The following is a 52,905-nucleotide window of genomic DNA, read 5'->3' as shown; positions in this document are numbered from 1 at the left end:
GTCGAACCCCGAACCCGTCGAACCCCGAACCCGTAGAACCCCGAACCCGTAGAACCCCGAACCCGTAGAACCCCGAACCCGTCGAACCCCGAACCCGTAGAACCCGAGGAACCCGTAGAACCCGTAGAACCCGTTACTTGTGGATGTCTGCGAGCGCGCCTGCGTCCTTGTTGGCCTCGACGGTTCGCACCGGCCCCTTCAAGGCAATCGTGCGCTGCACCTCGCGGTCGGTGACGGGGACGACCACGTCCTCCACGCGCCCGTCCTCATACGTGATCGTGACGGTGATCGGCACGTCGAAGACGTCCCCCTTCTGCTCGAAGCGCACGTGCAGCTCGCGGCCGGTGACGCGTGAGCTGAACTGGACGTCGGGGAGGCGGCTGCCGAAGATCCAGCGATCGAAGAACTGCTCGAGCGATCGCCCCGAGGCTTTCTCCATCGCGGCGCGGAAGTCGTTGGTGCCCGCTTTCCTGTAGCGCCAGCTCGAGTAGAACTCGCGCAAGCCGGCGAAGAACGCCTCGTCGCCGACCAGCCGCCGCAGCATGTGCAGCACCATCGCGCCCTTGTTGTAGACCAGCGCGCGGAACGTCCGCCCTTCGCTGCGGATGTGCCCGAGGCGGTACCCGAGGTAGACCGGGCCCTGCGGCGACAGATCCATGGCCCACTTGCGCATCTGCCGCAACACGCCGCCGAACTGCTCCGGGCCGCGCTCGCGCTCGGCATACAGCGCGGCGAAGTACTGCGCGAACCCCTCGCTGAGCCATTGCTCGTGATAGTTCTTCCAGCCGACCGCCTGTCCCCACCACTGGTGCGCGATCTCGTGCGCGATGAAGAACGATGGATAGTTCGGAAAGGCCACCGGATCGTTCGTCCAGACGAACGGCGACAGCGGGATCGGCTGGTTGAGCAGCGCGAAGTAGGCCGGGCTGTGCCCGCCCGGCGTCTCGTTCTCGGTGAGCGCGAGTGTGAACGACTCGTACGGCGCGTCGTCCAGGAGCGAGCCGTAGAACTTCAGGATGTCGGCCGCCTTCGCCGCATGCGCCCGAATCTTGCTGACCTGGCGGGGATTGGCGGCGACGATCAGCGTCAGCGGTTGCCCGTCGTCGGTCAGCATGAGCGGAGTCGGCGCGCTCGACTGGAACCGGCTGATCAGGACCGCGAGATAGCGCGTCGGCTTCGTCGTCTCGAAGACGTAGCGCTTGCGCGGCCGCTGCCCCGGCGCCGCCGGCAGCACGGCGGCGGGCCCGGCCTGGGAGCCGCTGGCGACGACGTCCAGGTCGCCGGGGACGTTCACCGTCAGCTTTGCGGTCGCGTAATCGGTGACCGGCGCCTGCGGATACCAGTAGCTGCGATTGCTGTAGGTGTACTGCGGCTCCACCGGAATCTGGATCGCGTCGTCGATGCGCTCCTGCTGCACGGCGATCGCCTCGCGATCGACCGCCTGCGGCGGCAGCCGTCCGCCGTAGGTGATGACGATGTCGATCTCGGCCTGTGAAACGATCGTCGACGGAAAACCGATCAGCACGTTGTTCTGTCCGACGACGCGGAGGTGGAGCAGACGCCCGAACTGCGGAGAGGTGACGCTGCGCACGACGAGCGGATCCGCCAGGCGAACCGTGAGCGTGGAGAAGTAGGGATTGCGTGCGCGGAGCGTCAGGCGCGCGCTGCCCTCGATCCAGCTCCGGTCGGGGGCGAACGACGCCTCGATGTCGTACCTGGTGATGTCGTACTCGACGCGATCGTCCTCGCTGAAGAACCGCCCGCGCGCGGCGAGCTTGTCGGCCGAGGTGTAGACGGCGATGTTGCGGTGACGCCGCCGGTCGAAGAACGAGATGTCTTCCGGCTCCGATCCCGAGCGGGCGTAGGTGAGCGTGCCGTACCGCGAGGTCACCACCTCGGCGACGACGTCGCCGAGCGACGGCACCAGCGACCAGTCCGACGTACTGAGATCGTTCAGATCGATCTGGAAGCTGCGCGACAGATTGGCGTCGAACACCTGCACCGCGCGTCTGGCGCGGCCGGCGTCGGCGGGGCGCGGCTTGAGCGACGCGGCATCGAAGCGGAAGTCGAATTCGCCCGGGTTCACCCGGAAGAACACCGAGCTGAAATCGGCGCCGAGCGCGTCGCTGCCCGAGAAGATGCGGATCTGTCCCTGCTCCGATTCCTGCTTCGGCGCGAATTCCATCCGCCCGCGTCCGAGGAGCACGACGGCGGTCGGCCCGTCCGGGGTCTTCGACACGAACGCCGTGCCGTTCGGCAGCGTCAGCGTCAGGTCCGGCGCGCGCACGACGAGGTTCCGCACCTCGTACTCGGTGGAAACGTCGAGGGCGAGCCGGAACAACCCGTTGACGACCGTCAGCCGCTCGAGGCCAATGATCGTCCAGGGCGCGCCTGCCGCGCCGGGCTGGGCGTCGAGACGCCAGGACGCGACCCGGCCTTCGCCGCCGCGCTCGGTGAACGTCTCGATCAGCAGCCGGACGCCGCCGCCGTCCGCGAGCGGCGCGCGATCGCGCTCCTTCACGGCGGAGTGCGTGGGCTTCGGGAAGGTGAGCCCCTGGACGAACTCGGACACGAGCGCCGCGGGCACATCCGGCGAGACGCGCGAGCGGATGGCGCCGGCGTCTCCGGTTTCCGTGGCTCTGTCGAGAAAGAAGACGAGCTGGGTCAGCGCGTCGGGCTCGACCGGCTGAGCGGACTGCCGCGCCGCCGCCGTGCACGGCAGCAGAACCAGACACGCGCAGGCCAGCAGGCGGACCACCATCGGCGGGGACGCTAGTTATTAGACACCGGAACGGGCGGCGGCAGTTCGCCCACCATCGCTCGCCCGTCCCGCGACCTCCGGCAGGCAAGTGACGAACTACGTTCTTTTGAGGATCAACACCGTCAAATCGTCCGTGAACCGCGAATCCCTGGCGTGCCCTTCGACCGCGTGCAGAATCGCCGGCGCGAGCACGGCTGGGCTGTCGCTCCCGCGGGCCGCGACGAGCCGTTCGAGCCCGGTCTCTTCGAACGGCTGTCCGGCGGGATTCTCCGCCTCCGTGATGCCGTCGCTGTAGAGCACCAGCAGATCGCCGTGCCCCACCGAGGTGGTGACGGCATCGTAGGTGCTGCCCTCGAACATCCCGAGCGCGATCCCGGTTCCGGTGAGCCGTTCGATCGTGCCGTCGGCGCGGCGCAGCAGCGGCGGGTTCTGTCCCGCGTTGACGTACGTGAGCGCGCCCGTGGCCGGCGTGTAGACGCCGTAGAACAGGGTGATGAACCTGGATCCCGGCGTGTGGCGGCAGATCTGCGTATTCAGCCGCGCGACGAGGGCGCACGCCTCGAGCTTCTCGTCGACGAGCGTCCGCAGCACGGCGAGCAGCAACGCCATCAGCAGCGCCGCCGGGCTGCCTTTCCCCGCCACGTCGCCGATGGTGACGATCACGCGCCCTTCGGGATCGTCGATCAGCGGCAGCACGTCGTAGAAATCCCCGCCGACGGTATTCGCCGGCCGCGTCACGCCGCAGATTTCCGCATCGCCGGCGGTGTAGGTCCCCGTCGGCAGCATCGCGAGCTGGATCTCGCGCGCGACCTCGAGCTCCCCTTTCAGCGACAGCCGATCGGCCACCTCGAGCAGCACCAGCAGGTTCACCAGCACGATGCTGACGAGGAGCGCGAACGTGCCGTCGGCCCACTGCGGCGCGACGACGACGACGTTGAAGAAAGGCGTGCCGAACGGGACGGAGACCATGGTCCAGCCGCGATAGAGCTTGATCACGCCGATCAGCGCGACCACGAGCGAGATCAGGTACAACGCGCGCCGCGCCGGCGACAGCTTCAGCGTGAACGCGACGAAGACCTGCCGCATCCGGAGCAGCTGACGCCGCCACCACGGCTCGCGCGCGAGCCGGTCCTCGTCCAGCCCGCGCGAGAAGAACCGGTAGGCCTCGCGCGAATCGTGCGTGAACAGCCGCCCGAGATCCTCCGCCGTGACGTCCCGCGCCACGTCCCTGGTCCACATGTCGAACCAGTGCGCGCCCGAGGGATTAGCCTGCTTCCCCATTCGTGTGTGCGTCTTCCGCTGTCAGCTGTCCACTTTCCGCCGTCCGCTTCCCGCCGTCCGCTGTCCGCCTTCCGCTCTAGATCAGGCCGATTTCGCGGCCGACGGCGGCGAATGCGTCGAGCGCGTACTGCAGGTCCTCGCGCGTGTGGGTCGCGGTCACGATCGTCCGCACGCGGGCCTTGTCGCGCGCCACCGTCGGGAAGGCGATTCCCTGCGCGAAGACGCCGCGCTCGAAGAGCTTGTCGGACAGCTCCATCGCCTTCGCCCCTTCGCCGGCGATCACCGGCGTAATCGGGCTCTCGCTCAAGCCGGTGTCGAAGCCGAGCCGGTGCAGCCCCTCTTTGAAGAAACGAGTGTTGTCCCAGAGCCGTTCGATGATTTCCGGCTCTTCCATCAGCACGTCGAGCGCCGCGATGCACGCGAGCACCACCGCGGGGGGATGCGACGTCGAGAACAGGAACGGGCGCGCCCGGTGATAGAGAAAGTCGATCAGGTCGCGGCTGCCGGCGACGTAGCCGCCCAGACAGCCGACCGCTTTCGACAGCGTGCCGACCTGGACGTCCACCCGCCCGTGCATGCCGAAATGGTCGATCGTGCCGCGCCCGTTCTTCCCGAACACGCCGCTCGCATGCGCATCGTCCACCATCATGATGCACCCGGTTTCCTCGGCCAGGTCGCAGAGCGCCGGAAGCGGCCCCAGGTCGCCGTCCATGCTGAACACGCCGTCGGTGATGAGGAGCTTGCGCTGCGACGCCGGGAGATCCTTGACGATCCGTCTGGCGGCGTCCACGTCCTTGTGGGGAAAGACCTTGATGGTGGCCCGGCTGAGACGGCAGCCGTCGATGATGCTGGCGTGGTTCAACTCGTCCGAGATGACCACGTCTTCCTTGGTGAGGATGGCGGAGACGGTCCCGGCGTTCGCCGCGAAGCCGCTCTGGAAGACCACCACCTTTTCGACCTTCTTGAACTCCGCCAGCCGCCGTTCGAGCTCCATGTGAATTTCCATGGTTCCGGCGATGGTCCTGACGGATCCCGTGCCCACGCCATACTTCTCGACCGCCTCGAGGGCCTTCTGCCGCAGCCTGGGATGTGTCGTGAGACCGAGATAATTGTTCGACGAGAGGTTGACTACCGAGCGGTGGTCGACCGAGGTGTGAGCCTTCTGTTCGCCGTCGAGTATCCGTAACTGTCTGAAGAGCTTCTGCTCTCGGAGGGCGTCCAGCTCTCTCCCCAGGTAGGCCAGCGGATCGGTGCGCATAAGCCAGCCAGTATAAAGCCGCGGCTGGCATCCGGGTTGATACCACCGCCCTCCATGCGGCTCCCCACCGCCCGGTTTGCCGACATTGTGGTCGTCGTCTTCCTCGTCGCCCAGGCGTGTGACGGCGTGTTCACTTACGTAGGTGTAAGTCTCTACGGCGTCGGCATCGAGGGGAACCCGCTGCTGGCGTGGCTGATGACCTCGATCGGCGAGGGGCCGGCGCTGGCGGCGGCGAAGATGACGGCGGGCGCCTTCGGGATCGCGCTGCACCTGACCGCCGTGCACCGGATCCTGGCGGCGCTGTCGGCCTTCTACGTCGCCGTCGCGGTCCTGCCCTGGATCGCGATTCTATTTCTCTGAGACCAGTTCCTCGTCGGACAGCACTTCCGCGGCGATGACCTGCAGGATCGCGGCGGTCGGCACCGCGAGCAGCGCGCCGACCACCCCGAGCAGACTTCCGCCGATCAGCAGCGACACGATCACCGTCACCGGACTCACGCCCACCTGCCGCGACATGATCTTCGGCACCAGGATGTGATTCTCGAGCTGCTGCTGCACGACGAAGAAGACGATGACGACGATCACCTTCTGCAGCGAGACCGTGGAGGCCACCGCGATCGCCGGAATGGCGGCGAGGAACGGCCCGACGATCGGAATCATCTCGCCGACCGCCGAGATGAGCGCGAGCACGTAGAAGAAGGGAATGCCGAGCGCCCACAGCCCGATCGCGGAGGTTGCGCCGATCGTTCCCGCCAGCAGCAGCTGTCCGCCCAGCCAGGCGCTCACCTTGACCATCACCACGCGGCTCGCCGCATCGGCGCGGGCGCGATGCTTCTTCGGCAGCAGCCGCAGCGCGGACTCCCGCAGCGCCCACGAGTCGACCAGCATGTAGAAGGTCAGAATCAGGATCGTGAAGACGCCGAAGATTCCGCCCGCCAGGCTCGCGGCGGTGCGCGCGACCTGGCCCACCGCGTCGCCGCCGCCGCCCGGCGCCCGCTCCACCGCCTCGCGCATCGTCAGGTGCTCCTTCAGCCAGCCCTTGCTGATGAGGAACTGCTGCGCGCGTTCGAACATCTCCGGGAGCTTCTCCCACAGCGCCTGCGCCTGCCGCACGAGCGGCGGAAACACCAGCATCACCACCAGCGCGATCGTGCCCAGGATGGCGAGATAGAGCACCAGAATCGCGAGCCACCGGGGAAAGCGCTTGGTGACGCTGATCCGCTGCCGTTCGATGATCCGCACGATCGGGCTGAAGCCGATCGCCAGCACGATGCTGACGTAGACGATGAGCAGCACGTCGCGGACGATGTAGGCGCACCACAGGACGATGCCGGCGAGCGCCGTCATCAGGATCGCGTAGCGGATGAGCGCGCGAGCCTCGTCGACGGAGCGCGTAGTCACACCCGGGTCGAGCCGCCGCGGGCGAGAAAGTCGCGAGTGAAGCCGGCGACGAGATCGTAGATCTCCGCCAGCTCCGGCGGACTGGCGAGGAACACGACGCGGAAGAAGCCGTCTTCGGGACGCGTGCCGAAGCCGGAGCCGTAGACGCACAGCACGCCCGTGGCGCGCAGCAGCCCGAGGACGTATTGTTCGTCGGTGGCCCCCTCAGGCAGCGCGACGCGCGGCATCGCGTAGAACGCGGCGCTCGGGGGGACCGTGCTGATTCCGTCGATCGCGTTCAGCCGCGCGACGGTCAGCTCCGCCCGCTCGCGCAGGGCGGCGCGGAACGTGGCTTCGTGGGAGCGATCGCCGTTGAGCGCCGCCGGAATGGCGTGCTCCATCGGCCCGGTCGAGCACAGGCGTCCGTCGGCGAGCTTCTTCACCGCGGCGAGCAGATCGTCGAGGCGTTCGGTGCGCCCGACCGCCATCCACCCGGCACGCCATCCCGGCGCCAGATACGCCTTCGACAGCGACGAGAACGACACGATCGGCGCGTCCGGATAGAGACTCGCCATGGGCGGCACCGGTCCGTCGTAGGCGAGGTCGCCGTAGACTTCGTCGGCGAGCAGCGGCAGGTTGTGGGCGTCGGCGATCTCGATGAGCCCGCGCCGCACGCTGTCGGGATAGGTGGCGCCGGTCGGGTTGTTGGGATCGATGACGACGATCGCGCGGGTGGCCGGCGTGACGAGGCGCGCGATCTCCGCGACGTCCGGCAGCCAGCCATTGGCGGGATCCTTCCGGTAGAACACCGGGCGCGCCCCGATCTTGGCGAGCACCGCCGTATAGAGAGGATAGGTCGGCGACGGAATCAGCACCTCGTCGCCGGCCTCCGCCAGGGCGGTGAGCGTCAGCTCGATCCCCTCGGATGTGCCGGAGGTGATGACCACGCGGTCGGCAGTGACGGGCATGCCGCGCCGCGTGAGCTCGCCGGCGACCGCTTCGCGCGCCGGCAGAATCCCGACAGAGGGCGCGTAGCCGTTGTGGCCGTCGCGCATGGCCCGCTCCACGGCGGCCACCATGTGCGGCGGGGTCTGGAACCCGAACGTGATCGGATCCCCGATGTTCAAGTACCTCACGACTTTGCCGGCCGCTTCCACCTTGCGCGCCTCCGCGACGATGTTGCGGATGGCGTAGACGAAGCCGCTGACGCGTCGCGCGACGGGTATCGCAGCGGTCGCTCGCATCGGCGGAATGTTATCAGAGTGCCCGGAGGTGTAAATCCTGCTGCGGGGAAGTGGCCAAATGATGTAAATCTTACTCGCTTTGGGCGGTCTGGAGACTCGTCCGTAGACTGATGCTCCCGGTAAGTAGTTGATTAGCTTAAGTATTGGCGCTTGGCAGCGCCTTTGGAATACACCCCCGCGTGACGACACGCTCAGCGGTGACCTCAGCCCTCACGCTGCTCCTCCTTTACGTGCCGTCACCTGCCGCGTCCCAGGATGCTCTCCCGCCATCGGGAGCCCCCTCTCAGACGGCCAGGCCGACCTTCCGTTCCGCCGTGGACCTCGTACGGGTTGCGGCGGTCGTCCGAGACAAGCGCGGCCGATTCGCGCGGAATCTCCGGAAGGAAGACTTCGTCGTCCAGGAGGGGGGGACGCGGCGTGACATCATCGATTTCCGGGCGGATGAGAACGCGCCCGTGCGGGTTGCGCTGCTGTTCGACGTGAGCGGGAGCATGCGGCTGTCGAGCCGCCTCGAGGAAGCCAGGCAGGCGGCGCGGCACCTGTTGAGCGCGCTGAACCTGGCCGACGGAACGGACGAAGCGGCGGTCTACAGCTTCGACATGAACCTGCAGTCCCTGCAGCCGTTCACCGCCGACGCGGGAGCGATCGAGAGCGCCATTTCGCGCGTCGTGCCCTACGGGCAGACGTCGCTCTACGACGCGGTGGCCGAGACGGCCGAGGGGGTCGCCAACACGCCGGCCGGAGACCGGCACCGCCGCGCGGTCGTCGTATTCACCGACGGGCTGGACACCAGCAGCCTGCTGAAGCCGGAGCAGGTGTCCGCCGTCGCCAGCGGGATCGACGTGCCGGTGTACGTCGTGACCGTGCTGACCGAAGGGGAGCGCGACCGTGAGGACGCGCGCGAACAGATCGAAGAGAGTCCGCTGCGCTCGCTGGCGCGATGGACCGGCGGCGACCTGTTCATGACCAGTGCGCCGGCGCACGAGAGCATCGCCGCGCGCCAGATCGTAGACGAGCTGCGGCACCAGTACGTGCTCGCCTTTACTGCGTCGGCCCAGCGCGGCTGGCGTCCACTGGACGTGAAGACGAAGGACCGGAATCTTACCGTGCGCGCCAGGAGCGGATACACCACCGGCGCGCGCGCCGGTTCGTAACCCTTTAGAAGCTCTAACGAAGGAGAACTGCGATGAAGAGGTTCGTATCGGCGGTAGTGATTACGGGGCTGGCCGTGGTGGGCACGAGCGCCTGCGCGACCAAGAAGATGGTGCGTCAGCGCGTCGGCGAGGTCGATCAGAAGGTCGACACGCTCTCGCGCTCGGTCGAAGAGACGCAGCAGCGCACGCGCGCCAACGAGGGGCGCATCGGCGAGGTCGATCAGAAGGCACAGGCCGCGGCGCAGAGCGCCCAGGCGGCGAACTCGCGCGCCGAGGAAGCCTACGGCGCCGCCGGCAAGGTGAACGCCCGCGCCGACGCGATCGAAGCGCGCTCCAAGCGGCTGGTCTACGAAGTCGTGATGAGCGAGGACAAGGGCGGGTTCAAGTTCGGCCAGTCGAAGATCCCGGCCGAGATGCAGACCCAGATCGACGAGCTCGTGCAGCAGCTGAAGGCCAACCCGAACGGCGGCTTCATCGAGATCGAAGGGCACACCGACAACGTCGGCGACAAGCTGACGAACTACAAGATCGGCCTGGATCGCGCCGAGGCGGTGAAGCGGTACCTCTATGAGAACCAGCAGATCCCGCTGCACAAGATGAACGTGATCAGCTACGGCGAAGACAAGCCGATCGCGCCGAACAAGACCCGGGACGGCCGCGCCCAGAACCGCCGCGTCGTCATCAAGGTCCTGGCGTAAGCAACCGCCTGCCGCTCACCGCTTGCCGCCCTACCTCGGGAGGCGAGTGAGCGGTCGCGAACGAGCCACGCGAACGAGCCGAGCGGCGCCCTCGACCTTCAGTGGGTGCCGCGAGCGAGAAAGCGTGCAGGGGAGTCCGAGGGGCGAAGCCCCTCGGATAACGAAGGCGGGCCGGATCGGGGACGGATCGCAGGAGACGGCACCGGAATCCTCCGGGGTCGATCCATCGATATAAACGTCAGCACTTTCGCAGGGTGCTTTGCGTTCCGTCCTCGATCCGGCCCGCTTTTGTCTGTACGCGGTCGGTTTCCGGTTTCGGTTTCGGTTTCCGGTTTCGGGTTTCCGGTTTCCGGCTCTGGCTTCCCGCTTCCGGATTCCCGCTTCCCGAACCTCGACCCTCGCCCCTCGCCCCTCGCCCGTGGGGCCAACGGCGGGACCGGCCCCACTTGCCAGCCGTCCACAGGCCTTCTAGGATGCTGCGGTGCACCGCAATCTGCAGGAGGCAACCATGTTCCGCCCATTCCGCGCGGGTCTCGTGTTCGCGCTGCTCGCCGTCGTCTCCGCCGGCGCCGCGGACGGCCCCGTCATCAAGTTCACGGACGTCAAGCTGAAGAACGGGCTTCGGGTGATCATCTCCGAAGACCACACCGCGCCGACCGTGTCGGTGGCGGTGAACTACTACGTCGGGTCGGCGGACGAGCGCAAAGGGCGCACCGGCTTCGCGCACCTGTTCGAGCACATGATGTTCAAGGGATCCGAGAACGTCGGGCCCGGCGAGCATCCCGCGCTCATCTTCACCAACGGCGGGTCGATGAACGGCACCACCAATCAGGACCGCACGCTGTACTACGAGACGGTTCCCGCCAATCAGATCGAGCTGGCGCTGTTCCTCGAAGCGGACCGGATGAAGTCGCTCGACATCAACAAGGCGAACCTCGACAACCAGCGCGGCGCGGTGCAGGAAGAGCGCCGGCTGCGGATGGACAACCAGCCCTACGGCAAGACCTTCGAGGTCACCGGCGAGCAGGCCTACGACAATCCCGCGTACAAGCACTCGGTGATCGGCTCGATGGAAGATCTCAGCGCCGCCAACGTGGACGACGTGGCGACGTTCTTCAAGACCTACTACGCGCCCAACAACGCGGTGCTCTCGATCGTCGGCGACGTCGACACGAAAAAGACGATGGCGCTCATCGAGAAGTACTTCGGCGCGATCGCGCGCCAGCCCGATCCCAAGCGGCCCGACCTGACCGAGCCGCCGCACACCGCGGAGCGCCGCAGCACGATCGAGGACCCGCTGGCGCGCCTGCCGCGGCTCGACGTGTCGTGGATCGTTCCGCCGGCGCAGTCCGCCGACAGCCCGGCGCTCGACGTGCTGTCGGACGTCCTCTCGTCGGGACGCAGCTCGCGCATCAACCAGGTGGTCGTGCGCGAGAAGCAGCTGGCGACCAGCGCCGGCGCGTTCGCCGCCGACAGCAAGGGGCCGGGGCTGTTCAGCGCGTTCGCCATGGTCGCGCCGGGCAAGAAGGTCGAAGAGGTCGAGGCGGCGATCTACGAAGAGATCGAGAAGGTGAAGAACGGGCCGATTGCCGCGTGGGAGATCGAGAAGGCGCACAACGGCGCGCGGCGGAACCAGGCGGCGCAGGCGACGAGCACCCTGGCCCGCGCGGTGCAGCTCGGCGAGTACGCGATGTTCTACAACGACCCGAACCTGATCAACACGCGCACCGACAAGATTCTCAAGGTCACCGCCGCTGACGTGCAGCGCGTCGCGAAGAAGTACCTGACCAGGGAGAACCGTTCGGTCGTGATCACCCTGCCGAAGGCAGCGCCGCCGAAGGGAGGCCAGTAATGAAGCGCCATCTGTTCGCCATCGCACTCGTCGCCGCCCTCGGCGCCTACGTCGAAGGGCAGCAGGCGCCCCCCGGAGGCGCGACCACGAAGGCCGAAGGCACGGTGCTCAAGAACAAGGCGCCGGTCAACAAGGATCTGCTGCGCGTCAAGCTGCCGAAGCCGCAGGAGGCGGATCTCTCGAACGGCGTCCACCTGATCTTCCTCGAGGATCGGCGCACGCCGCAGGTGAACTTCTCGATGATCATCGACGGGGCCGGCGGCTACTACGATCCCGCCGGCATCCCGGGGCTCGCCGGGTTCACCGCGACGCTGATGCGCGAGGGGACGACGACGAAGACCTCGGAGCAGATCTCCGAACAGCTCGATCGTCTGGCGTCGGCGGTCAGCGTCAACTCCGGGATCACGTCGCCGTCCGCGACGGTGAACGGCAACGGACTGACCAACAACATCGACACGGTGCTGGCGTTGATGGCGGACGTGCTGATGAACCCGTCGTTCCCGCAGACGGAGATCGACCGGTTCAAGGCGCGGACGCGGGCGCTTCTGATGCAGCAGCGCACCCAGCCCGGCTTCCTCGCGTCCGAGCGGTTGAACAAGGTGATCTACGGCGACCATCCGATGGCGCGCGTATCCGCGACGCCGGCGTCGCTCGAGGCGCTCACCCGCGACGCGCTGGTCGAGTTCCACAAGACGCATTTCGTGCCCGACCGCGCGGTGCTCGGCGTGACCGGCGACATGACGTTCGAGCAGGTCAAGGCCAAGGCCGAGGCCGCGTTCGCGGGATGGAAGAAGTCGGGCGCGGCGCTGCCGGCGCAGACCGAGGCGGCGGCGCTGTCCGGGCCGAGCGTCTCGCTCGTCGTCCGGCCGAACTCCGTGCAGACCAGCCTGCGTGTCGGCACGCAGAGCATCGAGCGCAAGGACCCCGACTTCTTTCCGCTCACGGTCGCGAACCGCATTCTCGGCGGTCCGTTCGGCCGGCTGTTCGAGCACTTGCGCGAGCAGAAGGGCTACACCTACGGCGCCAATAGCTTCTTCAGTTCCAGCCGGATCCGCGGCGCCTGGACGGCATCGACCGACGTGCGCTCGGAGGTGACGGATCCGGCGCTGACGGACCTGCTCGCCGAGATCAAGCAGATGCGCGACGTCCCGGTGCCGGCGAAAGATCTCGACAACGCCAAACGCGCCATCGTCGGCAGCTTTGCGCTGCTGCTCGAGAACCCCAACGCGATTCTCGCGAACTACATCGATCGGCACTTCTACGGTCTGCCGGCCGATTACTGGGACACCTACGCGTCGAAGATCGAAGCGGTCACCGCCGCTGACGTGCAGCGCGTCGCGCAGAAGTACTGGACGCCGGAGCGGCTGCAGATCGTGGCGGTCGGCGACCTGGCGAAGGTGGAGCCGGCGCTGAAGAAGCTCGGCACCGTCCAGGTCTTCGACGCGGACGGCAATCCAATCAGTAAGTAATTGGGCTGAGACGCGCCGACGGCAGCGGGCCGCCGGCGCGTCTCCGTTCGAGTCAGGCAGCGCCCGCGCTGACGCGCTCCATCGCGGCCGCGAAGGTATCGATCTCCTCGAGCGTGGTGTAGACGTTCGGCGTGACGCGGATCCCGGTGTACTCGGCGTGGTTGATCGGCGTCGCGATGATCCGCCACTTCTCCCAGAGCTGCTGGACCGCCTTGCCCGTGTCCAGGCCAAGCACCTGGACCGTTCCGATCGCGCACGACTGCGCCGGATCCAGGCTGGTGTGGAGGCGGAAGCGCCCGGTCGGCTTCAACCGTTCCGCCCAGCGGTTGCGCAGGTAGCGCAGCCGCGCGGCCTTGCGCTCGCTGCCGATGCCTTCGTGGAAGGTCAGCGCCTCGGCGATGGCGTTGTGGTTCGCCGCCGGGTGCGTGCCGATCTCTTCGAACTTGCGGATGTCCTTCGTGCGGGATGCCGGCGCCGGCGTGAGGCTCCACAGCCCCTCGATGTTCTCGCGTCTGACATAGAGGAAGCCGGTGCCGATCGGCGCCAGGAGCCACTTGTGCAGGCTGGTGCCGTAGTAGTCGCAGCCCAGGTCCGCCAGCGTGAAGGGAAAGTGCGCGAATGCGTGCGCGCCGTCCACGATCGTCTTCACCCCTTTCGCCCTCGCCGCGTCGCAGATCTTCTTCACCGGGAAGATCTGGCCCGTCAGGTTGGTGATGTGGCAGAAGTGGAGGACGCGCGTTTTCGGACCGATCGCCGAGATCAAGCGATCGGCGAGGTCGTCCATCGACGGCGGCGGCACCGGGAAGGAGATCTTCTTCACCGTGATGCCGTCCCGGCGCACGCGCTGGTCCCACGTGTCGAGCATCCGCCCGTAGTCCTGATTCGTCGTGACGACTTCGTCGCCGGCCGCGAGATCGATCCCGAGCTGCGCGATCTGCAGCGCCTCGCTCGCGTTCCGCGTGATCGCCATCTCTTCGGGATCGCAGCCGAACGCGGCGGCGAGCCGCCGCCGGACGCTCTCGATGTTCGGCTCCAGGATCTGCCCCATGTGATACACGGGCGCCTGGTTGGAGAGGTCGAGATACCGTTTCAGCGTCTCGTGGACGACGCGCGGGCTGGGGCAGCAGCCGCCGTTGTTCAAGTTGACGATCGTCCGGTCGAGGGTGAAGGCCTGCTGGATCTCCCGCCAGTAGGCCTCGTCCTTCGCCAGCTCGGCGGCAGATGTGTCGGCCGCTCGTGCCGCCGCGGCGGCGACCCGCGACAGGCTCTCGTTGGTGAACGCGGTCATGGCGACCGCGCCGGACGTACCCGCGCGGAGGAAACGGCGGCGGCTGAGCATGTGCAACTCCTGACGCGCCCAGCCTACTCCCGGTTCTTTTGAGGCACAATACGCTTCACGAGATGTCGTCGTACGGACCTGCCGTGCTCCGGGTTTGCGTCGGAGCGGTGTTCATCGCGCATGGCGCGCGAAAGCTGTTCGGGATCTGGGGCGGTCCGGGGCTGCAGGGCACCGCTGCCATGTTGACCGCCCTGGGCCTGCCGTATCCGCATCCACTGGCGGTCCTGCTTGCCGTCGCCGAGTTCGGCGGCGGCATCCTGCTGGTGCTCGGCGGGCTGACGCGCTGGGCGGCGCTGGCGCTGGCGCTCGACATGGCGGTGGCGATCTGGAAGGTGCACGCCGCCAACGGGTTCTTCCTCGCCGATCGCGCGGCGCGCGGCGGCGGATTCGAATTCGCGATGGTGCTGCTGGCGGCGCTCGTCTGCCTGGCGCTGATCGGGCCGGGCGCGTGGTCGGTCGATCACAGGCGCAGCCAGTCGTTCGAAGCGGCGGCCCGCGGCCGCGCCCGCGCCCGCAAGATGTAGGACAACTGCAGTAAGATTCGCCTGCTCAGAGGTACCCCATGCCGAGACGAAAAGACGAGCCGGGGTTCAGCCGGCGCAGCTTTCTGAAGACGGTCGGCGCGGGCGGCGTGGCGGCCGGCGTGCTCAGCCAGACATCCAACGTCGATGCGCAGGCCGCGAACGTCCACGGGCCGGGCGCGGTTCCGATTTCCCTCAACGTCAACGGCCAGATGGTGCGGCTTCAGGTCGAGCCGCGGGTGACGCTGCTCGACGCGCTGCGCACGCGCGTCACCCCGCCGCTCACCGGCGCGAAACGCGTCTGCGACCGCGGCGCCTGCGGCGCCTGCACCATGATCGCGGACGGCAAGACGATCTACGCCTGCTCCACGCTCGCGATCGAGGCGCAAGGCAGGCGGATCCGCACCGTCGAGAGCTTCACCCAGGGCACGGTGCTGCATCCGGTGCAGCAGGCGTTCTGCGACAAGGACGGCCTGATGTGCGGCTTCTGCACGCCCGGCTTCGTCACGTCCGCGGTGGCGCTGCTCGAGCGCACGCCGAAGCCGACGGTCGAGCAGGCCAGGCGCGCGCTCGACGGCAACATCTGCCGCTGCGGCACGTACGTGCGGGTGCTCGAAGCGACGCTGAATCCGGGAACGGGAGGCACCCGTGGCTGAGCATCCCACCTCCGCTGACACCTCGCAGGGCGGCCAGCAGCAGCCGCCCGCCGCCGCGCAGGCTCCGGCGGCGCCGCCGCGGAACTGGCCGCCGGTCGCCGACCGCGTCCTTCTCGGCAAGTCCATCAAACGGCTCGACGGACCGGACAAGGCGAGCGGCCGCGCCAGGTACACCTACGACCTGATTCGTCCGGGGATGCTGTACGGCGAGATCCTCGGCTCCCCTCACCCGCGCGCGCGCGTCAAGGCGATCGATCTGTCCGCGGCAAAGGCGTTGTCCGGCGTCCGCGCCGTCATCGCGATCAAGGATCCGGTCGACGCGGCGCGATCCGGCATCAACTATCAGGGGGAGGAGGTCGCGGCGGTCGCGGCCACGACCGAAGAGATTGCGCGCGACGCGGTGCGCCTGATCAAAGTGGAGTACGACGTGCTCCAGCCGCTCGCCACCATCGAGCAGGCACGCAACCCGAACACCCCGCCGGCATTTCCCAACGGCAACGTCAGCAAGCCCAACGTCCGCCAGGAGGGGGATGTCGAGGCGGCGCTGAAGACCGCCGCGCACGTCGTCGAAGGGCTGTATCAGACGCAGGTGCAGACGCACACGTCGCTCGAGACGCACGGCGGGATCGCCGAGTGGGACGGCGACAAGCTGACGCTCTTCATCTCGACGCAGGGGATCAACGCGTCGCGGGACGGCATCGCGGACGCGCTGAAGGTGCCCCGCCCGAACGTGCGCGTCGTCACCGAGTACATGGGCGGCGGTTTCGGCAGCAAGCTCGGGGCCGATGTCCAGGTGGTGATCGCCGCGCGGCTGGCGAAGGAGGCGGGCGCGCCGGTGAAGATCATGCTCGACCGCAAGCACGAGCATCTGATCACCGGGAACCGGCCGTCGGCATTCGCGCGCGTGAAAGCGGGGGTCGACGCCGAAGGCAAGTTCGTCGGGTGGGACTCGGAGACGTGGGGCACCGGCGGGGCCGGCGCGGGCGCCGGTTTCTCGGTGCCTTATCCCGTCTACGCGCCGCCGGCCGGCGGCACGTGGGGGTTCGCCAATCGCCGGCAGACGCACGTGGACGTGTACACCAACGCGGGACCGCAGCGGGCCTTCCGCGCCCCCGGCCATCCGCAGGCGTGCTTCATCACCGAGACGGTGATCGACGAGCTCGCCGATCGGCTGCGGCTCGATCCCCTCGAGCTGCGGCTGCGCAACCTCGCGCCTGAAGCGCCGAACGCGCAGTGGCGGAAGTACTTCGCCATGGGCGCCGAGAAGATCGGCTGGAGCCGCCGCCATCCAACCGGTGATGCGGCCGCGGGACCGATCAAGCGCGGTCTGGGCTGCGCCGCCAACGTGTGGGCCGGCGGCGGCAACCGCCAGACCCGCGCCATGTGCGAGATCCACCCGGACGGCAGCGTCATCAACAAGATCGCCACGCAGGACATCGGCACCGGCACCCGCACGCTGGTGGCGATGATCACGGCCGAGACCATGGGGCTGCCGCTCAACGCGGTGACCGCCGCGATCGGCGACACCAGTTATCCCTTCGCCCCGGGCAGCGGCGGCAGCATCACCGTCGGATCGGTGTCGCCGACGGTTCGCGTCTCCGCCGAGAACGCGCTGCGCGAGCTGTTCGCGAGGGTGGCGCCGCAGCTCGAGACGACCCCCGACGCGCTCGAAGCGAAGGGGGGGCGCATCCAGGTGAAGGGCACGCCCGCGAAGGGCATCGCCTGGCGGGACGCGTGCAAGCTGCTCGGGACGACGCCGATCCAGGCCGCCGGGGAGTGGACGCAGGGTCTGTCCGGCGTCGGCACGAGCGGCGTGCAGTTCGCGGACGTCGAAGTCGACATCGAGACCGGCATCACGCGCGTGCGGAAGATCGTCTCCGTGCAGGACTGCGGGATGATCGTCGACCGGCTGACCGCCGAGAGCCAGATGTACGGCGGCATCATCATGGGGCTGGGTTTCGCGCTGTTCGAGAACCGCATCCTCGATCGCAACACCGCGCAGATGGTCAACCCGAACATGGAGTGGTATCTGGTGCCGGGGATTTCCGACATCCCGGCGATCGACGTGACGCTCGTCGATCAGCCGGAGCGCGGCGTCATCGGGCTCGGCGAGCCGCCCGTGATCTCGACCGCCGCCGCGATCGCCAACGCCGTGTCGAACGCGACCGGCGTCCGGATCCGCAAGCTGCCCGTCACGCCGGATACCGTGCTGGCCGCGCTGCAGCAGGAGCGCGCGGGAGGGACGCTGTGAAGCCCTTTGCTTACGTCAACGCCGCGAACGAGAAGGAAGCGATCGCCGCGCTCGGAACGGAACGCGGCAGGATCCTGCCGCTCGCCGGCGGGATGGATCTGCTGGCGCTGATGAAGGACTACATCGCCCAGCCGGACCGCCTGGTCAACGTCAAGAACCTCGATCGCACGATCGCGCGGACGCCTGACGGCGGTCTGCGCATCGGCGCCGCGGTGACCATCGCGGATCTCGCCGCGCACGCCGACGTCGCGCGGATGTATCCGGCGCTGTCGCAGGCGGCCGCCGACGTGGGCACGCCGCAGATCCGCAACGCCGGGACGGTGGGCGGGAACATCAATCAGCGTCCGCGCTGCTGGTACTTCCGCAACGAGGAATTCGCGTGCCTCAAGAAGGGCGGCTCGCGCTGCTTCGCGGTGGACGGCGAGAACCAGTACCACGCGATTTTCGGACCCGGTCCGTGCCACATCGTGCACCCGTCGAGTCTGGCGGTGCCGGCGGTGGCGCTCGCGGCCCGGATGCGCGTGGCCGGGCCGGCCGGCGAGCGTGAGGTTCCGGCGGACCAGTACTTCCTGATGCCCGATCGGAACCTGTTCGGCGAGACGGTGCTGCAGCCCAACGAGCTGATGACGCACCTGTTGCTGCCGGCGCCGGCGGCGGTCAAGAGCGCGACGTACGAGGTCCGCTTCAAGCAGTCGCACGACTGGCCGATCGCCACGGCGACCGCGGCGCTCGACATCAACGGCCGCACCGTCCGCGGCGCCCGCATCGTCATGGGATCGGTCGCGCCGATTCCGTGGCGCGCCGAGGCGGCCGAGCGCGTCCTCGCCGGCAAGGCGATTACCGAGCAGACGGCGATGGAAGCGGCGGATGCGGCGGTGCAGAGCGCCAAAGCCATGTCGCAGAATGCCTACAAGATCCAGATCGCGCGTACCGCGGTGAAGCGGGCGATCATGGTTGCCGCCGGGCTGAAGGGGAACTGGGCATGAACACCCTGCACTCACGTCACGTCGGTCCGGCGCAGTGCGCCAAGCTCCGGCACAAGGGGATGTACGCCGAAGCCGACTCGCATCCGGAAGAGATGGCGCGGTACCAGGATCCGATCCCGGCCACCGCCTTCTGGTGCGCCTGCACGCAGAAGAACTTCGGGCCCGATGGGATGCCGGTGAATGCCGAAGCCTGCGCGACCGGCAGAGGTTGCTGCGAGCATTAGCGATCTCCGGGCGAATCGCCCCACGCTACAATTGATACGAAGAGGCTCTATGAAGAAGACGCTGATTACCGCGTTCATCGCCGCAGCACCCGCCCTGCTCGCCGCCGCGGGCAACACCGCCGTTACCGGCGACTACGTCGAGGCGCGGACCGCGGAGGTCTTCGCCGGCGGCTGTATCCAGGGCAGCGAGGGCGAGGCGCTCGGGCGTGAAGCGATTCTGGCGTGGCGCGTCGGCAGCGGACAGGTCGACGGCGTCCCGCTCGACGGGCTGTCGGTCGTCGCGGTGGTGGCCAGCGACCTGAACCTGAGCACGCACGAAATCGGCGGCGCCAGACCGCAGAGGATCCGCACCGCGATCCGCGTCGACGCCCGCGCCACCGAAGCGCAGCGCACCGCGCTCGTCGCGATGGCGAAGTCGCTCTCCCCTGTCGTCCGCGACATCGTCGACGTCAAGGCCGTACCGATCTCGTTCACCCGCGACGCCGACCGGTTCGCCGTCACCGCCGGCGAGGCCTCGCTCGAGGTCGCGACGAAGATGGATCACTCGCCGAACTGCGGCGCGATGCGCTGGTACGATCCGCTCGCGAAGACGACGCAGACCGCGATGGGCCACACCAACGCGGAGGCATGGTCGGGGACGTCGCTCGGGACGCAGTGGTCGATGGGCGACAAGCGCGCCTCGTTCTACGGCGCCTTCGAGCTGAAATGATCGCGACGCATGCTGCTCGCGGTTGCGCTGTTCCTTCTCCAATCCACTGCTGACCTCTCGGCCGCGAAACACAGCGAGGCGCTGCCGCCGCAACTGGCGCCGCTGGTAGCGGCGCAGCTCTCGGCGGGCGGCGTCCGTGCAAGTGTGGGGGCGAACGCGCTCTCTTTCTGGTTCGTCAAGCAGCTCGCGGCGGCATCCTGGAGCGAGCTGAAGGAAGGCACGCTCCTCGGCGCCGTCCGGATCGACAAGGACTTCCGCGACATCCGCGGCCGGGTCGTGAAGGCGGGCACCTTCACCCTGCGCTATGGAATCCAGCCGGCGAACGGCGATCACCTGGGTGTCTCGCCCTTCCGTGAGTTCCTCCTGCTGTCTCCCGCCGCCCTCGACACCGATCCCGCCCCGCGCGGCCACGATGGGACGGTCGAGATCTCCAAGGAGGCGATCGGCGGCTCGCACCCCGCAGTGCTGAGCGTCGATCCGCCGGCCGCCCAGGCGCCGCCGCTGTCCGTCGTGACGACGGAGCTGGGGCACAAAGCGATCGTGCTGGAAGTCCCCGCCGCCGGCGCCAGCCTGCGGTTCGGCCTCGTCCTGATCGGTAAAATCGAAGCCTGACGGATGCAGATCCTTGGAGGGGCCGCCCTCATCACGGGCGGAAAGCGAATCGGTGCGTCAGTCGCCCGCGCGCTCGCGGCGGCGGGGATGGACGTCGCCCTGTCGTTCAACCGCTCTCGAACCGAGGCGGAAGCGGCCGCGGCCGACATCGTCGCGGCCGGCCGCCGGGCGCACATCGCGGCCGCGGACCTGGGGGATCCCGCCGCGTGCCGCGCGCTCGTGGACGGGACCGCCGAGGCGTTCGGCCGCCTCGACGTGCTGATCAACATGGCGTCGGTGTACACCGCCGTCAAGTTCGACGAAACCGACGAGCGGGTCTGGCACGCGGCGATGGACGTCGATCTGCGCGCCGCGTTCCTCTGCGCGCGGGCGGCGGTGCCGCACATGCGCCGGCGCGGCGGCGGCCGCATCGTCAATTTCGCCGATTGGGTCGCGGCGAGCGGCCGTCCGCGGTATCCCGGATACCTCCCCTACTACGTCGCCAAGGCGGGAGCGATCGCGCTCACCGAAGCGCTCGCGCTGGAACTTGCGCCCGACAACATCCTCGTCAACGCCATCGCCCCCGGGCCGATCGTCGCGCCGCCGGGCACGAGCGAGGAGGAGGTGCGGGCGGTGGAGAAGGCGACGCCGCTGGGACGGTGGGGCGGCCCCGAGGCGATCGTCCGTACCGTGATATTCCTTCTGGAAGCCGACTTCGTCACCGGCGAAACCATTCGCGTCGACGGCGGACGCCACGTCAAATAGGCAGAGCTCATGAGCGCGCTGAGAAAGCTCGAAACCGGTGTCCCCGGACTCGACATCCTGACTCTCGGAGGGATCCCCGAAGGACGATCGACGCTGATCGTCGGCAAGAGCGGCACGGGCAAGACCGTGGTGGGGCTTCAGATCGCGGGCAACCTCGCGCGGCAGGGGACGCCGACGATCGTGCTCGCCGTCGAAGAGACCCCCGAAGACCTGCAGGACAGCGGCGACGCGCTGTCGCTCGGGATTTCGCGGCTCGTCAAGGAGAAGAAGCTGCATTTCGCGAACATCGGCCGTCCGATGGACGGGCCGACGATCGTGTCCGGCGATTACGACCTGTTCGGGCTGGTCCACCGCGTCGAGGCGATGGTCAAGGAGACGGGCGCCAAGGCGATCGTCCTCGATTCAGCGACGGCGCTGTTCAGCCCGCGGCCGGCGCCCGAAGCGCTGCGCAGCCACTTCTTCCATCTCGTTTATACGTTTCGCACGCTCGGACTGACCGCGATCATCCTGGCGGAGTCCGCGGCGGACTACGGTCCGCTGACGACGATGGGGGTCGAGGACTACGTCTGCGATCTCACCCTCGTGCTGCGCAACATCGTCGACGGCGACAGGCGGCGGCGATCGATCGAAGTGAACAAGTACCGCCGCAGCGCGCACTACAAAGGGGAGTATCCCTGCACCGTCACGAGCCGCGGCCTCGCCGTGTTTCCGCTCGACGCCAAGGAGCATCCGGCCGACGCCAACGTCGAACGATACTCGAGCGGCGTCCAGGGGCTCGACGCGCTGACGCACGGCGGCTGGCTGCGCAACTCGATCATCATCGTGCGCGGACCGACCGGCAGCGGCAAGACGATGCTCGCCGGCTTGTACGCCCGGGCCGGCGCCGCCCGCGGCGAGCGCGTCGTGTACTACGGCTTCGAAGAGACCCGCCCGATTCTGCTGCGCAACTACCGCGAGATCGGCATGCCGATGGAGAAGTTCATCGAGGCCGGCAATCTCAAGGTGATCTGCCGTTACCCCGAGGCGACGAGCCTGGAGGATCTGCTGGTCGATCTGCGCCTCGGGCTCGAGGAGCTGAAGCCGTCGCTCATCGTCCTCGACAGCATCTCGTCGATCGAGCACGCCTCGTCGGAGAAGGGGTTCCGGCAGTTCATGATCGGCGTCGCCGCCATCCTGCGCGAGCATGGGCGCAGCGCGTTCATCACCCAGACGACGCAGGGAAACAGCGTGGAGCACACCGCGCCGTATCTGTCGACGATCGCCGATGTCATCCTGGTGCTCGATTACACCCTCGACAGCTACGAGATGAACCGCACCATGCGGCTGATCAAGATGCGCGGGTCGGATCACGAGAGCAATCCCTACCGGCTCGATATCGAACCCGGCGGCCTCCGGGTGACCAAGATGACCCCCGCGGAAGCGGCGCGCGTCAACGAGCACCATCGCCGTACGACGGACTGACACGGCGAAAGGTCATCTGTATCGGCAGTAGACGGCGAAGGGAAGCCGGTTACCCACTCCTGTTTCAAATCGAACGATTTCAATCGGTTACGGGATCGAGCGGATCCGGCAACCGATTTGCTCTCAGGGGAGTCAGGGTAGCGCGTATGGAAGGAACATCCCGACCGGGTGGCAGCGGCGCGAACACGTGGGACTTCTCGGGGCACGAGGATCGGCTCGCCCTGCCGACCGTTCTCCTGGTCGAAGACGACCGCGACATCCGCGAGATGATCGCCACGCTGCTGGACATGTCCGGCTTCGCCGTCATTGCCTGCGACACCGCGGAGTGCGGCCTCAATGCGCTGCGCGAGCAGGAATTCGACTTGATCCTGACCGACTATGCGCTGCCGCGGCAATCGGGCTTGTGGCTGTTGCAGGAAGCCGAGTCCGAAGGGCTGATACAGGGGACGCCGGTCCTGATTGTCACCGCGCACCCGCACGTCGAAACCGACGCCGCTTACGAGGTCATTTACAAGCCGTTCGATCTCGACGAGTTGATCGAGCGGGTGCGGCAGCGGATGGAAGGGGGGAACGGGACCCGCCGGCGCCGCGCCTCGATGCCGCCCGCGACTCGTCCCGGCATGATCGGCGATACCGGCGGCGGCGATCCCCCCGACTGCCCGGAGCCGGTCGATCTGATCCTCTACATCAGCTCACGCTCTCCGCGATCGTCTGCCGCGGTCAAGACGATCCGCAAGGTGCTGGAGCGTTACAGTTCGTCGCGGGTGAAATTGACCGTGTGCAACCTGTCGGAGAACCCGAACGCGGGCGTGGAAGACTCCGTGGCCTTCACGCCGACGCTCGTCCGCCGGAGTCCCGGGCCGCGGACGTTCATCCTCGGGCACATCACGAGCCCGGAGCTGCTGCTGGAGCTGCTGGCCGACTGTGAATCGGAGCCGAACTGAAGAGCGCGCGCATCGATTCCAGCGCGCCGGTCAGCTCGCGCCGGTCGCGGGCGAAGCAGAAGCGCACGTAGCCTTCGCCGGTGGCGCCGAAGTCCACGCCCGGAACGCACCCGATCCGGCCGCGCGAGATGAGGTACTCGGTCATCGACCAGGAAATCGATTCCCTGGCGCCACCCGGCGGCGCCCACGACGGGTCGATGCGCAGGAACGCGTAGAAGGCGCCGCGCGGCGGTTCGCCGGTGAGCACGCCGCCGGCGCTGGCGCGAATCCCGTCGTAGAACAGGTCGCGGCGCGCCTGCAGCTCCGTGCGGAACTGCGCCACGGCCTCCTGCGATCCCTCGAGCGCGCCGATGCCGCCGAACTGCACCACCGAGGCGATGTTGCTGGCGGTGTAGAACAGCGCCTTCTTCATCCGGTCGCGCAGCTGCGCGTCCCTGGCGGCGACGTATCCGAGCCGCAGCCCCGTCATCGCGTAGGTCTTGCTGAAGGTGTAGAGCGAAATCGTCCGCTCGTACATGCCCGGCAGCGACGCCGGACTCACGTGCTCCGCGGCGTCGAAGATCACATCCTCGTAGGCTTCGTCGGAGAGGATCCACAGCCCATGCCGCCCGGCCAGCGCCGCGATCGCTTCGATATCGGCCCGGCCCAGCACGCCTCCGGTGGGGTTGTGCGGCGAATTGAGGTAGATGGCGCGCGTCTTCGGCGTGATCTTGGCGGCGAGCTCGTCGAGATCGTAGCGCCACCCGAGCGGCTCGCGCAGCGGGCACGGCACCGGCACGCCGCGCGCGAGTTTGATGTTGCCGGCGCACGGCGGCCACTCGGGATCGGGAACGATGACCTCATCGCCGGGCTCGAGCAGCGCCTGGCAGGCGATGAACAGGGCGTGGATGCCGCCGGTCGTCACCATGATCTCGTCGGGCGAGCCGACCGGAATGCCGTTGCGAGTCCGCAGCTTCCCGGCCAGCAGTTCGAGCAGGCGCGGCAGTCCCGTGGTCTGCAGGTAATGACTGCGGTTCTCGTCGATCGCCCGCCGCATCGCGTGCTTGACGGTGTCGGGCGCGTCGAAGCTCACGTCCCCCTGGTCGAGACGGAACGGATCCTCGACGCTGTACATCATGTCGCGGATGCGGATGATGCCGGAGAACGGGACGGTGTCGAGAAACTCACCCATGGGCTGATCCTACCAACTAGACGAGCGCCAGCACACGCTCCAATGTCGCCGCGGCTCGTGAAACCGGCAGGTTGCTGACGTAGAAATGCCGGACACCGGCGGCGGTCAGCTCGCGTATCGAGCGGGCGCAGATCGCGTCGGGCGTCGCTCCGGCGGCGAACTCACGCCGCAGTTCCTCGACCGGCACGGGCAGGAACTGCCGCAGGGTTTCGAGCGTGCGGACGTTGGCGGACCGGTAATAGAAGATGCCGAACATTCCCGGCAGCGCCAGCTTGCGCCGTTCCGCTTCGGCGAGGAACGCTTCGACCGCCGGCCGGCTGTGATGCGAGACGATCTGCGTGAGGTAGAACTCCGCGGTCACGCGGTCCTCGAGCAGGTGCTGCACCTGTGCGGCCGCATTCGAGTGAGGGTTGGCCCACCCGCCGAGCCCGAGCTGCCCGTCCTGGGCGCGGATCATCTCACGCAGCTGCCAGGCGTGCTCCACGCAGCGCGGCGGACCCACGTGCTTGTCGCCCCCCAGCACCACCAGCGTCTCGAACCCGTGTTGCTGCGCGCGATCCGCGTACGACAAGCAGAAGTCCGCGGTGTGCTTGCACGTCAGGAACGGGACGACGCGCGAGCGCGGCACGTCGGTGCCGAGATTGATCACCAGGTGCCGCAGGTTGTCCTCTTCCTTCAGACCGACGGCGCTGTCGGTCAGGAAGACGAACGTGCCCTTGCGCGTCAGACCGCGCACCGCGTGGTAGGTGTCGATCCACGCGTCCATGCTCGCCGCGGTCTCCAGTTCCGCGCGCGGCGGGCGCAGCTCGACGGCAATCACCTGCCCGGCGGTATTGAGTTGATCGACCAGCAAGCTCACCCGTGATACCTCGCCACCTTGGCGTCCCGCCTCCGCCGCGAAGCGGCTGCAGCAGGCAAACTCATATACTAGCGTTTCTGTGCCCGCTGACCGAGCCGCGCTGGAGCGGCTGCACGCGATCCCGCGTCTTCCGTTGCCGTGGTCCCCTCCCGCCATCGAGGATCTCGCCCGGCTGGCCCGGACGCTGGGCGTCGACGCCTCGCTGGTCGTCAAGCGTGACGACGCGATCCCGATCGGGTTCGGCGGGAACAAGATCCGCAAGCTCCAGATTGTCGCGGCGCAGGCGCTCGCCGCCGGCTGCGACACGCTGATCACGACCGGCGGCGTGCAGTCGAATCACGCGCGCGCCACGGCCGCGATCGCCGCCCGGCTCGGGCTGCGATGCGTTCTGGTGGCGAACGGCACGCCGCAGGACCGTCCCACCGGCAACGCGCTGCTCGATCGCCTGCTCGGCGCCGAGATCCGCTACGTCGCGTCGCGCGAGGCGCGCGTCCCGGCCATGGAGCAGGCGGCCGGGGAGCTGCGGGCCGGGGGGCGCCACCCGTTCGTCATCCCGCTCGGCGCGTCCACGGCGCATGGCGCTGCCGCGTATGCGCTGGCGATTGCCGAGCTTCTCACCCAGATGCCGGCGCCCGACACCATCGTCCTCGCGACGTCGTCGGGCGGCACGCAGGCCGGAATCGTCGCCGGCTGCGCGCTGCACGGGCTCGCGACGAGGGTGATCGGCATCAGCGCCGACGATCCGGCGGCGGCGATTGCCGCCGAGATCCGGCGGATCCTCGCGGATCTCGAGCGCCTGATCGGTGTCAGCGCCGGGCGGCTCGCGAACGCGCGTCTCGAGATAGACGACGGGTTCGTCGGCGCAGGGTACGGCGTGCCGACTGCGGAATCCACGGCGGCGATCGAAGCCTGCGCGCGTTCGGAAGCGCTGTTCCTCGATCCCACGTACACGGCAAAGGCGATGGCCGGGTTGATCGCGCGCGCGCGGCGCGGCGAGCTGGCGCGCGGCATCACGCTCTTCTGGCACACGGGAGGACAGGTGGGGTTGTTCGCATGATTTCGCTGACGTTTCTCGGCGCGGCGCGGACGGTGACCGGCTCGAAGTACCTCGTGGAAGCCGGCGGCGCCCGCATTCTCGTCGATGCCGGCCTGTTCCAGGGGCTCAAGGAGCTGCGGCTCCGCAACTGGGCCGACTTTCCCATACCGGCGTCGAGCATCCAGGCGATCGTCCTGACGCACGCGCATCTGGATCACTGCGGCTACCTGCCGCGTCTCGTCTCGCAGGGGTTCAAGGGGCGGGTCTTCTGCACGCAAGGCACCCAGGATCTCTGCCGCATCGTGCTCCCCGACTCGGGCCGCATCCACGAAGAGGACGCCGAGTATGCGAACCGGCGCGGCTTTTCGAAGCACGCGCCGGCGCTGCCGCTCTATCGCGAAGTCGATGCGCTCCGCGCCGTGTCGCAGCTGCAGCCCATCGGCTACGAACGCCCGGTGCCGGTCGCCAGCGGAATCGAAGTGGAGTTCATCAACGCCGGACACCTGCTCGGTTCGGCGTTCCTCCGGATGAAGATCGACGGCCGGACGATCGTGTTCGGCGGCGACCTGGGGCGGTTCGGACGCCCGGTGCTGCCGGATCCGACGATGGTGGAGGCGGCGGACTTCCTGCTGGTGGAATCCACCTATGGCGATCGCGAGCACGCGCAGGACGACGACGGCGTCCGCCTCGAACAGATCGTCAAGGACACCGCGGCGCGCGGCGGAAAGCTGATCATTCCGGCGTTCGCCATCGGGCGCGTCGAGGAGCTGCTCTACTGGGTCAAGCGGCTCGAGGAGGAGAAGCGGATTCCGGTGCTGCCGGTTTTCGTCGACAGCCCGATGGCGGCCGCGGCGCTTCAGCGCTACAGCGAGCGGGTGCACGAACTCGATCCCGAGATGCATCCGGAGGAGCGCGACGACAAGGCGCCGCTCGATGCGGCGGCGCCTCACTCCGAGAGCGTCCGGCGCAAGATCGCGCGGCAGGAGCGCGAGATGTGCGCCTTCTGCACCGAACGCTTCCACGTGATCGCCAACGTCGAAGAATCGAAGCAGCTGACCGCTTCGCAGGCCCCCGCGATCGTGATTTCCGCCAGCGGAATGGCGGAAGGCGGGCGGGTGCTGCACCACCTGAAGGCGGCGCTGCCGAACCGGCAGAACACGGTGCTCTTCGCCGGGTATCAGGGGGCCGGCACGCGCGGGCGCCGGCTCGTCGACGGCGAGAAGAGCATCAAGATCCACGGCCAGTGGGTGCCGGTGGCGGCACGCATCGAGCGCATCGATTCGATGTCGGCGCATGCCGATGCCGGCGAGATCATGCGCTGGCTCGGCGGTTTCAAGGCGGCGCCGGCGCACACCTTCATCGTTCACGGCGAGCCGGCGGCGCAGGACGCGCTCGCCGCGCGCATCCAGCGGGAGCTCGGCTGGCAGGCGCACGCGCCGGAGCACGGGGAGCGGCAGGAGTTGTAGGCGCGGGCCGGTTAAGATCGATCCATGTACCGCCGTTTGCTCTTGCTGCTGACCTGCCTCGCGCTGCCCGGCGCGTTCGGCGCCGCGCAGACGCCCGCGCGCCCGGACGCGTCGAAATCACCCCTCGTGGAGCGAGTCGGGGATACGGGCTTCATCCAGCTCGAGTCGCCCAGCTTCGCCGCGCTCACCGATCGACAGAAAGCGCTCGCCTACTGGCTGACGCAGGCCGCGATCGCGATCGACCCGATCGTCTACGACCAGCTCTCGCGCTTCGGGCTTCGGCAGAAGCGGATCCTCGAAGGTGTGATGGCGCATCGGGACGGGATCGCCCCTGCGTCTCTGCCGAAGTTTCGCGAGTACGCGCTCCTCTTCTGGGCGAACCGCGGCAATCACAACGAGACCACCGGGCAGAAGTTCCTGCCCTCGTTCACGGTCGAGGAGCTGCGCGCCGCGGTGCAGAAGGCGCACGCCGCGGGCGCCTACCGGACGCCGTCCGGAGATCTCCCGGCGCTCGCGACGGCAGACGCGGTGGCCAGGGAACTGGATGATCTGCGCGCCGCCTTCTTCGACGCGGCGTTCGAGCCGCAGATTACCGCCAAGACGCCGCCCCCCGGCCTCGACATCCTGCAGGCGAGCTCGAACACGTTCTACCAGGGCGTGACGCTCGCGGACCTGAAGGCGTTCCAGGAGCGGTATCCGTTGAACTCGCGCCTGGTCAAGGACGCGGGCAGCGTGCGCGAGCAGGTTTACCGCGCCGGCACGGCGGATGGAAAGATCCCGCCGGGACTCTACGCCACCTACCTGCGCCACGCGATCGGGTTCCTCGAGAAGGCGCGTGCGCTGGCCGATCCGGCGCAGGCGAAGGCGATCGGCAGCCTGATCCGCTTCTACCAGACCGGCGAGCCCGCCGATTGGCTGCAGTTCGGCGCCGACTGGATGCGGAGCGACGCCACCGTGGACTTCGCCAACGGCTTCATCGAGGTGTATCGCGACGCGCGCGGCGCCAAGGGCAGCTCGCAGAGCTTCGTGACGGTGACGGATCGTCCGGTCACCAGCGTGATGGGCAGTCTGGCGAAGAATGCCGCCTACTTCGAAGACAAGGCGCCGTGGGCCGACGCCTACAAGAAGCGCGACTTCACGCCCCCGGTGGTCAAGGCCGTCGAGGTCCTGATCGAAACCGGCGACTTCCACGTCAACACGATCGGCGTCAACCTCCCCAACGAACAGGAGATTCACGCGAAGTACGGCACCAAGAACTTCCTGCTGCTCGGCAGCAGCCATGCGCTCGGCGCCGCGGGATCGTCGATCGACGAGTTCGCCGCGTCTCCGGAGGAAGCGGCGCGCTCGAAGAAGTACAGCCAGGAAGCCGAGGACCTGCTGACCGCGATGCACGAAGTGATCGGCCACGGGTCGGGCAAGCTCACCGAGAAGGTGCAGGGCAATCCGGCACGCGCCCTGAAGGAGTACTACTCGACGCTGGAGGAGGCACGCGCCGACCTCATGGGACTCTGGAACATCGGCGACCCCAAACTGAAGGAGCTGAAGCTCGTCACCAGCCAGGACGAGGTCGCGAAGGCGATGTACGACAACGCGGCGCGGGCGGCGCTGACGCAGCTCCGCCGCATTCCGCGCGGCGAGACCATCGAGGAGGACCACCAGCGCGACCGCCAGCTGATCGCGCACTACATCCGCGATACGACCGGCGCCATCGAGTACTTCGAGAAGGGCGGCAAGACCTACGTGCGCGTGAAGGACTACGCGAAGATGCGCGAAGGCGTCGGCACGCTCTTGGCGGAGCTGATGCGGATCAAGGCGGAAGGGGACTACGACGCGATCAAGGCGCTGGTCGACAAGTACGGGGTCCGCTTCGATCCGGCGCTCCGGGACCAGGTCGTCGCCCGCTACAAGACGCTGAACCTGCCGTCCTACTGGGCGGCCGTCAACACCAGGCTGACGCTGGGGCCCGGGCCGACGAAGGACGTGCCGGCCGTCACGATCAGCTATCCGCGTGACGCGGTCCGCCAGTATCTGGAGTACGGCGCGATGTACGATGCGAGCCTGACGTCCAAATGAGCGCGCCGACACCAGCCTCCGCGGTCGATACCCGCCGCTACCTGCTCGAACGCGTTGACGAAGCCGCCGTGGTCCAGCTCTACGCCGACGGCTTCGCGGACCTGCCGCTGCGCGAGAAGGTGCTGATCTACCACCTCTATCAGGCGGCGCTGGCCGGGCGCGACATCTACTACGACCAGCGCTATGCCCACAACCTCGAGATGAGGGACGTGCTGGAGGAGATCCTCACCCACCCCTCCGGCGTCGACGCCGCGACGCTGGCCGAGATCGAGCGCTACACCAAGCTGTTCTGGATCAACACCGGGCCGTACAACAATCTGACCGCGCGCAAGTTCGTGCTCAAGTGCACGCCGGAGGCGTTCGCCGCCGCCGCCCGGCAGGCGGAGCGCAACGGCGCGCGCATCCCCGGCGATCTGGATCGCCTGACGCCGTACTTCTTCGATCCGGACGTCGATCCGATCGTCACCAACAAGACGCCCGGTCCCGGGAAGGACATCCTCGAAGCCAGCGCCAACAACCTGTACGACGGCGTCACCATGGCGGACCTCGAGCAGTTCACCGAGGCCTATCCCTTGAACTCGCGCCTGGTGAAGCGCGGCGGCCGGCTCGTCGAGGAGGTCTACCGGACGGGCGGCATGTACGACCGGTACATCCGCGAGATCGTCAAGCACCTCGAAGCGGCGATCCCGTTTGCGACCGAGCCGATGGCGCATGCCCTGCGCGCGCTGATTCGCTTCTATCAGACCGGCGAGACGGCGGATCGGATCGCCTACGACATCGCCTGGGTGCAGGATCGCGACTCGCCGGTCGACACGATCAACGGCTTCGTCGAAGTCTACATGGACGCGCGCGGCATCAAGGGCGCGTGGGAGGCGCTGGTCTACTACGTCAACCCGCACAAGACCGAAGGGATCCGCAAGCTCGCCGCCGCCGCGCAGTGGTTCGAGGATCGCATGCCGTGGGCCCCGGAATACCGCAAGCAGGGAGTGCGCGGCGTGTCCGCCAACGCCATCGACGTCGTCATCGAAACGGGCGACTCGGGGCCGGTGACGCCGGTCGGCATCAACCTGCCGAACGACCAGACCATCCGGGAGCAGCACGGCAGCAAATCGGTCTCGCTCTCGAACGCGAACCAGGCGTACGACAAGTCGACGCTGCCCGAGTTCCGGCGCGAGTTCGCCTGGAGCGTGGAGGAGGCGGAGCGCGCCGAGAAGTGGAGCAGCCTGGCGAGCGAGATCACCACCGACATGCACGAGGTCATCGGCCATGGATCCGGCCGCATTTCCGAGCGGCTCCAGGGCAGCCCGCAGACGGTGCTGAAGGAACAGTATTCGGCGCTCGAGGAATCGCGCGCCGATCTGGTCGCGCTCTACTTCGTTCCCGACGCGAAGCTCGTGGAGCTGGGGCTGATCGAGCAGGCCGATCAGGCCGAGATCGTCCGCGCGGAATACGAGGCGTACGCGCGCAATGCGCTGGTGCAGTTGCGCCGGATCCGCGAAGGCTCGCAGATCGAGGAAGACCACATGCGCAACCGGCAGATGATCGTCGGCTGGCTGATCGCCAACTCGCGCGCCATCGAGGTGCGCCGCCGCGACGGCAAGACCTACTACGTCGTCGTCGACGTGAAGGCGTTCCAGGAGGGCGTGGGACGGCTGCTCGCGGACGTGCAGCGCATCAAGGCGGAAGGGGACTACGAGGCCGCAAAGGCGCTGTTCGAGACCTACGGGGTCCACTTCGATCCGGCGCTGCGCGACGAAATCGTCGAGCGCGTGGACCGGTTGAAGATGCCGTCCTACACCGGGTTCGTCCAGCCGCGCCTCGAGGCCGTTCGCGACGCCGCCGGCGGGATTACCGATGTCCGGATCTCGTATCCGCTGGATTTGAAGACCCAGATGCTGGAGTATTCAGGCCGACGCTGACCTCGGAGGTGCCGGGTGCCAGGTGTTTGGGTCCGGGTGCCGGCTGCAGTCCTGATTCCGGCGGCGCTGCTGGGTGCCGGCCAGCAGACCCGCGCGCCGCGTCAGATCCCGCTCGAAGTGCGGCGCCAGGCGGCCCAGCCGGCCGGCGCGACGCCCGTCGAGGTCCTCAACGCGGAGAAGGGATGGGCCGCGGCGGACGTGCTGATGCCGCTGACGCGGTCCGCGAACCGCGAGGTCGCCGATGCCGCCGTCCGCGCGCTGGGACGCCTCGAAGATCCCCGCCTCGTGCTGCCGCTCATTTCATTGCCGGACATCTCGGTGGCCGCACGCGCCGACGCCATCGCCCAGTCGTTGAAAGGATTCGATCCCGCCTCGGATCCGCGGCTCGTGCAGACCGCCCTCGAATGGTTGTTCGTGCAGGGAGACAAGCCGCTCAGCCAGCGAACCATCGGTGAGGCGGCGCAGGTGATGGTTCCCCTCGGGCGCATCGCCTACGCGACACCCGGACAGATGCGCAAGGCCGAGAGCCTCATCCTCCGCATCACCCTGTTCTCGCGGCCGGACTTCCGTCTCGGCAGCTTCTACGTATCGGGGCTTCGCGCACTCGAGATCCTGGCGCGCACCAATACGAAAGTGTCGGCGCTCGACCCGGATACCGTCGCCGAGCTCGAGAAGACGGTCAACAGGCAGTCGTTGAACGATACCGGCGCGGCGGCGTTCCTGGCGCTGTCCGCCTTGATCAACGGCCGCGGCCTCAGCGAGGAGACCGAGCGCATCGCGCTCGAGCACGAAGACGCACAGGTACGGCGGCTCGCCATGACCGTCCTTACCGGCAGCGGCGCCGGACTCGACGACGCCTCCCGGCTGCGGTTGATCGAGGAAGGGCTGGGCGATCCTTCCGCGCAGGTCCGCTACGAAGCGCTGCGCGCGTACGTCCGCCGTGCCGCCAGAACGAACGGATGCGGCCCGATTCTCGATCGGAGGGAGGATCGGGATCTCCACGTGGCGCTCGCCGCGATCGACGCGCTCGGCGATCACTGCAAGGACGACGAAGACATCACCGGCCTGGTGATGGCCGATGCGCGAGTGCCTCCCACGGTCGGATCCTGGCATCGCGAGACGCACGCGTTCGTCGCGCTCGCGAAACGCTCGCCCGAGAAGGCCGCAGCCTTGATGGAGGCGTTCGCGAGCCACCCCGTCTGGTGGGTGCGGATGTACGCGGCTGGCGCGGCGGCCGTCTCGGCCGATCTCGTCCACCTCGAGAAGCTCGCATACGACGCCAACGACAACGTGCGTGAGGCGGCCGTCGAGGCGCTGTATCGGTTGAAGCGCGACGAGGCGCTGCGCCCGCTCCTCGCCGCGCTCCAGCGCACGGACGCGCAGCTGCTGCGGACGGCGGCGCGCCTGCTCCAGGAGCTGCCGCGCAGCACCCCGCTGTCCCGCCCGCTGATCGCCTCGCTGATGCGGGTCACCAGGGAAGGCAGCGAGAGCGCGCGGGACACGCGCCTCGCGCTTCTCGACGCCATCGCGGTGCACACGACCGGCGATGACGCGGCCGAGATGCTGCCGCTGCTGAAGGACTTCGACGAAAAGGTGGCCGGCCGCGCCACACAGGTGATCACCCAGGCGACCGGCCGCGCGGTCACGGCTGCGCCCGCCGCCCCCACGCGCGGCTGGCCGCAGGAATTCCTCGACCTGCGCCAGTGCGTCACCGTGAACCTGACGACCGGCCGCGCGTTCCGGATGAAGATGCAGCCGGCCAGCGCGCCGATCGCCGTCGACCGGTTCCTCAAACTGGCGACGAAGGACCACTACTACGACGGCCTGACGTTCCATCGCGTCGTTCCCAACTTCGTGATTCAGGGCGGGAGCCCCGGCGCGAACGAGTATGCCGGCCACAAGGAGTACCTGCGCGACGAGGTGGGGGGCAGAAACGTCCGCGGCGCCGTCGGGCTGTCGACGCGCGGGCGCAACACCGGCGACGCCCAGTTCTTCATCAACCTCGTGGACAACAATCGCCTCGACTACGACTACACGGTCTTTGCGTCGATCGAGGATCTCTCGGTGGTGGATCGGATCCAGGAAGGAGACGGCATCAGATCGATCCATCTCACCAAGTGCAGCGGCTGATAAGATTCGCCGCATGAACCGCCGACAGTTCGTTCAGTCGCTGGGCGTGGCCGCGGCCGCTTCCGGGATCCGCTCCGTCCGCGCCGCCGCCGCGGCGCCGATCAAGCCGAGACGGCTGGCCGCCGGAGACACGATCGCGCTGGTCAGCCCGGCGAGCGCGACGTTCAACAGCCTCGACCTGCAGATCGCCCGCGAGTCGCTCGAGGCGCTCGGCTTCAAGGTCCGGCAGGGCGAGCACATGATGGAGCGCCACGGTTATCTCGCCGGCGCCGACAAGGCGAGGGCGGAGGACATCAACAAGGCGTTCGCCGATCGTTCCATCGCCGGCATCCACGCGATTCGCGGCGGCTGGGGGAGCGCGCGGCTGCTTCCCTATCTCGACTTCGACGCCATCCGGCGCAATCCCAAAGTGCTGATCGGCTACAGCGACATCACCGCGCTGCTGCTGTCGATCCATGCGAAAGCCGGCCTCATCACCTTTCACGGACCGATCGGTCTCGGCCGCTGGGACGCGTGGTCGCTCGACTACTACCGCCGGGTCCTGATGGGCGCGGAAGCCGTCACGTACTCGAACAAGCAGGGGCTGTCGAACGACCGCAACAGTCTCGTCCAGGTCGAGTTCCGCACGCTGACCCACACCCCGGGCAGGGCGCGCGGCCGGCTGCTCGGCGGCAACCTGACGGTGCTCACCGCCATTCTCGGCTCCCCCTACCTGCCCGAGTGGGACGACGCGATTCTGTTCTGTGAGGATGTGGGAGAGGATCTGTATCGCGTCGATCGGATGTTCACCCAGCTCAAGCTCGCGGGCGTGTTGGCGAAGATCAAAGGATTCGTCTTCGGCGGCTGTTCCGAATGCGGGCCCGGCGAAGGATACGCGTCGCTGACGCTCGAGGAGATCATCCGCGATCACATCAGGCCGCTCGGCGTGCCGGCATGGCAGGGGGCGATGATCGGCCACGCGCAGCCGCAATGGACGCTGCCGGTCGGCGCACCCGTCGAGATCGACGCCTCGGCCGGAACGATCAGACTGCTCGACCCGGCGGTCGGCTGAGCGCTACTCTTGTCGGATGGCATCGCGTGAGCTGGCAGGGAAGAGCGTCATCGTCGCCGGAGCGGGGCTCGCCGGACTCTCGGCGGCGAGGGCGCTGGAAGCCCGCGGCGCCGCCGTCACCGTCATCGAGGCGCGCGACCGCGTCGGCGGCCGCGTGTGGACGCTGCGGAACCAGTTCGCGGCGCGGCAGCACGCCGAGGCCGGCGCAGACCTGATCGAGGACGAGCAGGAGCACGTGCTCACTCTCGCCCGGGAGCTTGGCCTCGAGCCGGTCCGCATCCTGCGAAGCGGCTTCGGATTCTACGGCCCGGACGCACGCGGCCGCCGGCGGGTGCAGACCGGTCCGGGCGCGATGGCGAGGATCGGCGAGCTGCTGCGGACCACCGTGCGCGACTTCAAGCTGGCGGAAGAACGGTGGGACAGTCCGGTCGCGGCGAAGCTCGGACGGCAGTCCGTCGCCGACTGGCTGGAGCGCGCCAAGGCACCCGCGGCGCTGCGCGCCGGGGTTCGCGGATTCCGCGGATTCTTCCTGGCCGACCCCGAGGACCTCTCGATGCTCCCGCTCGTCGAGCAGTTCGCCGGGTCGGGTCCGCCCGGGCGCGGGCACATCTTCAGGATCAAGGGGGGCAACGACCGGCTCGCAACGGCAATCGTGAAGCGCCTGCGCGGAGCGGTGCTGCTGAGCACGGTCGTGCGGCGGATCCGCCGTCACGACGACCGCGTCACCGTTACGGTCGAGGCGCTGGGAAAGCCGCACACCGAGCTGACCGCCGACTTCGTCGTCTGCGCGCTGCCGGCCTCGACGGCGCGCGGCGTCTTCTTCGATCCCCCGCTGCCCGAGCCGCAGCGCCAGGCCATCGAACATCTCCGTTACGGCTGCGCGACGCGGCTCCTGCTGCAGTTCGATCGCCGCTTCTGGAGGAAGCCGCGGCGCCCGCTCGCGTTCGGCACCGATCTTCCCACCGGCGCCGTGTGGGACGGCAACGAGCACCAGCCCGGGCCGCAGGGCATCCTGAGCTTCCTCGCCGGCGGCGGTGCGTCGAAAGCGCTGCAGGACACGCTGCATGCCGAAGGGGAGCGCGGCGTGATCCGGCAGCTCGACTGGCTCGGACGGCCGTCTCGGCTGATCGCGTCCCAGGTCGTGGCCTGGGATCACGACCCGCTGTCGCGCGGCGGGTATGCCTATTTCGACCCCGGGTTCGACCCCATGTGGCGCGCGTGGCTCGCCCGTCCGGCAGGGCGCATCGTCTTTGCCGGCGAGCACACGAGCATCAAAGGGCAGGGCTACATGAACGGCGCGATCGAATCGGGCCTGCGGGCCGCGGCGGAGATTTCAGCTCTCGTCGATTAGCGCGTCCCAGGTCTCGGGATCCTGCGAGACGAGCGTGGCGAGGTACAGCGACACGTCCTCGGCAGGATAGTGGGCCGAGAGGTGCTCCACGGCGGTCTTCACCTTGCCGGGATCCGGCTTCGGCACGTTCTCCTCGCTGATGAGGCCGTTGTCGTGCGCGATGCCGAGCTGATCGAGGAACGCTCCCATCATCGCGCGCTGCCGCTCCAGGTGATAGCTGACCAGCGCCCGGGCGGCGATCGCGTCCGAGATGGTCGGCAGCTGTGCAAGATAGCGCGCGCGCTTGTCCGGCGCGAGCGCCAGCACGCTGCGCGGCCGGAACTTCATGTGCGTGGCGATGGACGCGACCGCCTCCAGTTGCTGGTCGGCCGAGTGTTCGTCGTTCCAGAAGAGACCGGCGGCGTCGACGCGGCGTTCGAGCGGCATGCGGCGAAAGAGCTTCGAGGGCCTGTAATTGGAGAGATCCCGATCCATCTCTTCATCTTATTCCGTCAACCCTGCGGAATCGACGATCGTCTAAGTCACACGATGCGAGCGAGCGGCCAACGAGCCACGCGGACGGAGCGAGCCGGCGGCGCGGCGGGCCCGCGAACGTGCCGGGCAGGGGCGAACGCCCCCCGGTGAAGAGATGGAAACCTTCCTGCAGGATCTCCGCTTCGGGCTGCGCACGCTGGCGAAGAACCCGGGCTTCGCCTATGTCGCGATCGTCACGCTCGCGCTGGGCGTCGGCGCGAACGCCGCGATCTTCAGTGTCGTGAATGCCGTCCTGCTGCGGCCCCTGCCGTGGAGCGATCCGGACCGCGCGGTGATGATCTGGAGCCGCTGGACGGCGTTCGACAAGACGTGGGTGTCGGACGGCGAGGTGAACGGCTACCGCCAGCAGTCGCGCACGCTTGCGGACGTCGGCGCCTGGGCGGACGGGCAGGTGAACCTCACCGGCGACGGCGAACCGGAGCGGGTCGCGTCGGGGTTCGTGACCGCGAACCTGTTTTCCGTGCTCGGCGCGGCGCCCGTCAAGGGACGCCTGTTCACCGCACAGGAAGACGTGCCGAACGGGCCGAACGTCGTGATCCTCGGCTACGGGCTGTGGGTGCGCCGTTATGCCGGCGATCCGTCCGTGGTCGGCCGCACGATCCAGATCAACGGCGCGCCGTATCAGGTCGTCGGCATCATGCCGGCGGGGTTCGTCCTCCCGACGGACTTCCAGAATCCCGCGCCGAGCACGTTGTGGCTGCCCGTCCAGTGGAACGGATCGAGCACCGATCACGGAAGCCACTCGTTCTACGCGGCGGCGCGGTTGAAGCCCGGCGTGACTGTCGCGCAGGCGCGCGACGATCTGCACGGCCTGGCGCGGAGCTGGACGGAGCAGGGCCTCTATCCGCGTCAGATGCAGTTCGACACGGTGACGCTCACGCTGCGCGACGAAGTGGTCGGCGGCGTGCGGCGGACGCTCTGGCTGCTGTTCGGCGCCGTCGGCTTCCTCCTGCTGATTGCCTGCGCGAACGTCGCCAACCTGCTGCTCGCGCGCGCCGAAGCGCGGCAGCGCGAGATGGCGGTGCGGACGGCGCTCGGCGCCGGCGCCTGGCGCGTGATTCGCCAGCTGCTGACCGAGAGCCTCGTGCTCGCCACGATCAGCGGCATCGCCGGCCTCGTGCTCGCGGCCGTCGGCGTGCGCGCGCTGGCCGCCTGGAACCCGTCCAGCATTCCGCGCGTCGCGGGCACGACCGTCGACTGGCGCGTGCTGGCGTTCACGATGCTGCTGGCGCTGATGACGACGGTGATCTTCAGCCTCGCGCCGGCGGCGAGGATCCTGCGTTCGGATCTCACGGAGTCGATGAAGGAAGGCAGCGCGAATGCAACCACGGGCGGCGCGCGCCGGCGCTTCCGCGACGCGCTCGTCGTCGCCGAGATGGCCCTCGCCGTCGTCCTGCTGATCGGGGCCGGGCTCATGCTGCGCACGCTGTGGTCGCTGCAGCGGATCGATCTCGGATTCAACCCGTCGGGTGTGTTGACGATGAGGATCGCGCTGCCGCAGGCGGCGTATCCGCAGCCGGAGCAGGTCGTCGGGTTCTATTCGCGTCTGATGGATCGAATCCGCACGGTACCCGGCGTCACGGCCGCGGGGGCGGCGCGGGTGCTGCCGCTCGGCTCGACGATCGGCGACTTCGGCCTGCGGGTGGACGGCTACGTGCCGCCGCCCGGCACGAACGCCAAGGGGGACTGGCAGATCGCGACGGACGGGTACCTGCAGGCGATGGGGGAACGCATCGTGCGCGGCCGCGGCATCGAGCCGACCGACACCTCCAGCTCGCAGCTCGTCGCGCTCGTCAACGAGGAGATGGCGCGCCGGTACTGGGCCGGACGCGATCCGATCGGGGGGCGGTTCCGGATCGGCGGACGCGCCGATCGGCCGTGGGTCACCGTCGTCGGCGTGGTGGGCGACGTGCGGCACAACGGCGTCACCGAAGTCATCAAGGAGAAGTTCTACGTCCCGCATACGCAATGGCATCTCTCGGTCGGCAACCCGATCCGCTCGATGACCCTGGTGCTGCGCACCAGCGGCGCACCGGCGGCGCTCGCGGCGCCCGTGCGGGAGGCGATCCGGCAGATGGATCCGAATCTGCCCGTTGCGGACGTGCGCGAGATGGACGAGGTGGTGGGCGCGGCGCTCTCGACGCCGACGTTCATGAGCGTGCTGCTGTCGATCTTCGCCGCGCTCGCGCTCTCGCTTTCGGCGGTCGGCATTTACGGCGTGCTGTCGTACGTCGTCAGCCGGCGGACGCGGGAGATCGGCATCCGCGTCGCGATCGGCGCCGGCCGCGCCCGCGTGCTGCGCATGGTGCTCGGCAGCGGCGTGTCGCTGGCGCTCGTCGGCATCGGCGCCGGATTGATGCTGGCGTTCGGCGTCACGCGGCTGCTCCGCGGCCTGCTGCACGGCGTCACGCCGGCTGACCCGTCGACGTTTGCGGCCGTCGCGGCCGCGCTGGTCGGCGTCGCCGCGATGGCCAGCCTGGTGCCGGCCTGGCGCGCGTCACGCGTCGATCCGGTCATCGCGCTAAAATCAGAATGATTGGCGCCTGATCGTCTGTTCACGCCGCGCTTCTTCGTGATGTGCGGCTTCTCGTTCACCGTCTTCCTGTCCGCGTTTCAGCTGCTGCCGACGGCCCCGTTCCACATCCTGGATCTGGGCGGCGGCACCTCGGCGGCCGGATTGTTCCTCGGCTTCCTGACCTATGCGTCCGCGTTCTCGGCGCCGGTCACGGGCACGCTGTCGGATCGCCTCGGCACGCGCCGCGTGCTGATCATCGCCGGCGTCGCGATCACGCTGTTTACCGTCGCCTACGCGCTGATTCCCAGCTACAAGGTCATGCTCGCGCTCGTGCTGGTGCACGGCGTGTTCTGGTCCGGACTGCTGACCGGGTCGGCCGCCTACATGACCAACATCCTCCCGGAGAGCCGCCGCGCCGAAGGGATTGCCTACTGGGGGCTGTCGACGATTGCCGCGATCGCGGTGGCGCCGTCGATCGGCTTCTGGGTGTACCAGTTCGGCTGGCGCGCGCTGTGCCTCGAGAGCGCGGCGTTGAACGTGTTGATGGCGGTGATCGCCTGGCGGCTGCCGGCGCAGCACGTGAGCCCGCAGGCGGAAGGCACGCGCAACGGGCGTCTGATCGAGTGGCGCGTGCTCATCCTGTCGTTCACGCTGTTTCTCTATTCGTTCGGCTACGGCGGCATCACCAGCTTCACGGCGCTCTACGCCGACGCCAACGGCGTCACGCCGAAGGGGATCTATCTCACCGCCCTGGCATTGATCATCCTGGTCACCCGGCCCTTGTCCGGGCGCATCGGGGACCGGTGGGGCTACCGGCGGGTGTTCCTGCCGTGCCTGATCCTGATCACGCTCGGGCTCGCGTGCCTGACGTTCGGCGGCACGCGGTTCTGGCTGGTGACGTCCGCGATCATTTTCGGCGCCGGGTTCGGCACCGCCTATCCGGTGTTCGCCAGCTACGTGATGAAGCACGTCGGCGCGGACCGCCGCGGCGCCGCGTTCGGCGCCATTCTCGCGTGCTTCGATACCGGCATCGGCACGGGCTCCACCAGCATGGGGTGGCTGATCGGCCGCTATGGCTTCGGCCGCGCGTTCGGCGTGGCGGCGATCCTCGCGGCGCTGTCGCTGCCGTATTTCCTGTTCGCCGACGCCTTGCTGCGGAAGAGGACCTAGCCTACGATAGAAGCGGGGAGCCGATGGGGCGCGCTGCGCACATCCTGATCGTGCTCGCGATGGTGTCGGCCGCGGGCTGCGGCGACTCGTCGGAATCAGGGACCACCCCGCCGCCGCTGACGACGCCGACGCCGCCCCTGCCGCCGCCCGTTTCCACCTACACGCTGTCCGGTGTGATCAGGGAGACGTGGACGCTGCTGCCCGTGGCTGGCGTCACGGTCGCGATCGTCGCGGGCCCGACCCGCGCCTCGGTCATGACCGACACCGCGGGCCGGTTCGCGCTCACGAACCTGACTGCAGGGCTGTACGACCTGTCCTGGTCGAAGGCGTTCTTCACGACCAGGACGCAGAATCAGATCCAGGTCCTCGCCGACACCACGTTCGACGCCACCATCGGCGTCTTCGTCCAGGGCACGGCAACCGAGGGCGACGTGACCGGTTCCTGGGTGGGCAACGGGCCATATCCCGATGAACCGTTGTGGCTGACCCTGATTCAGCGGGGCAGCAGCATCGAGGGTTTCTACAAGGACCGTGTGTCGTCGACCACGAGCGTGACCGGCACGCGCACCGGCGACGTCGTCGTTCTTCGGCTGCGTGACGGCCCGCAGCCGCTCACCTACGAAGGCCGCGTCCTCGACCCGCGCTGCATCCGCGGCGTGATCAAGAACGAGGCCCTCGGCGGAAACTTTCCCGTCAGGTTGTCGCGCGGAACGATCTGTTCTCCCTAGAAGCCGATCTTCATTCCCACGTCGATCTTGCGTGCCGGCCCGGCAATCGTGGGCCGTCCGAAGAACGGCGAGGTCATCACCCCCGAGTAGCCCATCGGGTTCACGTTGTTGAACACGTTCGAGGCGGCGACGAACAGCTCGATGCGGATCCGCTTGTTCTCCGCGCCGCCGCCGCCGAGGCCGCCGAGCAGATCTCCGGCGCCGCCGCCCATCCGCATCACGACCATCTGTCCGCCGGGGGTGCCCGTGGACGCCGGACGTTCGCCGAAGCCGAACGCGTACGTCAGACGCGCCGCCATGTCCCATACCGCCGCGCCGGTCACGCTGTTGCGCGGGGTGCCGGCCGGCCGATCGTTGAACACCGTGTCGCCGTTGTCGTCGCGGCCGGTCGTGATCGTGTACGGCGTCCCCGAGCGCGCCGAGGTCGACAGGCCGAGCCGCAGGTTGCGCATCAGCGAGGTGTTGACGACTGCGCTGGCGATGTGGCGCGGAACGCCGCCGCCGCGTCCCCATTCCCCGGCGAGGTCGTAACTGTCAGCCGGGAGGCTGAACGGGCCGTCCGCGTCGTTGCGCAGGTTGGTCCAGGCGTAGTTGGCGAACACGAACGTCCGCCGGGCCGGGACGGTGAAGTTCATGCCGACGTTGATCGAGTCCTGCTCGAGGCGGGCCGTCGATTCCACCTGCGTCACGTTGCCGAGCGTGGCGTCCGGCCGCACGCCGTTCAACGGCGCGTTGGTGTTGACGCCGCGGAAGCGATCGCGGCCCTTCTGGTGGTTGTAGCTGGCGTTGATGCTGACGGTGTTGGAGAGCCGCTGCGTCACCGCGAAGAGCGCCATCGCCCGCCTCGGCATCACCAGGCCTCCGGCGAGCAGGTACTTGCCCGGCGGGAGGACTTGCTCCCCGCCGCTGCCGGTGAACGGATCCGGGAACGACGGGTTCACCACCACCAGGTCCTGCTGGCGCGAGCCGTCGACGCGCAGCGTCTGCTCGAACGTCTCCGCCTCGAGCCAGTCGTAGAACAGGCCGACGCCGCTGCGCACGGTGGTCTTCCCGCTCGTGAACGGCGACCACGTGAAGCCGCCGCGCGGGCCGAAGTTCCAGCGATCGTCGAGATGCGTCTGGAACTCCTGCCGCACGCCGGCGCTGAGCGTGAGGTTCTGGCGCACGCGCCAGTCGTCCTGCAGGTAGAGCCCGGCCTGCCACTGCGAGTAGGTCACGAGCGGATTGCCCGTGCGCTGCGTGTACGTCGCCGGGCGCCGCGCCGCGTACTCATCGAGGCTGGTGAACGTGTAGGTGCCGAGATAGTTCGTCCGCGTGTCGCTGCGATAGCGGCCGCCCTCGACGAGCGCGCCCATGCGGATCGAATGCCCGCGCCGCGCGTAATCGATGTCGGTGGCCAGCTCGAGGTCGGTGCTCTCCCGGCCGCCGGCGACCTGTGCGCCGCCCGACGTGAATGCGTCGAGCACACGCGTGGTCGGCCCTTCGAAGGCGGAGACCGTATCGCTCGCCGCCCGGCGGAGCTGCAGCCGCGACTCGGCATACCAGAGGCGCGACCAGGGTCCGCTCTCCGAGATGCGCAGCAGGCTCTCGGACGTGGTGCGCGCGTAGGCGCGGTCGGCGAGATCGTAGTTGCCGACCCCGAGGTTGCGCTGCTCGCCGCCGGTCTGCTGGAACGATCCGCGAAGCGTGTGCGACTTGTTGACCGCGTGATCGACGCGGAGGTTGAAGTTGAGGCGGTCCGACGGCCGCCGCACCGGCGCGGCAACCGCGCTGCCGGGCACGGCGGCGAAGATGTTGGCCGAGTCGTACAGCGAGGCGCCGCCCGCCGAGAGCGAGAACGAGGTCCGGTCCTTCAGCAGCGTTCCGCTCAGATTCAGGTTGTACTGCTGCGTCTGCTCCGGACCCTTCTGCGGCTGGAACGCATTGCGCGCGTTCATCGATCCGTCGCGGAAGCTGAAATCCATGCTCCCGCGCAGCGGCCCGAGGCCGGGCTGGGTGGAGATGTCGATGAAGGTGTGTCCCGCGCTGTGGTTCTCGGCGGCGAACATCGCCGTCGAGAAACGGATCGATCGGATCTGCGCCTTCGGCGGCAGCTTGCCGCCGCGGAACCCGTCCATGCGGAGCGTCGCCCCCGGGCCGGCCATCTGCTTGAGCACCTGCTCCATCTCGTCCGGGTCGTCGGGCAGCGCTTCGATCTGTTCGCGGGACAGCACGTTGCCGAAGCGCTCGCTCTTCGGATCCGACGCGGCGGCGCGCGGATCCTGTCCCACCGCGACGCTCTCGGCGACCTTCTCGATCGGCAGCGTCAGCTCCCGCCGGTTGTCTCCGGCGCGGACGCGAACGTCGCTCAGCGTATGGCTCTCGAACCCTGGAAAGCTCGCGGTGACGGTGTAACGCCCCGGCGCCATGTCGACGGCGGAAGCCACGCCCTGGCCGTCCGACGTCAGCTCGCGGATCAGCACGTCGCGGGTGGCGGCGTCGGCCCCCTTCACGACCACGGTCGCGTTGGGGATCACGGCGCCGCTCGGATCCTTGACGACGATCCGCAGCGTCCCCGTCTGACGCGCCTGCGCGGCCGCCGGAGCGGCGCCCGCGGCGAACGCGGCGAGCGCAAGCATCGCAATCAATGCCTTCATGGCGCGCTCTCTAGCTGCCCGGCGCGAAGCGCTTCGCGTCGATCCTGGGGTTGAGCTTGATCCGGCTCACCGTCCACTCCTCCGTGGTGGTGCCGTCGGTCGCGCGCCGCATCCTGAACGGGAACTTGACGCCGTCGCTCTCGCGCCACTCCTCGAAGTACAGCGCGTAATCCGCCATCGCCGGCGGCTGCCGCTGCATCTCCTGGATCTGCTTCTCGGCGTCCGCCTGCAGCTTCCTGCGCTCCTCTTCCGTGAGCTGTCCGCCCGGCGCCTGCGATCGGATCACGTGGCCGCCCGACGCGGCCGCCGGTGGCGCGCCGCCGGCCGTCATCATGCGCGGCTGCGGCGCCTTGTAGGTCACCATCAGCGGCAGGTTGGTCTGTTGATCGATGAACAGGCGGGCGGTGAAACCGTCGGCGTTCTTCACGTCGATGACGTACGCCTTGCCGTCGGGCGATTCCGCCTCACCGGCGTAGGTGTACTGTGCGTTCACCGCCGGATGCGCCGCCGCGAACCAGCCGAGCATCAGCCGCGACGCCTCGCTGCGGCCGTTGCGGACCAGCGCCTTGTTCATCTGCTCCATCTGCTCCGGCGTCGGCTTCTCGCCGCTGCCCATCACGGCGCCGCCCGGGCCGCCCATGCGGATCACCATCCCGCCGCCGGGGACGCCGCCGGCGTTGGCCTTCTGCAGCGGCAGGTCGCCGTTGAAGCCGGAGAGGCCGCCGCCGGCGAGGATCATGCCGCCGCCCTGGGGCGTTTCCTGCCGCAGGTACTTGTCCGGCAGCTCGAGGACGATCTCGACGTCCGAACTGACTTGCGTGTTGGCCATGTTGCGCTGAAGGCCGGCCTGCACCGAGAAGGTCTTCAGCCCTTCCAGCTTCCTGTCGCCGATCGCCTTGCGCGCCGCGGCGACGATCTCTGCCGCCTTGTTCACTTCCTGGGCGATGTAGATGACCGGCCGCGCGAAGGCGATCGCCGCCGCCGCCGCCACTGCTGCCACTGCTCGATGGTTCATGATGCGATTCCCTTTCGTCCGAATGAGACGAGCCATCATCGCGGCTTGGCCGCGCGCAGTGGTTAACCGGAGGCTAAGAGTTTGTTAAGGAGGTAAAACCTGCGGCGGCACGGCCAAAAGCCCCGACGCCCGGTGCTAGGATCACCGCATGCGACGGCAATTCCGGGTGCCGATGGCGATCATCGCGGGCGGGCTCCTCGGCCTGATCGCGCTGCTCGCCACGCTGCAGTACAAGTGGCTCGGACAGATCAGCGGCGCGGAGCGCGAGCGCATGAAAGCCTCGCTCCACGATCGCGCCACCGCGTTCGCGCAGGACGTCGACCGCGAGCTCACCCGCGCCTACCTGCTGTTTCAGCTCGATTCGCTCGATCCCGAGCAGGGCGCCGCCGCCGCCGTCGCCGGGCGGTACGATCGCTGGCTCGCCACCTCCCGCTTCCCCCGCATCGTCAAGGACGTCTACATCGTTCCCCAGGCGGCGCCGGGGGACACGCTCACGCTGCAGCACTACAACCCGGCGACGCGATTCGTCGAGCCCGCCGAATGGCCTGATGCCGCAGCACCGATCCGCAAGCAGATGGAGCAGCCGCCGCCCCCCGTGTCCGGCGCCGCCGGGCCCGCGCTCCTCCTTCGTGCGATGGTTCCGGCCGTCTGGCCGGCCGTCCCCGCGCTGGTCGTGCAGTCGCCGATGCTGATGGTCAGCCACATCGACGCGCGGCTCAGCGAGATGCGCGGCATCCCCGCGCGCCTCGCGCCGGGCATCCGGCACACCGTGCTGATGCTCGACGCGGAGTACATGAAGAACGAGATGCTGCCGGCGCTCGCGCAGCAGCACTTCAACCGGACCGGTGTCGGCTTCGAGTACCAGCTCGCGGTGCTGCCTGCGCAAGGCGAGGCGCCGCTCTACCGGTCGACCCGCGAGTTCTCCCCCGGGGCGGACGCGAAGGTCGACGCCACCGTCGAGTTGTTTCAGGTGCGCGCCAGAGACTTCGAGCCGCTCGCCGCCGAAGTCAGCCGCTTCACTGCCCTGAGCGCGAGCCCGCGCTCGAATCCGTCACAGCGCACGCACACGATCTATCGCGAGACGATTGGCCAGTCCCCCGCCGGTGCCGCCGGCGGCGCGCCGTTCTCCATCGTGGTCCAGGGATCGCCCGGACAGTCCTCGCAGCGCGGCGACCGGCTGTTTGCCGCTGGCGCGACGACGTTCAGTACGAGAGTGAGTGTGCCGTCGCCGTCCTACTGGCGGCTGCTGGTGAAACATCCGTCGGGATCGCTCGAGACGGCGGTCAACGCCGCCCGCCGCCGCAACCTCGCGATCAGCTCCGGGATCCTCGGCGTCCTCGGCCTGAGCGTGGCCTTTCTGATCGTGTCGACGCGCCGCGCGCACGACCTGGCGCGCCAGCAGCTCGAGTTCGTCGCCACCGTCTCGCACGAGCTGCGCACGCCGCTCGCGGTGATCCGATCCGCCGCCGACAACCTGGCGGACGGCGTGGTCAGCGACGAAGCACGCATCCGGCAGTACGGCCAGCTCGTACGTCGCGAAGGGCTCCGCCTCACCGACCTCGTCGAGCAGATTCTCGAGTTCGCCGGCCTGCAGTCAGGCCAGCGCGGCATGACGGCGCGCCCGGTCGAGATCGATCGTGTGTTGAGGGAGGTGGCGGCGACGGCGGAGGCGACCGCGCCGCCGGGTCTGAGGGTGGAGATTGCGGTGGCGGACGGCCTTCCGCCGGTCCCGGGAGATGAAGCGGCGCTGCGCCGCGTCTTCCAGAACCTGGTCGGCAACGCGATCAAGTACGGCGCGGAGGCCGGATGGATCGGCATCACCGCGACGCGCACCGCCTCCACCGTCGAGATCAGCGTCAGCGATCGCGGCATCGGCATCGCCGCCGCGGATCACGCGCGGATCTTCGATCCCTTCTACCGCGCGCCGGGCGTCGTCGCCGCGCAGATCCAGGGGGCCGGCCTCGGCCTGAGTCTGGTGAAGCGGATCGTCGAGGCGCACGCCGGCCGGATCACCCTGAAGAGCGCGCCGGGACAGGGCAGCACCTTCACGGTGTCGCTGCCGGCGTTCCGCGGCGATGCCGCGGACGGACACGACCGCGTCGCCGACGCCGCGCCTCAAACGTCGTGAAGAGAATCCTTCTCGTCGAAGACGAGGCGGGCATCGTCCTGACGCTGACGGACCGGCTGACGACAGAGGGATACAGCGTCGACGCGGCAGCGGACGGCGAGAGCGGCCTCGAGCGCGCGTCGCGCGAGGCCTTCGATCTGATCCTGCTCGATCTCATGCTGCCGCGGATGAGCGGCTTCGACGTGTGCCGGGAGCTGCGCAAGCGCGGCATCGAGACCCCCGTGATCATGTTGACCGCGCGGGGCCAGGTGATCGACAAGGTGGTCGGCCTCAAGCTCGGCGCGGACGACTACGTCACCAAGCCGTTCGACATGGCGGAGCTGCTGGCGCGGATGGAGGCGCAGCTGCGCCGCGCGCCGGCGGCGCCGCATCCCGCCGAAGGATTCGCGTTCGGCGATGTCCGGGTGGACTTCCGCAAGGCCGAAGCCACGCGCGACGGCGCGCCGATCGAGCTCTCCGCGCGCGAGTTCCAGCTGCTGCGTTACTTCCTCGAGCACCGCGGCGCGACGCTGACGCGCGAAGAGCTGCTGAACGAGGTGTGGGGCTACAACTCGATGCCGTCGACGCGGACCGTCGACGTCCACGTCGCCTGGCTGCGGCAGAAGATCGAGCCCAACCCGCGCCACCCGCAGTTCATCCTCACCGTGCACGGCATGGGCTACAAGTTCGCCGGCTGATCACCACGCGGCGTTCACAGCCGGACGATCCGCACCTCGGCGCGGCCGCGGTCGATCGTGAGCAGCGCGACGCTCGGCATGACGTCGAACCGCCGCGGTCCCGCGGCCCCTGGATTGACCACGAGCGCGCCCTGTGTCCGTTCGATCAGCGCCTTGTGGGTATGGCCGAAGACGATGACGTCGGCGCTGTAGGCGCCGAGCAGCCTGGCGACCGTGGGGCTGCCGAGTTCGTGCCCGTGACTGACGTGAACGTTCACCCCCTCCAGGCGCAGGTCGATGCTCCCGGCCAGCCCGGATTCACCGGGCCGGTCGACGTTGCCGTACACCGCGTGCACCGGCGCGATGGCGCGGAGCTCGGTAAGAATCTGCCGCCCGCCGACGTCTCCCGCATGTAGGATGACGTCGACGCCGTGAAACGCCTCGTACACCTCCGGCCGAAGCAACCCGTGCGTGTCGGCAATCAACCCGACGAGCATCGCCTAATAGTGTCACGCGACGCACCCCGCGCCCACACTCCGGCACGCCGCACCCGGCACCCGCAAGCCGCATGATCAACGACGCGCACTGCCACTTCTTCTCGTCGCGCTTTCTCGAACTGCTCGCGCCCGACGCCGGTGGCGCCGACGCCATCGCCGGACGGCTCCAGTGGGAGAAGCCCGGCACCGCGCCGGCGCTGGCCGACCGCTGGGTCGCGGAGCTGGATCGCCATACGGTGGCGCGCGCGGCGCTGATCGCGAGCATTCCGGGAGACGCCGCCTCGGTTGCCGAGGCCGTGGCCCGTCATCCGGCCCGGTTCGTGGGCTTCTTCATGCACAACCCGATCGCGCCGAACGCGGACGCCGCGCTGCTCGCCGCGTTGAGGGAGCGGCGGCTGCGCGCCGTCTGTCTCTTTCCGGCGATGCACGGCTACCGCCTGGACGACGAGAGCGTGGACCGGGTGTTCCGCGCCGCCGGCGAGCATGGCGCCGCGGTGTTCGCGCACTGCGGCGTGCTGACCGTCGGCGTGCGCAAGAAGCTCGGCCTGCCGAGCCGCTTCGATCTGCGGCTCGGCGATCCGCTGGCGCTGGCGAAGACGGCGCTCGGCCATCCGAATGTGCCGGTCATCGTGCCGCACTTCGGCGCCGGCTGTTTCCGCGAAGCGCTGATGGCGGCGGATCAGTGTCCGACGATTCACTTCGATTCATCCAGCTCGAACGGCTGGATCAAGTTCCATCCCGGCCTCACGCTGGAGGCGGTGTTCCGTCACGCGCTCGCCGTCGCCGGACCGTCGCGGGTTCTGTTCGGCACGGACTCGTCGTTCTTCCCTCGCGGCTGGCAGCGGCCGATCTACGAGGAACAGGAGCGGATCGTCCGCGATCTCGGTGTGCCGGACGCCGATCGGCAGGCGATCTTCGGCGGCAACTTCGAGCGGCTGTTCCCGGGTTGAGATCGCGGCAACCCGCCCGAACCGCCGGTACTGCATATAATCGCGGCCATGCGAACGACCACTCTCCTGATTGCCGCGGTCGCGGCTTCGGCGACGCTTGCCGTTCAGGCGCAGCGCGGCGGCACCGCCGTCGCCCCGCCCGCCGACCTGGTGCTGACCAACGGGCGCATCGTGACGGTCGAGGATGCGCAGCCCGAGGCGCAAGCGATCGCCATCAGCAAGGATCGCATTCAGGCGATCGGCTCCGCGGCGGACATCAAGGCGATGATCGGGCCGTCGACCCGGGTCATCGACCTGCAGGGGCAGCTCGCCATTCCGGGCTTCATCGAGAGCCACGGCCACTTCGCCGGCGTCGGCGGCGCGCAACTGCAACTGAACCTGATGAACGTCGAGTCGTGGGACAAGATCCTGATGATGGTCGCCGAGGCGGTCTCGCGCGCGAAGCCCGGCGAGTGGATCTACGGCCGCGGCTGGCACCAGGAGAAATGGACGGCGCGGCCGCAGCCCAGCGTCGAGGGGTTTCCGACCCACGCCTCGCTCGACAAGGTCTCGCCGAACAACCCGGTGCTGCTCACGCACGCCAGCGGACATGCCGCGTTCGCGAACGCCAAGGCGATGGAATTGTCCGGCATCCGCCGCGCGACCGAGAGTCCCGCCGGCGGCGAGATCCTGCGCGATGCGACGGGTGACGCCACCGGCCTGCTGCGCGAGCGGGCGCAGGGGCTGATCAAACGCGGCGCGGGCGCGCCGCCGCCGACCCCCGACGAGACCCGCGCGCGCGAGCGCCGCGCGCTCGAACTCGCGTCGGCGGAAGTGCTGTCGAAGGGCATCACCACGTTCCAGGACGCGGGATCGGATCTGGCGACCATCGACCGGGTCAAGGGGATGATCGACGAGGGCAGGATGGGCGTCCGGCTGTGGATGATGATCCGGCAGTCGAACGAGAGCCTCGCGCCGAAGCTCGCGCAGTACCGCACGATCGGCTACGGCAACGGCTTCCTCACCGTCCGCGCGATCAAGAAGTCGATCGACGGCGCGCTCGGACCGCGCGGCGCCTGGCTGCTCGCGCCGTACAGCGACCGTCCGACCTCGTCGGGGCTCGAGACCACCAAGGTGGCGGAGATCCAGGAGACGGCGCGTCTGGCGATGCAGCACGGCTATCAGCTCGCCGTCCACGCGATCGGCGATCGCGCCAACCGCGAGACGCTCGACATCTTCGAGCGCGCGTTCAAGGCCAACCCGACGAAAAAGGATCTGCGCTGGCGGGTCGAGCACGCGCAGCACATCAGCGCGCAGGACATCCCGCGCTTCGGCAAGCTCGGCGTGATCGCGTCGATGCAGGGGATTCACTGCACCTCGGACGCCCCCTACGTGCTCGAGCGCCTCGGCGCGCAGCGCGCGCAGGAGGGCGCCTACGTGTGGCAGAAGCTGCTTAAGACCGGCGCCATCATCGCCAACGGCACCGACGCTCCGGTCGAGGACGTCGATCCGATTGCCAGCTACTACGCCAGCGTCACCCGCAAGCTGGCCAACGGCCGCACCTTCTATCCCGATCAGCGGATGTCGCGGATGGAAGCCCTGAAGTCCTACACCATTCACGCCGCCTACGCCGGCTTCGAAGAGGAGAACCGCGGCTCGCTCAAGCCGGGCAAGTACGCCGACGTCACCGTGCTCTCGAAGGACATCCTCGGGATCCCCGAGGACGAGATCCCCACCGCAAAGGTGGCGTACACGATCGTCGGCGGCAAGGTCGCGTATTCCGCGACAGAGAAGCGCTGAGGCGCTGCCGTCGGCCCGTCTCCGTCGAGAGGGTTACCGCGCCCCGACCGGGCGGCCGCGCTGCGGGGCGCCCGAGCCCTGCGGGACCTTCCGGCGGTACTGGTCGAAGAAGCGGTTGCACGCCTTGTGGAACCGTTCGTTCAGCTGCCGGCCGGCCTCGCCGGGGACGGGGACCAGGCGCGCGAACGAGGACTGCGCCTGGCGCACTTCCTCCGCCATCGTCCGCCACTTGGCTTCGTCTCCGCCGCGGCCGCCGATCGTGTTCGAGGCGAGCGCCTCGCGCAGCCGGGCGGCGAGGTCCTGCGGCGTATCGGTCTTCGGCGCCGCATCGGCGACGAGCGTCTCGATGCGCGAGACCAGTTTCTCCATCCGCGTGCGGCTCGCTTCGACGTCGAGCTCGGTGCCGCGGAACGGCTCCGGGAACGAGGTCAGCAGCCGTTCCATCGCGCTGACGAATCTCGCGCTGAGCGGATCCGCGCCCGAGCGGACGGCGGTCGTCGACTGGTTCCACCGGGTGCGCAGCGAGCGCACCTTCTCGAGCAGATCCGCGGCGGGCTCCGATCCTTCGGCGGGGAACAGCCCCTCGAGCTCGGTGATGAGCGCCTCGCGATCGGCCTGGCGCGCCTCGACCTCGATCTCGTCCCGCCGCTTGTAGCGATCGAAGAAGCGATCCGCCGCGCCGCGGAAGCGCTGCCACAGCGCCTCGGACTTGCTGCGCCGGACCGGACCGATGTTCTTCCATTCCGCCTGCAGCCGGCGGAGCTCGGCGGCGGCCTTGTCCCAGTCGCGTGACTCGGCCAGCTCCTCGGCGCGGGCGCACAGCGCTTCCTTCTTCGCCTGGTTCGCCGCCCACACTTCCTTGCGCTGCGCCAGATCCTCGTTGCGCCGGGTGAAGAACCTGTCGCACGCGTCGCGGAACCGCTTCCACACGGCGCGCGTCTCGGGCCGCGGCACCGGGCCGGACGCCTGCCAGTCCGCCTGCAGCTTCTTCATCTCCTCCGCCGTCTTGATCCAGTCGGTGGAGTCGGCGAGCGCCTCGGCGCGCTCGCACAAGGCGATCTTGATTTTCAGGTTCGCTTCCCGCTCGACGGCGCGGGCGGCGAAGAACTCGCGGGCCCGGGCCTGGATCGGATCGGCGGCCTGGCGATAGCGATGCCACAGCGTCTGCGCCTGCGCGCGCGGCGCTTCCGCCACCGTCTTCCAGCGCTCCTGGATGTCGTGGAGCTCGCGGGCCGCCTTCTCCATGTCCTCGGGCTTGTCGAGGTCGTATTTCTTCCCCAGCGCTTCCGCCTGGGCGATCAGCTCTTCCTGGACGGCGGCATTCGCGAACCGCTTCCACTCGTCCATCTCGCGCAGCTCGTGGAGCCGCGGGCTGATCGCGGCCTGGGCCGTGCGCAGCCGCTCGACGATCGCCTGCTGGTCCTTCACCGGCATCACCGGCGGCGCCTCGATGGCGTTGCGCAGGTCGCGGGCGATGCGGTCCGCCTCGCGCAGCGTGAGGTCTTCGGCCGTGGCGCGCTTCTGGGCGCGCTCCATCAGCTGCTCCAGGCGCTGGAGCTGCTGCTTCAGCGCGCGTTCGTCGGCGGCGCGGCGCTCCGCCGCGCGGGCGTCCATGCGCGCCTCGGCCGCGGCGAACCGCTGTGCGGCCGCCTCGTCGACTTCGTCGACCTGGCCGCGAAGCGACTGCCACTCCCCCG

The 52,905-nt window shown here is 68.6% G+C and carries 42 protein-coding genes; 29 read left to right on the top strand and 13 right to left on the bottom strand.

The window, feature by feature from the left end:
- Nucleotides 1–133 precede the first annotated feature (133 nt).
- The 3 genes from VFK57_14125 to VFK57_14115 all read right to left on the bottom strand — a co-directional run bounded on the left by VFK57_14125 (nt 134) and on the right by VFK57_14115 (nt 5,300).
- Complete coding sequence (locus VFK57_14125; GenBank protein ID HET7696847.1) at nt 134–2,761, bottom strand: M1 family aminopeptidase; 2,628 nt, start codon at nt 2,759–2,761, stop codon at nt 134–136.
- Nucleotides 2,762–2,857: 96 nt separating this feature from the next.
- The gene (locus VFK57_14120; protein ID HET7696846.1) at nt 2,858–4,042 is read right to left on the bottom strand and encodes a PP2C family protein-serine/threonine phosphatase; all 1,185 of its coding nucleotides are present in this window, start codon (nt 4,040–4,042) and stop codon (nt 2,858–2,860) included.
- A 76-nt stretch (nt 4,043–4,118) separates the two neighbouring features.
- Nucleotides 4,119–5,300: a glycine C-acetyltransferase gene (locus tag VFK57_14115; protein HET7696845.1), complete on the bottom strand. Its 1,182-nt coding sequence runs from the start codon at nt 5,298–5,300 to the stop codon at nt 4,119–4,121.
- 54 nt (nt 5,301–5,354) lie between these two features.
- On the opposite strand from VFK57_14115, the gene VFK57_14110 reads away from it, so the two are divergent.
- Entirely contained in the window at nt 5,355–5,660 is a 306-nt protein-coding gene (locus VFK57_14110; GenBank protein HET7696844.1) for a DUF5658 family protein, read from the top strand.
- Here the strand turns inward: VFK57_14110 and VFK57_14105 are convergent.
- Both VFK57_14105 and VFK57_14100 read right to left on the bottom strand, forming a co-directional pair.
- Entirely contained in the window at nt 5,649–6,701 is a 1,053-nt protein-coding gene (locus VFK57_14105) for an AI-2E family transporter (GenBank protein HET7696843.1), read from the bottom strand. The genes VFK57_14110 and VFK57_14105 overlap by 12 nt on opposite strands.
- On the bottom strand, nt 6,698–7,924 hold the full coding sequence (locus tag VFK57_14100) for an aminotransferase class I/II-fold pyridoxal phosphate-dependent enzyme (protein HET7696842.1): 1,227 nt from the start codon (nt 7,922–7,924) through the stop codon (nt 6,698–6,700). The genes VFK57_14105 and VFK57_14100 overlap by 4 nt, the downstream gene beginning before the upstream one ends.
- A gap of 179 nt (nt 7,925–8,103) precedes the next feature.
- Here VFK57_14100 and VFK57_14095 point away from each other — a divergent pair, with 179 nt between their 5' ends.
- The 4 genes from VFK57_14095 to VFK57_14080 all read left to right on the top strand — a co-directional run bounded on the left by VFK57_14095 (nt 8,104) and on the right by VFK57_14080 (nt 13,097).
- Entirely contained in the window at nt 8,104–9,078 is a 975-nt protein-coding gene (locus VFK57_14095) for a VWA domain-containing protein (protein ID HET7696841.1), read from the top strand.
- A 32-nt stretch (nt 9,079–9,110) separates the two neighbouring features.
- On the top strand, nt 9,111–9,776 hold the full coding sequence (locus VFK57_14090) for an OmpA family protein (protein ID HET7696840.1): 666 nt from the start codon (nt 9,111–9,113) through the stop codon (nt 9,774–9,776).
- 508 nt (nt 9,777–10,284) lie between these two features.
- Nucleotides 10,285–11,628, top strand: a complete 1,344-nt coding sequence (locus VFK57_14085; GenBank protein HET7696839.1) for a pitrilysin family protein — start codon at nt 10,285–10,287, stop codon at nt 11,626–11,628.
- Nucleotides 11,628–13,097 (top strand): pitrilysin family protein, encoded by a 1,470-nt coding sequence (locus VFK57_14080; protein HET7696838.1) that lies wholly within the window; start codon nt 11,628–11,630, stop codon nt 13,095–13,097. The genes VFK57_14085 and VFK57_14080 overlap by 1 nt, the downstream gene beginning before the upstream one ends.
- 52 nt (nt 13,098–13,149) lie before the next feature.
- On the opposite strand, the gene VFK57_14075 is transcribed toward VFK57_14080, so the two are convergent.
- Nucleotides 13,150–14,436, bottom strand: a complete 1,287-nt coding sequence (locus tag VFK57_14075; protein HET7696837.1) for an aminotransferase class V-fold PLP-dependent enzyme — start codon at nt 14,434–14,436, stop codon at nt 13,150–13,152.
- A gap of 83 nt (nt 14,437–14,519) precedes the next feature.
- On the opposite strand from VFK57_14075, the gene VFK57_14070 reads away from it, so the two are divergent.
- From VFK57_14070 to VFK57_14025, 10 genes are all read left to right on the top strand, one after another.
- Complete coding sequence (locus VFK57_14070) at nt 14,520–14,960, top strand: DoxX family protein (GenBank protein HET7696836.1); 441 nt, start codon at nt 14,520–14,522, stop codon at nt 14,958–14,960.
- 38 nt (nt 14,961–14,998) lie between these two features.
- On the top strand, nt 14,999–15,613 hold the full coding sequence (locus VFK57_14065; protein ID HET7696835.1) for a (2Fe-2S)-binding protein: 615 nt from the start codon (nt 14,999–15,001) through the stop codon (nt 15,611–15,613).
- Nucleotides 15,606–17,864 carry a xanthine dehydrogenase family protein molybdopterin-binding subunit gene (locus tag VFK57_14060; GenBank protein ID HET7696834.1) on the top strand — a complete coding sequence of 753 codons (2,259 nt, stop codon included), beginning with the start codon at nt 15,606–15,608 and terminating at the stop codon, nt 17,862–17,864. Before VFK57_14065 ends, VFK57_14060 begins: the two co-directional genes overlap by 8 nt.
- Nucleotides 17,861–18,850 (top strand): FAD binding domain-containing protein, encoded by a 990-nt coding sequence (locus VFK57_14055; protein HET7696833.1) that lies wholly within the window; start codon nt 17,861–17,863, stop codon nt 18,848–18,850. The genes VFK57_14060 and VFK57_14055 overlap by 4 nt, the downstream gene beginning before the upstream one ends.
- Nucleotides 18,847–19,074: a hypothetical protein gene (locus VFK57_14050; GenBank protein HET7696832.1), complete on the top strand. Its 228-nt coding sequence runs from the start codon at nt 18,847–18,849 to the stop codon at nt 19,072–19,074. Before VFK57_14055 ends, VFK57_14050 begins: the two co-directional genes overlap by 4 nt.
- A 49-nt stretch (nt 19,075–19,123) precedes the next feature.
- On the top strand, nt 19,124–19,783 hold the full coding sequence (locus tag VFK57_14045; protein HET7696831.1) for a DUF1326 domain-containing protein: 660 nt from the start codon (nt 19,124–19,126) through the stop codon (nt 19,781–19,783).
- 9 nt (nt 19,784–19,792) lie between these two features.
- Nucleotides 19,793–20,395 carry a hypothetical protein gene (locus tag VFK57_14040; protein ID HET7696830.1) on the top strand — a complete coding sequence of 201 codons (603 nt, stop codon included), beginning with the start codon at nt 19,793–19,795 and terminating at the stop codon, nt 20,393–20,395.
- Nucleotides 20,396–20,398: 3 nt separating this feature from the next.
- Entirely contained in the window at nt 20,399–21,139 is a 741-nt protein-coding gene (locus VFK57_14035) for an SDR family oxidoreductase (protein HET7696829.1), read from the top strand.
- A gap of 9 nt (nt 21,140–21,148) precedes the next feature.
- Nucleotides 21,149–22,600, top strand: a complete 1,452-nt coding sequence (kaiC, locus tag VFK57_14030; GenBank protein ID HET7696828.1) for a circadian clock protein KaiC — start codon at nt 21,149–21,151, stop codon at nt 22,598–22,600.
- 146 nt (nt 22,601–22,746) lie between these two features.
- Entirely contained in the window at nt 22,747–23,544 is a 798-nt protein-coding gene (locus VFK57_14025) for a response regulator (protein HET7696827.1), read from the top strand.
- Here VFK57_14025 and VFK57_14020 read toward each other — a convergent pair.
- Together VFK57_14020 and VFK57_14015 are read right to left on the bottom strand one after the other, a co-directional pair.
- A complete protein-coding gene (locus VFK57_14020) occupies nt 23,486–24,715 on the bottom strand; it encodes a pyridoxal phosphate-dependent aminotransferase (protein HET7696826.1) in 1,230 nt (409 codons plus the stop codon). The two genes, VFK57_14025 and VFK57_14020, sit on opposite strands and share 59 nt — an antisense overlap.
- A 16-nt stretch (nt 24,716–24,731) precedes the next feature.
- A complete protein-coding gene (locus tag VFK57_14015; protein ID HET7696825.1) occupies nt 24,732–25,574 on the bottom strand; it encodes a hypothetical protein in 843 nt (280 codons plus the stop codon).
- 79 nt (nt 25,575–25,653) lie between these two features.
- On the opposite strand from VFK57_14015, the gene VFK57_14010 reads away from it, so the two are divergent.
- Genes VFK57_14010 through VFK57_13980 form a run of 7 tightly spaced genes read left to right on the top strand, consistent with a single transcriptional unit; the run spans nt 25,654 to nt 36,600 of the window.
- Complete coding sequence (locus VFK57_14010; GenBank protein ID HET7696824.1) at nt 25,654–26,631, top strand: pyridoxal-phosphate dependent enzyme; 978 nt, start codon at nt 25,654–25,656, stop codon at nt 26,629–26,631.
- Nucleotides 26,628–28,076: an MBL fold metallo-hydrolase gene (locus VFK57_14005; GenBank protein HET7696823.1), complete on the top strand. Its 1,449-nt coding sequence runs from the start codon at nt 26,628–26,630 to the stop codon at nt 28,074–28,076. Before VFK57_14010 ends, VFK57_14005 begins: the two co-directional genes overlap by 4 nt.
- Nucleotides 28,077–28,100: 24 nt before the next feature.
- On the top strand, nt 28,101–30,149 hold the full coding sequence (locus VFK57_14000) for a hypothetical protein (GenBank protein ID HET7696822.1): 2,049 nt from the start codon (nt 28,101–28,103) through the stop codon (nt 30,147–30,149).
- Nucleotides 30,146–32,068 (top strand): hypothetical protein, encoded by a 1,923-nt coding sequence (locus VFK57_13995; GenBank protein ID HET7696821.1) that lies wholly within the window; start codon nt 30,146–30,148, stop codon nt 32,066–32,068. The genes VFK57_14000 and VFK57_13995 overlap by 4 nt, the downstream gene beginning before the upstream one ends.
- A gap of 36 nt (nt 32,069–32,104) precedes the next feature.
- The gene (locus tag VFK57_13990) at nt 32,105–34,198 is read left to right on the top strand and encodes a peptidylprolyl isomerase (protein ID HET7696820.1); all 2,094 of its coding nucleotides are present in this window, start codon (nt 32,105–32,107) and stop codon (nt 34,196–34,198) included.
- Nucleotides 34,199–34,211: 13 nt separating this feature from the next.
- Complete coding sequence (locus tag VFK57_13985) at nt 34,212–35,249, top strand: LD-carboxypeptidase (protein ID HET7696819.1); 1,038 nt, start codon at nt 34,212–34,214, stop codon at nt 35,247–35,249.
- Between the two features lie 16 nt (nt 35,250–35,265).
- Entirely contained in the window at nt 35,266–36,600 is a 1,335-nt protein-coding gene (locus VFK57_13980) for an NAD(P)/FAD-dependent oxidoreductase (GenBank protein HET7696818.1), read from the top strand.
- Here the strand turns inward: VFK57_13980 and VFK57_13975 are convergent.
- Nucleotides 36,583–37,074: a hypothetical protein gene (locus tag VFK57_13975; GenBank protein HET7696817.1), complete on the bottom strand. Its 492-nt coding sequence runs from the start codon at nt 37,072–37,074 to the stop codon at nt 36,583–36,585. The genes VFK57_13980 and VFK57_13975 overlap by 18 nt on opposite strands.
- 154 nt (nt 37,075–37,228) lie before the next feature.
- On the opposite strand from VFK57_13975, the gene VFK57_13970 reads away from it, so the two are divergent.
- From VFK57_13970 to VFK57_13960, 3 genes are read left to right on the top strand one after another with little or no spacing between them, the layout of a single operon-like run.
- Nucleotides 37,229–39,670: an ABC transporter permease gene (locus VFK57_13970; protein ID HET7696816.1), complete on the top strand. Its 2,442-nt coding sequence runs from the start codon at nt 37,229–37,231 to the stop codon at nt 39,668–39,670.
- On the top strand, nt 39,671–40,819 hold the full coding sequence (locus VFK57_13965; GenBank protein ID HET7696815.1) for an MFS transporter: 1,149 nt from the start codon (nt 39,671–39,673) through the stop codon (nt 40,817–40,819).
- A gap of 23 nt (nt 40,820–40,842) precedes the next feature.
- Nucleotides 40,843–41,547 (top strand): carboxypeptidase-like regulatory domain-containing protein, encoded by a 705-nt coding sequence (locus tag VFK57_13960; GenBank protein HET7696814.1) that lies wholly within the window; start codon nt 40,843–40,845, stop codon nt 41,545–41,547.
- Here the strand turns inward: VFK57_13960 and VFK57_13955 are convergent.
- Nucleotides 41,544–44,183: a carboxypeptidase regulatory-like domain-containing protein gene (locus VFK57_13955; GenBank protein HET7696813.1), complete on the bottom strand. Its 2,640-nt coding sequence runs from the start codon at nt 44,181–44,183 to the stop codon at nt 41,544–41,546. The genes VFK57_13960 and VFK57_13955 overlap by 4 nt on opposite strands.
- Nucleotides 44,184–44,193: 10 nt before the next feature.
- On the bottom strand, nt 44,194–45,198 hold the full coding sequence (locus VFK57_13950; GenBank protein ID HET7696812.1) for a hypothetical protein: 1,005 nt from the start codon (nt 45,196–45,198) through the stop codon (nt 44,194–44,196).
- Between the two features lie 148 nt (nt 45,199–45,346).
- Here VFK57_13950 and VFK57_13945 point away from each other — a divergent pair, with 148 nt between their 5' ends.
- Nucleotides 45,347–47,326: a HAMP domain-containing sensor histidine kinase gene (locus VFK57_13945; GenBank protein ID HET7696811.1), complete on the top strand. Its 1,980-nt coding sequence runs from the start codon at nt 45,347–45,349 to the stop codon at nt 47,324–47,326.
- On the top strand, nt 47,323–48,003 hold the full coding sequence (locus tag VFK57_13940) for a response regulator transcription factor (protein ID HET7696810.1): 681 nt from the start codon (nt 47,323–47,325) through the stop codon (nt 48,001–48,003). The genes VFK57_13945 and VFK57_13940 overlap by 4 nt, the downstream gene beginning before the upstream one ends.
- 14 nt (nt 48,004–48,017) lie before the next feature.
- On the opposite strand, the gene VFK57_13935 is transcribed toward VFK57_13940, so the two are convergent.
- A complete protein-coding gene (locus VFK57_13935; GenBank protein HET7696809.1) occupies nt 48,018–48,479 on the bottom strand; it encodes a metallophosphoesterase family protein in 462 nt (153 codons plus the stop codon).
- A gap of 71 nt (nt 48,480–48,550) precedes the next feature.
- On the opposite strand from VFK57_13935, the gene VFK57_13930 reads away from it, so the two are divergent.
- The gene (locus tag VFK57_13930; protein HET7696808.1) at nt 48,551–49,429 is read left to right on the top strand and encodes an amidohydrolase family protein; all 879 of its coding nucleotides are present in this window, start codon (nt 48,551–48,553) and stop codon (nt 49,427–49,429) included.
- A 48-nt stretch (nt 49,430–49,477) separates the two neighbouring features.
- Nucleotides 49,478–51,208: an amidohydrolase gene (locus VFK57_13925; GenBank protein HET7696807.1), complete on the top strand. Its 1,731-nt coding sequence runs from the start codon at nt 49,478–49,480 to the stop codon at nt 51,206–51,208.
- 33 nt (nt 51,209–51,241) lie between these two features.
- Here VFK57_13925 and VFK57_13920 read toward each other — a convergent pair.
- The coding region (locus VFK57_13920; GenBank protein ID HET7696806.1) for a DUF349 domain-containing protein at nt 51,242–52,905 on the bottom strand (1,664 nt) is incomplete at its 5' end.

It is taken from the genome of Vicinamibacterales bacterium (genome assembly GCA_035699745.1).
GTDB lineage: Bacteria > Acidobacteriota > Vicinamibacteria > Vicinamibacterales > 2-12-FULL-66-21 > JAICSD01.
Note: the sequence above shows the minus strand (reverse complement) of the source record. Positions and strands in the feature narration are given on the sequence as shown.

Bases quoted from the DNA above. Each gene is read 5' to 3' on its own strand.
- VFK57_14005 (HET7696823.1), top strand. From the start codon at position 26,628: ATGATTTCGCTGACGTTTCTCGGCGCGGCGCGGACGGTGACCGGCTCG.
- VFK57_13950 (HET7696812.1), bottom strand. From the start codon at position 45,198: ATGAACCATCGAGCAGTGGCAGCAGTGGCGGCGGCGGCGGCGATCGCC.
- VFK57_14100 (HET7696842.1), bottom strand. From the start codon at position 7,924: ATGCGAGCGACCGCTGCGATACCCGTCGCGCGACGCGTCAGCGGCTTC.
- VFK57_13930 (HET7696808.1), top strand. From the start codon at position 48,551: ATGATCAACGACGCGCACTGCCACTTCTTCTCGTCGCGCTTTCTCGAA.
- VFK57_14075 (HET7696837.1), bottom strand. From the start codon at position 14,436: ATGCTCAGCCGCCGCCGTTTCCTCCGCGCGGGTACGTCCGGCGCGGTC.
- VFK57_14045 (HET7696831.1), top strand. From the start codon at position 19,124: ATGAAGAAGACGCTGATTACCGCGTTCATCGCCGCAGCACCCGCCCTG.
- VFK57_14035 (HET7696829.1), top strand. From the start codon at position 20,399: ATGCAGATCCTTGGAGGGGCCGCCCTCATCACGGGCGGAAAGCGAATC.
- VFK57_13975 (HET7696817.1), bottom strand. From the start codon at position 37,074: ATGGATCGGGATCTCTCCAATTACAGGCCCTCGAAGCTCTTTCGCCGC.
- VFK57_13985 (HET7696819.1), top strand. From the start codon at position 34,212: ATGAACCGCCGACAGTTCGTTCAGTCGCTGGGCGTGGCCGCGGCCGCT.
- kaiC (HET7696828.1), top strand. From the start codon at position 21,149: ATGAGCGCGCTGAGAAAGCTCGAAACCGGTGTCCCCGGACTCGACATC.
- VFK57_13935 (HET7696809.1), bottom strand. From the start codon at position 48,479: ATGCTCGTCGGGTTGATTGCCGACACGCACGGGTTGCTTCGGCCGGAG.
- VFK57_13945 (HET7696811.1), top strand. From the start codon at position 45,347: ATGCGACGGCAATTCCGGGTGCCGATGGCGATCATCGCGGGCGGGCTC.
- VFK57_14085 (HET7696839.1), top strand. From the start codon at position 10,285: ATGTTCCGCCCATTCCGCGCGGGTCTCGTGTTCGCGCTGCTCGCCGTC.
- VFK57_14110 (HET7696844.1), top strand. From the start codon at position 5,355: ATGCGGCTCCCCACCGCCCGGTTTGCCGACATTGTGGTCGTCGTCTTC.
- VFK57_14025 (HET7696827.1), top strand. From the start codon at position 22,747: ATGGAAGGAACATCCCGACCGGGTGGCAGCGGCGCGAACACGTGGGAC.
- VFK57_13960 (HET7696814.1), top strand. From the start codon at position 40,843: ATGGGGCGCGCTGCGCACATCCTGATCGTGCTCGCGATGGTGTCGGCC.
- VFK57_14065 (HET7696835.1), top strand. From the start codon at position 14,999: ATGCCGAGACGAAAAGACGAGCCGGGGTTCAGCCGGCGCAGCTTTCTG.
- VFK57_13995 (HET7696821.1), top strand. From the start codon at position 30,146: ATGAGCGCGCCGACACCAGCCTCCGCGGTCGATACCCGCCGCTACCTG.
- VFK57_14120 (HET7696846.1), bottom strand. From the start codon at position 4,042: ATGGGGAAGCAGGCTAATCCCTCGGGCGCGCACTGGTTCGACATGTGG.
- VFK57_14000 (HET7696822.1), top strand. From the start codon at position 28,101: ATGTACCGCCGTTTGCTCTTGCTGCTGACCTGCCTCGCGCTGCCCGGC.
- VFK57_14040 (HET7696830.1), top strand. From the start codon at position 19,793: ATGCTGCTCGCGGTTGCGCTGTTCCTTCTCCAATCCACTGCTGACCTC.
- VFK57_14050 (HET7696832.1), top strand. From the start codon at position 18,847: ATGAACACCCTGCACTCACGTCACGTCGGTCCGGCGCAGTGCGCCAAG.
- VFK57_13925 (HET7696807.1), top strand. From the start codon at position 49,478: ATGCGAACGACCACTCTCCTGATTGCCGCGGTCGCGGCTTCGGCGACG.
- VFK57_14020 (HET7696826.1), bottom strand. From the start codon at position 24,715: ATGGGTGAGTTTCTCGACACCGTCCCGTTCTCCGGCATCATCCGCATC.
- VFK57_13955 (HET7696813.1), bottom strand. From the start codon at position 44,183: ATGAAGGCATTGATTGCGATGCTTGCGCTCGCCGCGTTCGCCGCGGGC.
- VFK57_13970 (HET7696816.1), top strand. From the start codon at position 37,229: ATGGAAACCTTCCTGCAGGATCTCCGCTTCGGGCTGCGCACGCTGGCG.
- VFK57_14090 (HET7696840.1), top strand. From the start codon at position 9,111: ATGAAGAGGTTCGTATCGGCGGTAGTGATTACGGGGCTGGCCGTGGTG.
- VFK57_14125 (HET7696847.1), bottom strand. From the start codon at position 2,761: ATGGTGGTCCGCCTGCTGGCCTGCGCGTGTCTGGTTCTGCTGCCGTGC.
- VFK57_14115 (HET7696845.1), bottom strand. From the start codon at position 5,300: ATGCGCACCGATCCGCTGGCCTACCTGGGGAGAGAGCTGGACGCCCTC.
- VFK57_13980 (HET7696818.1), top strand. From the start codon at position 35,266: ATGGCATCGCGTGAGCTGGCAGGGAAGAGCGTCATCGTCGCCGGAGCG.
- VFK57_14080 (HET7696838.1), top strand. From the start codon at position 11,628: ATGAAGCGCCATCTGTTCGCCATCGCACTCGTCGCCGCCCTCGGCGCC.